The organism is Novosphingobium sp., assembly GCF_036820275.1.
In the GTDB taxonomy this organism is placed as follows: domain Bacteria; phylum Pseudomonadota; class Alphaproteobacteria; order Sphingomonadales; family Sphingomonadaceae; genus Novosphingobium.
Genome location: NZ_DAISLT010000018.1, coordinates 1 through 56057 on the forward strand (window position 1 = coordinate 1; position 56057 = coordinate 56057).

Below are 56057 nucleotides of genomic sequence, written 5' to 3' on the forward strand. Positions count from 1 at the left end.
GGCCGACCAAGTAGACAGGGCCTGCCACGAGCAGGCCACGCCTAGTTGCTGATCGTCTGCATATAGGCATCGATCTTGTCCTTCATGTCGATCTGGATTTCGCTCTGGGCGCGCGTTTCGATCTCCTCGTAATATTCCGAGAGATCCATCCTGCTGAAATCGAGCGCCTGGAATTCTTCCGCCGTGAAGCCGCGGCAGTAAGGCTTCTTCGCCGTGCCCCAGCCCTTCTCGGCGAAGCTCTTGAGCTGGGGGCGTCCCTGTTCCTGGATGATGCGGCCGAGCTTGGTGTTGAAGCAGCAGTGGCCTTTCGCTTTCTGCACGCAGATGCCCAGGATCTTCGACGAGCAATAGCTGCCGACCTCGTGGCACATCCCCGAGCCGCGCAGCATGCCCACTTCCATGTCCTCCTGGTCGCAGCCCTGCAGCAGCACCTCGATCATGAAATTGACGGCAAGGCTGATCGCGATCGAAGTGGGATCGATGCCGACGATGATCGCATTGGCGCCTGCGCTTGCCGCCTGGCTCGCCGTCGCGCCCGCCTTGAAGGCGGTGTAGGCCGCCTTGAGGCCAGTGAAGATGCCCTTGGCGACGGCGATCTTGGTCGAGATCGACGAGATCGAACCGCCCATGCCGTCCTTGACGATCTTGCCCTTGTCCTTGCAGCAGTTCTGGAATGTGGTGCTGAGACCTGCGGGACGACAGCGCGCGGCGCGGCCCGAAAATATCTCGATCGTGCCCAGGCAATTGCCGTCCGCATCGACGCCGCCGTCGGCCTCGACCCCGGGATCGTCGAGCGCCGCTTCCTCGACGACGGGATTGGCGCCGGTGTCGATGCATGTGTTGGCCGAGCACGCGGCCGCGCCGCCGCTCGCGGGAACCTCGCATGCATATTGATCGCCGAGCGGGCAGTGGAGCGCGCCTGCCGTGTCCGCCTCGCACGTCGCCTGGCCGATCGGGCACATCCAACCACCCGAAGCGGTCAGATGACAGGTGGCCGTTTCGCCTTCGTCGGCGGCATCGCCGTTGCCGTCGAGGTCGGCCGCGCAAAGCTGCTGGGCGGACGCGCCTGCGGGAAACACCAGCACGCCGGACATGAGCAGCATCGCCGCTGCAAGGAGGGACCGCACGGCGCTCATCGCACGGTGCTCGTGCAGACCATGTCCGCCCCGCCAAGGCGTACCGTCTGCATCATCACCGCCGCTTCGGGAAAATCATCGAGACAGCCGCAGCCCTCCACGAGTTCCTCGCCGTCCCCGGCCGGGCAGACGTTGCTGTCCTGGCAGGTGCGGTAGTAATAGTCCCAGCCTGTCGGATCGGTCTGCTTCGAACCGGTCACGCCATCGGGGGCGACTGCCGTGTTCCCTTCCGCCTTGCGGGTCTTGCAGATCGGCTCGCAGGCGCTGACGCTGCCGCGCTCGGGCATCGAGAAGCTGCGGGTGGTGAGGCTGTAGCTGCCGTCGGCGTTCGCCACCCGGTCGGCGAGCAGGGTCTCGGCCGAGTGATCGATGATATAGGCGCCGCGCGAGAGATCGGGTTCGGCCGATGTTCCCAGATCGACGGTGCACCGGTAGGTCCGCTCGCGCAGGAAGAAGTCGCGGGCGATCTGCGCGGTGCAGGCGCCGGTTCCAAATACCCGCGTCTGCGGCAGCGGCGAGAGGCCGGTATTGACGCCGCTGCGAAACGTCGTGACGCCGTCGACCACTTCATCCTGCAGCCGGCAGGCATCGTTCGCCCCATAGCCGGAACAGGTGTCGACGAGCTGCTCGCTCGTCTTGCATCCGGTATCGACGCTCGCATCGATCGCGGCATAGGCTTCGCCGCCTTCGGCCACCGCGACGCGCAGCCAGATGTCATGATCGCCCTGTGTCATCCGCGAGGTCAGATCGAGCGCGGGGTTCAGGTAGAAGGCGCTCTTCTTCTCGCATTTGCCCGGCGGCAATCCGGTTCCGGTCCAGGTCTGCGGCCCGGAACCCAGCAGTTCGCCGTCGACGCGGAGCTGCGCCCAGTCGTCGGCGCCGAAACGGGTGAGCAGGACCTGGCGCAGGCGATCGCTGTCCTTGACCCGCAGCGTCATGTGGAAATCGAAGATCGAGCAGGATCCGCCCGAAAGACTGTTGTCGGACGGCGAGCCCATGAGGAAGGTGACGGCCTCGCTGCCCGTCACGGAGGTCGCATAGCCGCCCGCGACCCGGTCGATGATCTTCTCGATGGTGATTTCTTCCTGGGTGATCTGCCGGGTAATGGTGCAACTGCGGCTGACTTCGGACGTGCCGGTGCCGGTCGAGGAGGCAGCGAGCGCCTGGAACACGCTGCTGGCCTGCGCGGCGGCGGAGGCGTCGCTCGAGATGGCGCCGGGATTGCTCTTGTACGCGGCGGCGCCGACATCGGACTGCGCTGTGCACGAGGTCGTCTGGGCGCCGGTGTAGCGGATGATCGGCCCATCGATCGCCACTTGCGAAATGGCGATGCGCGCGTCCGACGTGGTGAGCGCGCCGACGACGCCGCCCCCGAGGTCCTTCAGCACCGAGGCGATGTTGCCCCACACCAGGTTGTTGCCGCAGCTGTTGTTGACGCAGTAACAGCCGGCAAGCTCGGTCAGCTCGACCTCGCTGAGCTTGAGCGCTCCCGAGGTCGCGGTATTCCAGCGGAAGAACCGGCAGGCGTCCCACGTCCCCGGGTTACAGGAGATAATCCCGTTGGCGCAGATGCCCGAGGTGACGACAGGCACCGTCAGCGCCTCGTCGAAGCTGCCGTCGAGATCGCTGTCGCGCGAAATGCTGAGTGTGCCGATATCGCCGGTGGTATTCGGCTGCGCAAGCAATTCCAGATAAGTCGCGGTCTTCTGGCAGGCGAGATCGGGCGTAAACGCTTTGGAGGAGTCCACCGTGGTTATGCTCTGGCCCGCCATCCCCGGTGTCACGTAGTTATCGAGCAGCGCATCGCTGTCCGCGCTTTTGGCGCGCGCGGCGGCGGCCGCGGCGCGGGCGCGGTCCTCCGGCGTCTGCGCGTGCAGCCCCGCGGAAAACCCGAGCACTGTGACAAGGAACAGGGCGCACGCCTTCATGGCTGGATCTCGCCTGGCGCCAGCCTGCGCGAGCCGCGACGCAAACGAAACAGCAGAACGCCGCCGTCGCTATGCGGCCTCTCGGCCCTGAACACGGCTTGCCCCTCGAAGACGGTCAGCGTGGCCACGACGACAGACGGCGAGGAGGGGCGCACCGCCTGTCCATCGTCTGTGTTGAAGGCCACGCCGACCGCCCGACCGACACCGCAGGGGGGAAACGGCGCCGGTCTGACCGCGATGGAAACGCCGGGTGTGATGGGCTGACGGGCAGGCCACCGGCTGATCCCGGGCGCTTTCACGCGGTTGTCGGAAGGCGACCTGCTCACGGCGTCGATACCCCGGCGCAGCAGATCGTCTTTTCAAAGAGCATGAACTGGGCGTTGTCCTTGCCGGGCGCATGCTTCGCGCTGGTCCACAGCGCGCCGGGCCGGCCGACATTGACGCAGCTGCCGCCCTTGACCGGCTCCATCAGCTGGAACTTGTAGCGGCTCTTGGCCCACACCGGTTGGGGGATGAAAGAGCAGCCGTCGGCCGAACTGATTGTGAGCGCGCCGAGCCTCCCCATCATGAAGAGGCCGCGCGCGGCAAGACCCGCCCAGGCCTCGACGCTGTCCCCGAAATGAATGTCGCCCGCCACCGGATAGGTCGCGCCCCACGAGCCCATGCACCAGAACAGCGGATCGACGACCTTGCCCGCGGCAGCCGCGGCGCTGTCGGCCATGCAGGCAAGTCCCGCGGCCGGGTTGCCGAAGAGGATCGCCTCGGGCTGGATGATCGCGCCCAGCGTCGCCGATTGCCAGGTCGGCAGGACCTCGGTGATGAGGGCGACGTCGAAGCCGTCGTCCTCGATGCACGGCAGGTCGGTGAACATGTCGAGCATCTTCCAGACCGGCGAGATGTAGTAGTGCATCTGCGCGAACATCTTGCGCGTATTCGTGCCGTCGGCGAGGCTGCTCTGGCTCCCCTGCAGCTTGCCGCCGGTCGGCATGATGTCCGCGCCGAGCGCCATCATGCAGCCCGGTTCGGTCACGACATCGACCGTGCGGTTAGGGGACCAGAAGCTGACCTTCACCCCGAACCAGAAGGTCACGCCCTTGCGGCAGGCGCAGAGCGGCTTGGACGCCGACTGGGCGTCGAGCGCCTTGCCGAGCGGTTCGCTGGGGCCGACCTTCACGCCGCCGATGGTGATCGGGAAGATGCAGTTCCAGCGCACCTTGGTGATCGGGTTGAACGCCGTGCCCGCTTCGCATTTGGAGGCATGGGCTGGTACGCTCGGAAGCGTCGCCAGGGCTAAGCCGGCAGCGAGCGCGAGGATGCCGCGTCGCGATGGAAATAGGACCATCTTTCCGACACGGCAGAAGAGCATGGGCTTGCGCAGTGACATTGAAATGTGCGCCAGATTGGCGTACATTGCGCTGGTTGGGAAGCGAAGGCGAGAGTGATGAACAAGTTCGTGGATATTGCTGCGAAGGTCGAGGAGCGCGCTACCGAGCGTATGAGCTTCCGGACGAAGCCGCGTATCAAGGAGGTCATCCAGTACGCCGCGGCGGTGTCGGGCGTCGACGATTCCACTTTCGCCATGAACGCGGCTTACAAGGCCGCGCTCGAGGTCATCGAAGCGCAGGAGCGGACGGTTCTTCGCGGAGAAGACGCGGTCGCTCTGCTCGACGCCCTCGAGAATCCCTCTCCGCCGACCGAGGCGATGCGTAGTGCATTTGCCCAGTATCGCGATCGTTACCTGTCCAACTGAGCGACGCACGAGTTCATGTACCGACCCATTACCGAGCCGCTCGATGTCGCCCGGCACGATCGCACGACATTCGAAAGCGGCGTCGCGCAGGTCGATAATTTCTTCCGCCAGACCGCAGCCAAGCTGACCCGTGCGGCAAATCTGCGAACGTTCGTCCTCGATGGCGGGCAGGGCAAGGTGCTTGGCTTCTACGCCCAGAACGCCTCGGCCATTGCATACCGCGATCTGCCGGCGCGTTATGCAAGGACACGGCCCGGCCACGGAGAAATACCGGCTGTCTTCATTTCGATGATCGGCGTCGACCGGCGCGTCCAGGGCAGGGGCCTTGGTCGTGACCTGCTCGTCGACAGCCTCTGGCGCATCGTCGAGGCCGAACGCTCGGTGGGCATAGCGCTGGTCCTGATCGACGTTCTCGATTGCGGAGATGCTGTCCAGGTCGCCCGACGGAAGGACTTCTACCTGCGGCATGGATTCGCGGAGCTTCCGGGGCAGCCGCTTCGGCTGTTCCTGCCGATCGCGACGCTGCGCGAACTGATCGGACATTGATTTGTTGCCGATCCCGTAGACGATCAGAATAGTCATTGCGGCGCCTTTCGCGCGGCTTTCGCCCCGTACACTTCAACCACGTCCACTTCGGTAAGCACGAGCTTCTGCCCGTGCTGCGCGACGATCACCGGCGCGACGGTCAGGCCGAGCCGCGCCTTGACGCGCTCCTCGAGCAGGAACAGCGCGCGGCCGTGCCGTTCGCCGAGCGTGATGGCATCGGCATCGCCAGGACTGCCGCTCGCGAGCAGGATGAAGTCGGCGGGCCTTGCAGTGCGTAGCGCCCAGTCGAGTTCGCGCGGATGCACGACGATCAGCCGCTGGGGCAGCGACACGTAGGCGAGCGGATTGAAGCTGTAGCCCTTGGCATAGAGCAGCTTGCCCTCTGGCAGGCGGATATCCTGGTCGAGCGTATAGAAAGGGACCACCGTGCGGCTCCGATCCGCGTGGGAAACTCCGAGCGCCGCTGCTTTCATCGCCGACCAGCGTTCGCGCGGCCCGAAGGCCTTCGTCATATCGGGAACGCGCGCGGCCTGGCCCTCGATCTCGCTTAGCGCGTCGGGTTCGGCGATGGGCCAGGTGCGACCGATGGTACTGGTCCCCGCAAGGGCTGCTGTCGAGGTCGCGAAGGGAAGGGCCAGCGTCGCCAGCGCGGACAAAACCTGGTTGAGGCGATGCATAGACCTAGCGACCATGACGACGCCTCCATCCAGGCTGACCGCCATTGCGATCCTCGCCGATCGCCGCGCTGATCAGGGCGGCCATAGCGATGATCGCTGTGAGGACGACGAGCAGGCGGAACCGACCGGGCACGGCGGGCAACTGGCAGGCGATGCAGGACTGAACCAGCAGCAGGCCCTGGCTGCCGACCAGCAGGCGGATAGGCCCAGGGGCCGGTGTCGAGGAGAAAATACCGTTCACCGATGCCTCCACTGCCGCAGGTGCGACACCAGCTTGCCGCAGGCGCCGGAAATACCGATCAGCAACATGCCGCTCGCAAAGCAGGCGGCCGCGACGATGATCCCGGCGCGCAGCGCGGGCAGGAAAGGCTGGTGAAGCGCGAGGCCGGCGATCGTCACCAGCGCGCCCATCATGAAGGTTTCGATAGCGACGAGCCGCAACCGCCAGCGAAAGGCGGCCGCTTCCGCCCGCTGGGCGACACGCGCTTCGATGGCGGCCTGCACGGCCGGGTCCTGCTCCCAGTCGAGCGGCAGCTGGTCGGGATGCGGGGAGGGCGCGCGCGTCATTCCGAGGCTCCATCCGATTGACCGTCCCAACGGCGCTCCCGGCCGCCGGCATCACCCAGAATCTGCACGGGATCGACGCCGGCGAGTTCGCACACGGCTTCGAGCGGGCTGCGCCCGGCGCGCAGCAGCGCCTCGAAGGCGGCGACCTCCCCCGGCGCCGAGGTGTTGATCCAGTAGCTGAAGGGATCGACGACCAGCCGCGCGATCCCCAGGCCAAGCGGCGAATCTATGAACACTTCGGAATAGTTCGGCTTGGCGTTGCGGACCGATTTGAGGAGGTCGAGGACGAAGCCCGAATAATCGAGGATCTTGTTGTCGACCGCCTTGTCGTAAGTCGAGCCCTGCAGCAGGAACTTCGTCGCCGCGTTCTCGAGGATCACCTGGCCGGTGCCGCCGAAGAGCGTCAGATCGTTCATGCTCTGGAGGACGATACCGAAGCTGCCCTGGTATTTGCGCGCTCGGCGATAGCCCTGGCCGAAGGCCTCGGCGAGCCGCGAGAGATCCTGCCCGTCGCTGCGGGTCATGAACTGGGCGGCCTCGTCGCACAGCACGAAGCGGGGACGGCCGCGGTCGGAGAGATAGAGCTCCTGAGTGACGGCGTTGACCACCACCATGACGATGACGTTGAAGAGGTCCGGCAGTGCCTTGAGCCGTTCGAGCTCGAGCACGACGAACTCGTCGCTGCGGATATCGAACGTCGAGGGGCCATTGAAGAAATGGCCGTAGGCGCCTCCCGACCCGAAATCGCGCAGGTTGAAGGCGAGCTCGCGCGCGACCGGCACGAGATGCTCGACGCGGTCCAGGTCCGAGACGGCGTTCTCGGGATAGCGCCCCAGCCATTCGCGCACCGCATCGATGCCGTCCTCGCCGCGCCCGCCATCGACTGTCCACTGGACTGCGGACTTGAGGAGATTCCACTGCGAGGTGGTGACGGGCTTGCGGGTGGCGGCATTGGCCATTTCCGCGACGATCGCGACCGCCATGGCGATCGCCGACTGCTTGTCCTCGCCATCGAGCGCGAGCCCCATGTCGAAGGGGTTGAGGACGAGCCGTTCCTCGCCGATGTCGATGTAGCGGCCAGAGCACAGGGTGCAGAGCTTGCGATAGCTGCCGCCGATATCGATGATCCGGATGAGCGCGCCTTGCGCGTAATATTGCTGGCACAGGTTGTTGAGCAGGAAGCTCTTGCCCGCGCCGGACTCGGCCGAGACGATAAAGTTGTAGTTGTTGATCCTGGGATCGAAGAGGTCGAGCGTGATTAGCTGGCCCTTGCGCCCCACGTAGAGCAGCGCCGGGCGCCCGCCCCCACGAAAATCCGTCTGCACCGGGGCCATAAGCGTGGCCGCCTTCACCGGCATCCGGAAGTCGCGCTCGAGCAGTTTCATCGTGCGCTTTTCAGGATAGAGCCCGAAGGGCAGGCTGGCGGCGAGCAGCACCGGTAGCAGATAGCTCTCCTCCTGGACCATGAAGGGTAGCGGTTCGGACTCCCACAGCCGCTTGGCACGCGCGGCCATGTCGCGCGCCTGCGCGCTGTCGCGGCCGAGCACCCACATCGTGGGGATCACCGAGACGAAGCGGCTGTTCGAGGCCTCGTCGAGGATCCAGCCGATCTCCTCGATCTGCTTGCCGACCTCGACTGCGAAGCTGCCCGCCGCCTTCTGTGCGGAAAGGATCTGGGCGCGTTTGTGAATCTCGAACTGCGAATGGTCGAACAATACCGAGAGACAGGAAAGGAACGGGCCGCCGATCTGGTCGCTGTCTTCGGCGCTCCCGCGCATGCCGCCCATCAGCCGGTTGGCGCGCTCGGCGGTGATGCGCCGCGCGGGCGCCTTGGGCGTCAGGCAGCGCGCGACCTGGTTGCCGAGGAAAACTTCCGGCCCCTCGAAAAAGAGGTCGGGCCCCGCCTCGATGATCTGGCGCGCCACCGAGGGCGCGGGCATGCCGCCGACACCGTCCTGCAGGAACACGCCGGGCGCGGGCGCGAACACACCGTTGAAGATCCGCCGGTAGAAACTGACAAGCTCGGATGGCGGCAGACGGCGGATGCCCATCTTCGCCAGTTGCTCCTCGACCTGCCGACGCAGATCGGCGCCCAGCTTCACTCGCGTCTTCACCGCGAGGAACAGGCGAAAGTCGCGCACCGGGATGCCGTGTAGGGAATCGAGCCCGCGGGATCCGGCGCGCAGATAGTCTGCGGTCCGCCGTGCCGAGGCCTGGACCAGCGGATCGGGCCGGACCTTGAGGTCGAGATAAGCATCGAGCGCAGGGTCTATGAGGGGATCGGCGAAGGTGATAAGCTGCAGCACCGTTCCTTCGGGGAAGTGGATATTGAGCAGTCCGAGCAGCGCCTGCTGGACATGGGCGAACATGTAGGTGGCGGGCACGAGCTCCCAGGCCTGGCCCCAGCCATCGTCGATGCACAGGAACGCCTCTTCCTCCTCGACCCAGGCCAGCATCGGCAGGAAGTCGGAATAGGCATCGCGCGTCACCGCCGCGCGCAGGCGCTGGTAGCTGAGGCCGCCCCGTGTATTTCGCGCGCTCATGGCCGGCTCTCCGGTTCGAGGGCGTCGCGGCGTGCACCGGTGGCCGGTTCAGCGGCTCCTGCCGGGTCGTTCTCGCGCGTGGTGCGCAGCACCGGCGGCGCGGGAACCCGGCCGCCCGGTTCGACGAGATAGTCGCCGACCACCCATGCGGGCCTGTCGACGATCGAATAGATATAGCGCGGCATATAGAGGCGACCCGGCCGCTGCTTGTCCGCATAGGGCAGGATCAGCGTGCGTACGGTTCGCGAGGGCCGCAGCATCGGCGAGGAAGGGCTCTCGACCACTGCGCCGAAATTGGGCTGTGCGGGTCGGCCGGCGGCGGAAATCTTCGTACCCCGGCGGTTGGAGGCAAGCGCCGTTGGGGCGTGTTGAGCAGCGGGCAGCGCGTGCCCGCCTTCGGATTGCGGCTTTTCGTGGTCGAGCAGCTTACGATCGTTGGTGACGGCGGGATCGGACTTGGACGGCCTACCTGCCAGCGCGTCGGCATAGGCCTGGTCGGGATGGATGCACTGGCCATGGTCGCTGTTCTTGCAGGAGAACTTCTCGCTGTAGGGCGACATCACCGACCCGACCGCCGCACAGCCCGACAGGGACAGGCCGATGAGGGGGAGGGGGAGAGCCAGCAAGGCGGGACGTAGCATGGTCATGTTCCTGTCTCCGGTTGGCGAGGGTCAGAATTTGGCGGCGGAGCCGGGCTTGATCTCGAGGGTCACGCCCTCCTGGATCACTACGACGACGTCCTTGGCGGCGCCGACTTCGACGATGGGCCCCGCTTGCCGGGCAAGATCGAGGTAGAAGTCGGTGAGCTTGTCCGACGACTTGGAAAGACCCCCGGCGATCCCGGTCTTGGCGGCGTCCGCAGCATCGAGAGTGCGCACCGAGCCCAGCGCAGAAGTCGACGTGCTGCCGAACGTGCTTTCGACCGATTGCGAAATGCCGCTGATGGTGCCTGCGATGAAGGCACGTGCGAGCGTCGCGCCGGCGCGGGTCACCACCTTCCCCGAGAGCCCCTTCTTGCCGTCGGTGTCGACGAAGAAGCCTTTGACCGGCTGATCGACCACCGAATGCTCGTCGAAATCGACGCAGGACAGCGAGACGAGCTGGATTTCCACCCGCTCCTTGGCGAGGCTGCCGGTGGCGTTGCCGATGACGAAGCAGCCGGCAAGGTTCGCCTTGACCTCATTGGGCAGGACTGCGGGGGCCTGGACCCTTGCGATGATCGGCTCGGGATTGCTCGTGGCGTCCCGGCTCGCCAGCGCGTCGATCCCGGTCAGGAGCCGCGCCTTCATGAAACCAGGCGGTAAATAGATCGTCCGATTCTTTTTTTTGGACGACGCCGAGGCATCGGCGGTGCCCTGGGGGCCGCCCGTGCCTATGACCGTGCCGGTCGCCGAGCCGATCGCACCAACCGTCTTCTCGACCGGCGGGGCGGGCGGCGCCGCGGATACCGAGGGCCCCGTCGGCGGTGCGGGCAACCTGTCGGCGTCAGCGGAAATGTCGCCCGTCTCGGGAGGATAGGGCAGGGCGGGAACGGTATCCGGCAGTGCGGGCGGCAGATCGCCGTCATTTCCCTGGTTACCCGCAGCCGCCTTGCTGCCGGGAACCACCTTGCCTTCCTCGATGGCGCTCACCCGGTCTCCGAGCAACTGCTGGCCGTCGAGCACCTTCTTGAGATCGCCGCGCAGCTTCACCTCGAGGCTGTCGCCGCGTAGGCCCGCGCCCATGTTGAGCGAAGCGGCGGGATCGGTGCTCTTCACCTCTTCCTTGCGCCCGGAAGCCATGTAGAGCGCGAAGCCGAGCGCACCGACGGCGGCGGCGACCGCGAGCTGCCGCGCGCGCAGCTTCTGCTTCGCGGACAGCCGGTCCCACTGTGCTTTCCAGTCAGTCAGGCCAAAGGCCGCGTCAATCCCGGCACGGGCCAGCGCATCCTCGCCTTCGCGCGCGGCCTGTTCGGCCAGGTGCGCCTGGTAGGCCGAACGCGGCTCAGGGGTGCCCGTGGCCTTGTCGTCCGGCCCGTTCATTGAACCGCTCCCCGGCGTACGACCACGAGGCGGGCGGTTTCTCCTGCGGCCAGGCGCACACGATCGAGGGTGATCGCGAAGATACGCTCCCCGAGACCGGCATCGACCAGCTGGCGTTCGTCGAGCACGATGGGCACAGCGGCCTGCAGCCGATATTCCGAGGCGGAGAGCCCGGTGCCTTCGATGGCGATCCGGCGCTGCTCGGTGAGCGAAAGGGCGGGTAGAGACGCAAGCTGTATCGCCGTGTTCGATGGCGCGACTTCGCTGAAGGTCGCCGGGACATGATCGTCGAGGAGCGCCATCGTCACCGAAACCGCGCGGTCCTCGTCGGCGAGCGCGGCGAGAAGGTCGCTGTTCGCCTGCGCGCGCTGGCGGGCGCCGGGCACAAGCAGCACCGTCTGCGCCGGAATCTCGGCAGGTTCGGCATAGAGCGGATAGGTTGCGCCGTTACAAGTGACGAAGAATTCGGCAGGCTGGGTCACATAGGTCCGCGTGACCTGGCCGGCGTCATCGACCTCGCGGGTCAGGAACTTGATCCAGGCGTCCGCGCCGCCTTTCTCGACGGCGAGACCCTTTTCCGCCGAGAACTTCACGTCCTCGATCTCGCCGCCCTCGCATACGACATGATTGATGTCGCGGTTGGAGAGACGGATATGGCTGGTCTGGTCCGGCAGAGCCTGGATGCCCTGTGCCGATGCCGGCGCTGCCATGAGCAGCAGGCAAAGCATTGGGACACAGCGCAGCGACGCGCCGGGGTCAGCGTGTTTCGGCATCGAACTGTTCCTCGGAAAGGCGGGTCAGCCAGAAGCGGCCATTCTCGATCCGGTAGCCGATCCGCAGAACGCCCCGGAACTTGCGGATCACCCCGCCGATGACCCGGACTTTCTCCACCGGCACGAGGATCTCATGCGGCGTCCAGCGCACCGGCTGGTCACCCCGGATGTAGGTGGCGATCGACAGCGTCGGATTGTCGGCCAGTTCGTCGAGCACGCCGTTCAGGCTGTCGCGCATCGCGCCGTAGGCGGACGGATGGACCAGCCCCAGCAGCTCCTGGAACTGGCGGTCGGCCGAATAGGCCGACCATGTGCCCGACAGCGCGACGATGTTGCGCGTCATCGCGACCAGGTAGGCTTCGGACGGCTTGCTGCCCGAGACGTAGAGATCGCCGGTAGCACCGAAGGGTACGACCACGGTGCGCGCGTTCTGGTTGGTCGTGTAGATGACCGCTCCGAGCACCACCGTCACGCCGAACATGCCGGCCACCGCGACCTTGAGCAGCCGGTTCTCCTCGAAGAGGTTGGCCGAACCCTGCAGATAGCGATGGATGCCGAAACTCGCCGGTTTACCCAGCAGCGGATCTTCGGCCACTCGCTTGCGTGAGATGATGCCCATCGCGCCTACTCGAAGAAACGGGTCTGGGTCGGACCCGGATAGTGGGGGAAGGAAACCAGGCCCCAGCGCCAGGCGAGGTGGGACAGGTAGCCCCTGGGCTTGCTCCGCTTCCACGGGATGAAAAGGAGAAGGGCGGCGATGAGCGCCCAGCCGACAAATCCGCCCACGATCGCGGCCACGAACACGCTCGAGGTCGCGAGCAGGAACTCGTCCGATCCGAACCACAGGATCTGGACCGGCCGATGCAGATATTGCGGAAGGCGCTCGTCCATGTGCCCTTCTCCTCCTGCTTCATGACACCTTGCGAAGGTGTCGGTTTCCGGGGACCGACCATCGGCCCCCAGCACGGTGCCGGCGCGGGACGGACCTGGCCGGTCGGCCAAGCGCGCCCTGCGCCCGGCGTCTCAGACGACCATCCCGAAAGTCTGGAGAATGGAATCCGCCTTGATCAGGCACACCGCCGCGACGATGGTCGGGATGCCGATCATGATGTTCGAGAAGAGGCGCGAGACGCCGAACAGGAAGGCGGCGACGCCGCCCACGAAGCCCAGCGGGCCCTTCACGCCCTTGTTCACGACGATATCGTAGATGTCGTAGCCAAGATCGCCCTGGGCCGGTGCCGAGAAGGCATGGGCCGGGCCGGCGATCAGGGCCATCACGCCCAAAGGGAGGCCGATATTCGCCGCTGCGAGAGCCTTGTTACCGAATGTACGCATCATGGCATTGCTCCAAAGAGGAGCCGTCCGGACATTCGCCTGCCGGCATCGACGGGGATCGGTGTCGGCCGGGGCGTCGGTGGACGGCTCCATGAGCCCGCCGCCGCCGGCATCCTGGTTCACCCGCCCCGCCGGGATCGGCGCAGGCTGGATGTCCTCCGGAAAGAGATCGTCGCTTGCCGCGACGGTGCGTGTGAAGTCAGCGCGGCGCATCGGTCACTGCCTTCGTCGGCGCGGGCTTCGCATGCCGGTCGAGGAACGCCTCGAGCTCGGCCTGCTGGAAGCCCGAGATGAGCTTGCCGTCCGCGATGAGGGTCGGCGTTCCCGAGACACCCACCCTGGCTACCAGTTCGGCATCGGCGGCGACCTTGTCGCGGCCTGCCGCGCACTGGCGCAGAACCGGCGGGGTCTGGCCCGAATACGCGGCCCTGAACGCTGCCTCGCGATCGGGCGAGCACAGGATATGCTCTGCCTTGGCGGCGGCGGTCGGGTGGATGCCGCTCACGAAGAAGATCAGACGCCGGACCGGCTTGCCTTCGGCTGCCTTGGCGTTCCAGTAGCGGTCTAGCGCCTGGCAGTAGGGGCAGTCGGGATCGGTGAATTCGATCACCGTCGGCGCGTCCCCTGGGCCGATCGCCAGGGCCTTGGCGGGATCGATCGCCTTCAGGCGCCGGCTCGCGCCCTGTTCCTGGGCAAGCGCCGTAAGGTTCACGCCATTACGATCGTAGACCGTGGCGAACAGCAGATGCTCGCTCTGCGGCGCGAAATAGATGATCTTGCCGCCCGCAGTGGCCTGATAGAGCGGACCTTCGACCGGTGCGGGACCAAAATCCTCGAAGCGCAGGTTGGTAAAGGTCTGGTGCAACTGCTGCTCGGCATCGGCCTGCGCGTTGGCCAGCGGGTCACCGTGAGCCTGCGCTTTCGCAGCATCTTGGGGCTGGGCCGTGATCTGATCCGGTTCACCAGCATGGACGGGGGCAGCCGACATGAACGCCAGCGCTGCGACACCAGCCACGCTACCAAATAAACCCGGCCGCTTCGGCCATGACGAAGTCGCGGCCGAGTCTTTCCGCCGCGCCGCAGCGTGCCCGGTTCCGGGCACGAGATGTAGCCTGACGGTCATCGCCAATTCACGAGGATTGTGGAACATTGGCACACGCCTCCTTCTTCCGGCGCGTGCGATTCCGCGCGCCGCCGGCTTTCGTCATGCGGTTCTGGCTGGGAGCGTGGTTTGGGCTGCGCTCGCCTTCCCCGTGGTGATCGGATGGATGAAGGATGAAGCGAAGAAATAACCCGCACAATAGGCAGGGTACTGAGATGCCGGTTCGGAAATACAGTGCCGGAATCGGCACATCAGTTCCGCTTTTCGTGCCCTGCGACGTCGATTTTACCGTCTTGTCTGTGGGAGCGCTGTCGCACGACGGTTCGCTTCGATCGCGAATCAGCCAGGGAGCCTCGGCATGAGGACTTCGAGAACATACAAGCTGCAGCTCTCAGGGCAGGGCATCGATCAGTTCCTCGCCTGCCATTGCCGGGTTGCGCGCCTGGCGAAGGAATTCATCCCCTATGGCATGACGCTCTATGTCGCCATGAGCCTGCTCGATGCGAGTGATCCGGCGGATATCGCTGCCGAACTGGAATCCCCGGTGTGCAATGCGCTGGGTGGTTCCTCGAACCGCTTCGTGGGGACGACATCACACCTTGTCGATCTCGTTGAGCAGGTTGGCGCGCGCCTTGCCGATAGTGGCCACTGTGGTCGATCCATAGCGACATGGCGCCTTTATAATGCCGGTCTCAGTCTGCTGCTGAGTTCCGAGGACGGAGAGGTCCAGGCCGCCTATCGAAGAGCCGCCCGGACCATTCCGGTCCGGCGATCGCGCTGATACCGACTATCTGTAGGGATTATTTGAATAATGCTTTCACCATGAAAGCGTTACCGGATTGACGTTTGGCGTAACGAACAACATTTTCTCCGCACTGGGCTGTGCACGGGAGCTTTGAGCCATTGGCAGGGAGATCTTGTCATGCCGCTTCAGGCGATGCCCACTGCACGCGATCCCTCGGTGCTTGCGACGATCAAGCTGATGTCGGGGAGACGGATAGAAATGCAACGGCGTACCGAAAAGATTACGCAGGAAGACTTCGCGGCCCGCGTCGGCATCGGCGCGCGCTGGCTGCGCGAGATCGAGGCCGGGAACCCCAAGTCGCGGCTCGACGATCACTTCCGCTGCGCCCATGCCCTGGGGCTTTCGACCGGGCATCTCGTTATTCCGCTGCTGTTCATGGAACATCAGCGGGTTTTTCCCCGCGGCCTACTCGAAGGAGACCTCTCGAAGCTCGAAACCGTCTGCATAGATGCCATTGCCCGGCACAACCTCGACACGCTCTCGCACCAGCTCTTCGCACGCGATGCCGACCAAACGCCCGACGACTGAACGATGATGTCGCCGGGAACGCGCCAGGGTGAGAAAGTCTATGCGGACCTTAAGGAAGCCGTGCTCTCGGGGCGCTATGCGTCCGACACGGAGCTGTCGATTGCGGCTATCGCCGAGGATATTGGGGCCGGCGGCTCGCCGGTCCGCGACGGCTTGCATCGCCTTTATGGCGAGGGGCTCCTGCAGACGGGCCCGCATCGGGGATTTAGAGTGCCCAGCTGGAGTGCCGACGCACTCAGAGATTGCTACACATGGCATGGTCATCTCATGCGCATGGCCATCAAGGCGATCGGACCAAAGGCGCTTCGGGAACCGGTGGCGCGCGAGGGATGGCTGACCGATTACAGTAATCCCGATCGCATCGTCGCGACCGCGGAGCGTATGTTTCTCACGCTGGCGAACAGATCCTCTTCCAACGAGCTCGTGGCCGCTGTCGCCAATGCGGGTGAGCGTCTGCGCACTATGCGACTCGTCGAAACGGAACGCTGGTCGGACTGTGCCGAAGAACTCGTCTCTGCCAATGTATTGGCAAGATTTGAGCCCGGAAGCAGGCTTCTGGAGGCCCTCTGGAACTATCACCGTCGCCGAATTCGGGCTGCCAATATGCTTTCTGAATCGCTCAAATCGCGATTACAAAGCTGAAATTACGCCATAAAATGACAACCGATGCATGTGAAAGATTATTTCGCAATATTGGTCGTTTATTAGTTTCACCATGAAAGCAAAAGAGGCTGAATATATTAGGGTTCCGGCATAGCCTTTCTGTCGCCACGAACAGTGTGGCGAATAGAAGGAGGTAAGTATGGAACGCGAATACGAAGCCACCGATGACGGTGTGGTCGAACTCGGACTGGCAACCGAGGTTACTCAGGGCCAAGGCCTGGAAGGTGACGATTACCCGCGCGGACAGCCGTCTTTCGGTTTGCTGGAAGACTGAGTCCAACGGCTTGGCCCGGTATGATCACCGGGCCAAGCACTACGCCTGGGGTGTGTCATGCCTTCCCTAGTTCTGAAACCAAGAGTGGGATGCTGCTATGTTGAAGGAAGGTATTTCTTTCTCGACATAGACAGAAACCGATATTGTACCTTGCCTATTCGTCTCCATGATGCGATTCGAAATGTCATAGCAGGATCAGATATTGACATAGACAAGTCACGAGAATTGATCAAAACAGGACTGTTCTTCTCTCCAAAAGCTATCCCTATGCTCGCCACTTCAGACTCCATGGTGTCTCCCCGAGGCTCAAGAGTTGGAAGGTATAAATCAACGCGAAGATTTCAGCAGCTCTATCTGTTTACGGTTGCCACCCTGCTTCTGGGTCTGTTTCATGTGGCGGTAAAGGCCATCCCGCTGAAGCGATCCGTCGCAATATGTAAAGCCATAGGGCGGACTTCAGGAAGGGAAGCACAAACCGATAACCTCCAAATGTGTTTAACGGCATTCCGGCGGGCGGCCTTACTGTTTGTGCGCAAAGATCAATGCTTACCGGATGCGCTGGCGCTGAAGGCCATGCTTGCGTTCTATGGCATACCCACAAAGATTGTATTCGGTGTTCGAATTAATCCGTTTCAGGCACACTGCTGGGTACAACAAGACGATTTCGTGTTGGGGCAAGAGATCAGTACCGTCCGCAGCTTCCATCCGATCCTGACTCTCCCATGAATACCTCTTATTCCTTCGTCGTAAATCCGAAGGGCATGGGGGAGTTTTACGACCATAAAGCGGGTCCATCATCCGTAATTAGGCAGATATTCACCAGCACTGATCTTATTGTCCAGCTCTTAAGACAGGGATCGGTTGTCGTTATCGGGGACTGTTTTCCAGAACTTAAAGGTGATCTCACGGATTTAGCCGATGTATTGTCCTGTATTAAATATATCGCCAATCACCATTGGGGCCGCTTTGTCGCCATAGGGCATGATCCAGGTTCCAGCTTAACCGCAATATATCGAGATCCATCTGGAATGGTCCCATGTTATTATGGCTATATCGAAAATCGCGTGGCCATCGGAACGGACGCATCGAGCATCATTACCAATCTGGGGATTCCGTCGCGCATAAATTGGGACACGATCGCCACGAGCCTGTTGTCGCCTGATCTCCGATTGCATGAGACGGCACTTCAGGGAATTGCCGAAGTGGTTCCCGGCGAAATGGTTGCAGTTAATCCGTGTGGCGCACGACGTGAAATATTATGGAATATCGCGGAGGCTATCGGTACAAATGAAAAGGCGACATTCGACGAAGCCACGGAAATACTAGAGCATGCGCTCGTGGAAACTATTCAGACGTGGTGTGGTTGCTACAAAAATCCAGCAGTTTCCGTATCTGGCGGGCTTGACTCATCTATCATCGCAGCAATCGCGGCGCGCGTATCCGATGTAGATCTGATGCACTTTTTAACGAATACGCAAGGTGGTGGCGAACAACACTATGCCGAGTTGCTGGCGAGCCACATCAAATTGCCGCTTCATTGCATTACGTCTGAAGTCACGAAGGTATCGGTGCAGGAGAATAGGTCGTCCTCGCGCCCTCGACCATCGGCGCGGCTTTTTACCCAAGGCTATGACGATGCTTCAGCTTGTCGTGCCGAAATGGTAGGAAATTCCGCTCATTTCAACGGTGGCGGAGGCGATAATGTTCTAGGGAAGCTTCATTCGGCGTACCCTTTGGCGGACCTTCAACTGACCGAAGGTTTCTCCTGGTCCCTCCTTCATGTGGCGATAAATGTCGCCCATGCGACAGGAGCTTCCTTGCCCGAAGTTCTCAAGCAAGGGGGCCGCGCAATCTGGAAAAGGGACATGCTCGTTTCCTGGCCTCGCCAGAAGGAGTTTCTCACCAGACGTGCCTTATCGATGCCTGTGGAGCAATGGCATCCCTGGCTTAACGAAATTCGAGGTAAGCTTCCCGGTCAAAGACAGCTTGTGAGGAACATGGCGGGAGGTGCGTCGTCAACTGACTATCTGAACATCTTCAGTAACGTGCCGACGATATACCCTTTACTTTCTCAGCCAATAATGGAGGCCTGCCTGTCATTGCCGACGTGGTTATCTATATCGGGCGGCCAGGACAGGGCAGTCGCACGGGCTGCGATGCAGAAATATCTGCCGTCCGAGCTTGTTAACCGCACGTCAAAAGGCGCTTTCGACTCCATCGTCTATCAAATCTTTAGCGTGAACCGTGACAGTGTGTTTGATGATTTGGAAAATGGTCTACTCGCTGATCAGGGACTTCTTGACATCGACGCGGTAAAGGCCGCGCGCTTGGATGATCGGTTCCAGAGGGTTCGTGCCAGTCGCATTCTCCATATTCACGAGATTGAGACCTGGTGCCGTCATTGGATTTGATACAGCTTTCCGTCAAGCTAGCCGATCTATTGGGCCAATTTTTCTGTCAGCCACTCCACGTTGCGTCTGTAGATTGCGTCGCGATGGACAGGATGGATTTTGACGTGTCCTTCATCGGGATAAATAAACATTTCGACTGGCCATCCACGGTGACGTAGCTCGCTGTATGTCGTCAAACCCAAGCGAAACTCGACCGACGATGCCTGGATGAGCAACGGGACTGGCCGAGCCTTTGTGGCGCTCTCTAGCGCGCCCTCGTGCCAGAAATTCCGATTGGAATAGCGAGACGCGGGATACCCGCCCTGAACATAAAAGTCAGCGAGGCCTTCGCCTCCAAACGCCAACATCGTATCTGCCTGGCAGCAAGTGCTCAGGATCGCAGCCGAGAACAAATTTGAATTCGCGAGCGCGTAAGTCGCTGTTGAAGCTCCGTCGCTTTGTCCGGTTATGGCCACGCGCTGAGGGTCGATAATACCGTCGGCGGTCAGCCTTTGGATGATCTTTTCAAATGACGAAACGTTACTTTTGCGATCTACCCATCCGTCATTATTGGCTCGCATATATTCCTGTTCATTTGTCACAGGTAAAGTGCTGCCAAACCGGGGCGGGCGATTGAAGCTCAGCACGGCAAATCCGCGTGCTGCCAATGCCTGGATGGGATATTCATCCGCCGTCCCGCCCCGCAAAAAGCCGCGAGAATCATATTGAACGATCACAAGCGGCAGTCTTTGATTGTTTTTCCGATCGGGTGGGAGCACAAGATCGCCGAAGGTCGAAATGCCAAAGGAGTTGGCCCATTCCAGGCGCTTTACTGTTCCCAGCGTTAGCGATGCAAACTCCGGGTTAGGCTCAAATACGGATCGTCGCGTCCCGTCATTCAACGCAATTGCGACAATTGAGCGGGGGCTCGTCGAACTTTCCAGTGCGCATACCAGTTCAATCCGCACGCGCTTACAACCAAAGATGGCGTCTTGCGTGCTCAATAGGAGTTTGGGTGCCGATCGGCCAGGCTTCCAGGCATAAAATTCTGTGACACTATCGGCGACGCCGGTGCGGCGCTCATACCAAAGCGTGCTCCCATCGGATGACCACCACAGTCCCTGAGCGTTCGAGCACGACGTTTGCCGGCATTCAATCGTGCGACCAGCAACGTTCGCCTTTAACTGAGGGTTCTCCCGATATAACTTTCCCGATGTATAGGCATAGGCGGTATTGGCATTGCCTGCAGCCTTCGCGAAGGCAGTGACCGCGTTGGGCCAGCCAAAAGAAGGAGGGAGCAAATTTTCCGACCGGGTTGGCAGCGCCACGGGTTCGCCGCTGTTCGGATCGATTGCAAAATTCCTGAGCGGAATATCCGACGATACAAATGGCTGGTCACTGGCATATGGCACGAAGCGGCCGTCATAGCGATATCCGCTGCGCCCCTCATTTGTGATCGACTCTCGCGCGTCAACGGTACCAGGTCGACTTGAGTACAGAATTGCTGATCCGTCTTCTGACCAAGCCAACGCATCGATATCGACCGGGCTGGTCAGCAGTTTCTGCAAGCTGCGTCTGGTCAGATCGTACCGCCAAATTTCAGAGTGATCAGCAAAGATTTTAGTATAGGCAAGCGCATTCCCCGTGGGCGACCAGCGCAGAATCGCGTCTTTGGGAATACCTAGCGGGGGTTGCGCCACCCCGAATCTATAACCTGAAAATGGGAGTATTTCCCCGCCATCATCGATTATGGTGGGCTTTTGCCGCCCGCGTAACGGGACAAGAATGATCGCGGTGCAATAGCTATCTGTCGTGGCATCTGCCCTTCTAAGATGTAGCGCAAGGAGCGACCCGTTGGGCCCGACCTGAAAAGGTTCAGAGGAAATGGAAGTTGATAGACTGCCGAAATCTCTCAGCCGGAGAAGGTCATCCGTTGAGATTCTCCTTCTGCTATTCGTGTCCGTTGGGTCGATACGCAGGCTGCAACGATGCGCCTGGGCCCACAATGTCGAAGGGATCAAGGCGGTAGCGCCCATTATAATTAGTGCAGATGAATATAAGTATTTTGTCATAATGGCATCCATCGGATTGGAAGGGGTTAAATTAATCACCAGTCCTTGGATATTGTGGCGCTTATAAATCGTCCGATCGGAGAATGGTTTGTTGAGTCATAGTTAACGTAATAAGTTTGCCCGCTTGTCGGCGCAGAGTAGGGAGGTCTGCGATTGAGTATGTTTTGAGCGCTAAGGGTTATGCTAACGTTCTGAAGAGGTCCGGCGCGGTTCTGCATCTTATACCGGATCGAAGCATCTAACGTCGTCTGTGAAGCTATTCGACCGGACGGGGTGGACCGGTTATCTTCCAGGCTGCTCAGATGGTTGACGAAGGTCATCAACGAGAACGCATCGTTCATCCAGCCCACGCTGGCTCGCGCTTTGAACCGCGGAGGATTGAATATCGTCCCTGCAAGCTGCGTGACCGGCAAGCTATCGCTGACTTTCTGATTAGACCACAGCCACGATCCGCTCGCATTCAGGACCACAGAGGAGGAGTCGAGCGGAATTTTATAGTCCATGGTGATATCTATACCATGGATACTTTGGCGTGCCGCGTTGATGTATCTATTATTGAGAATGGCAACGATGTTGTTTGCGGCATCCGTTCCGCCGTAATTGTATATCTTGTCGGCTCCCGCCAAAATTGCGTCAGCTATGCTTTGGGATGGGTCGTACGTTATAAATGAGTCATAGGGCGAGGTCCCGGACAATATGCTCGAAGATGCCGCGCCGGGGACAGGCTGGATGATCCGATCCTTGTAGTTAACATGAAAATAAGTGGCTTGCAGATTCAGTCGCGGTATTTCGACAGGGTGAACGGAAAGAGTTGTTGACCATGATGTCGCCCTTTCTGGTTTGAGGTTCGTGTTACCTCCGACGTCAACCAGTAGTATTGAGCCGGCTGGGTAGCGCTGTGCTCCACCAAACGCTGAAACGGGGTATAAATAGGCCACACGATCAGCGAATTTATAATAAAGCATCGGCGCCTTGAAGGATTTTCCCCAGGTAGCCTTTATCTCAACAGACGGTGATAGCCCGTAAATCACTCCGATCTTTGGCACTGCTACGGACGCAATCTGCGGATATCGTTCATACCGCAACGCTGCGTTAAAGATCAATTTTTCCAATAATGGAGAGCCTTGGCCCGGCTTTACAAACGGTATCGAGATTTCGGAGAATGCATAGTAGCTACTGATGGAGCCATCGTTATCGGTTGCGGAGGTGTTGTAGCGCACCGTTTCGTAGTGGTTGTAACGGTACCCGCCCCCGGCGACGAGATCGAGAGTATTGCCATTGATAGTGACGAGCGGCCCTGAAGCGTAAGCCTCAACACCGCCCAGAACATTGCAATAGCACCCGCGAGTTCTGGCTGCAGTTTCCCCCTGATAGAAAGTGGTTTGATCGTATTCGGTCTTGCTGCGGCCGTACGTACCTGAAATCCGCACGCCCCACCGTGAACCCAGAGACATTTGCACGGAGGGTGATACCGAGAAATCACGGGTTTTCGGGGTGTTCGTGTACACATACCCAGAAGACGTGCCTTGTGAGGAAAACGCGGTTCTCACGTTGTAGGTGGCGTCGAGATATGCCTCGATTCCCGAAGAAATATCCTGCCGTCCCGTAATTACGAGGCTATTCTGATTTGTTTTGGGATATAGCGTGTTTCCGTCTGGCATATACGCTGTAAATTCGCGCTGACTGGAGAAGATCGCTGAGTTCCTGTCATGACTGAATGCAGCCATGAAACCGCCCGTGGACCATGTTCGACCAGCGACCGCGCTATATTGTTGCTTGAAATCGCCGCCATCGGTTGCTCCCCCGAGATTTGCAAGCAGGGAAAGACCATTATAGTTTTGCTTTAGAATAACATTCACCACGCCGGCAACAGCATCTGAGCCGTAGACAGCGGACGCCCCATCGGGGACAATCTCGATCCGGTCGATGGCGGCGAGAGGAATTGCGCTGACATCGACTGCCTGGACAAAGGATCCGAACGAGAGGCGGTGACCATTCAGAAGTGTGAGAGTGGCATCGGCTCCCAATCCTCTCAGGTTGGGGGAAGAACCAGAAGTGAGATTTTGATTGGTGATGCCAATGGCACCTGCTGCCACTCCAGGATTTTGTCCCCCACTGAAGTTTTGTGGAAGCGCTCGCATCGCTGCGCCGACGTCGGTTTGTCCCGCCAACTTGATCGTGTCTGCATCGAGTTGGATTGTAGGGGAAGAGGATTCCCCAGATGACAGGCGCGATCCGGTTACAATGATATCATTACCGTTTCCCGATGTGCTCGCGACGGAGGATACTCTTCCGGCACGGACGATCAATGCGCCGTCGATAACTTCGGCCGTTAGGGAGGTGCCTTTCAGCAATCGCTTTGCGGCCTGTGCGGGTGAAAATTGACCCTTGAGCGGCTTAGAGGTCTTTCCCCGCAGCGGGTCCGCCGGGGCAGAAAATTCCAACCCACTTTGGCGGGCAACGGCTCGCAGTGCCTCGGTTAGAGACTGGGCGGGTAAATCGAAGTTCCGAACCTGATCGACTTGCGCCATTGCAGATGTAGCGCTGATCAACGCGCAGGCACAAACGCCGACGAAAAAGCCGTTACGAACCACTCGCATTTCATCCCCCATTGCCTGGATGGCGCGTTGCGTGACGCGCATACAAAGCTTGACGGGAGAAATTCGGCGGCGAGCATTCCGCCAATTATTTTGTCAGTACGAGCCTGTCCGACCCTTGATTTTCAACGGTAAGGCCAAGCGCGCGAGCAAGATGTTTCGCCACACTTTCGGGATTGCGGATATGCAACTCCGCACTCACCCGCATCGCGGCAATTTCTGGAGAAGCTGCCACCAGCTTGACGTCGGAATAGAGGTTCACCTCGGCGAGGATCACATTAACGGCCTCATCGTCATAGCTCTTCACGCCGATTGTCCATTGCTCGTCGTTGGCCGGCGCCGGTTCGGTGACAGCATTACCGGTTACCGTGGGTGTGCCAGAGTAGCGTATCCGTTCGCCTGGTTGAAGGTAGCTCTTCGCTGCCGACGCCGATGGCTTGCGTGTCTCGCATGGCGGAGTGACTGCGATACGCCCTTCGTACAATACCACATTCATCTGGCAATGCGCGCGCCGTTCCACACCGAACCGCGTGCCGAGCGCTGTGGTAGTGCCGCCATCCGCGGTGACGGTGAAAGGGCGCGAAACATCATGAGCAACGGCGAAGATGGCGCGGCCATGATCGAGCGTGACGTCCCGGCGGTCCCTATGCATCCAGACGAGCAACCGGCTATCGGTATCGAGCGTCACTACCGAGCCATCCGCAAGCGTGATATTTCTGACCTCACCTTTTCGGGTCGTGAAGATAAGCGGCGGATCGTCATACTTCCCGTCGGAGGATGCAATCGGCGTAGGTGCGGAGGGCGAACGCAAATTCTGACCAAGCACAAAATGCGCTCCCAGCAGAAGGATGGCGGCGAGCGATGCGGCGATCGCCAACTTTGCCCAGGGCCTTCGGGGCCGGCTGTCGCTCTTGTGACTGTTTTGACGTTCGCGAAATCTCACAGATGCGGGATCAACGATGTTCGATATCGCGGCGTCGGCGACGTCGAATGCGGCCTGGTGCTCGGGCGACTGCGCGCACCAATTCCTAGCAGCAGGCTTTCGTGCCGGGTTCTCGCGGACCGCCATCGCCCAGCGGCGTGCCTGCTGGCTGAGGGTGAGCAAGCCCGGTTCTTCGTCCGTCATTGGCCTTCCATCCCGTCCAACAGATGGTCCAACACCTTGAATATCTTTCTCTTCACCGCCCACTCATTCAGTCCCTTGCGCCGCCCGATCTCGCGAAAACTATACCCTTCCACTCGGTTGAGAAGAAACAGTTCGCGATCGAAGGGGTCAAGTTCCTCCAGCAGCCTCTCACAAAGAGCGATGTCCTGGCGAGCAGTCAAAATTCGAAGCGGATCGAATGGGGTAGGGATGTCGTCAGCATCCGACAAAGGACTTTTCCTATTATCCACGCGGGTTGCAGAGAGATCTGCGCGGTCGCGCAGCAGATTGATAGCAATACGGCGTAGATAGGCTTGGGGCGTCGTGAGAATTTTAACTGCGCCACTTCGAATAAACCGAACGAACGTCTCTTGGGTAAGCTCATCGGCTTCCGCTGCGGATATTGAATTGCGATAGAAGTACCGCGTTAGCCACCGACTTTCTTCACAGTAGAGTTGGACGATTACATCGTGGCTCGCGCTATCAATCGTACCATCTGTTTCGTCTGCACCGCTAAGAGATTGACCGTCATCCACTTCCACCGCCTCACGCTGGGAAGCTCCTGAGTTACAAGCGACTGGACCCGCTTTTGGCGCTCAAATGCCTCCTTATCGTTACATGATAACCACCTAGAGCCCCATGACGCAATCACAAATGGCACGATTAAGGGACAGACATGGGTTGGCGAGTATCGCCATCTCCATTTCATGGAGTTGGTTCGTATCCTCGCCCGAAATGTGAAGCATCATCGCAAGCTGCAGGGAATGACCCAGGAGCAGCTTGCCTTATCGATCGAAATGAAGCGGAGCTATGTCAGCGGGATTGAATGCGCAAATCGTAACCCGTCAGTGAAAGCGCTGGAGCGGCTAGCGAGCGCCTTAAATATCAACCCAAGTGAGCTCTTTGTCCCTCTGGATGAATATCCTGATGATCAATACCCGCCTATCCCAAGGGGCCGACGGGTTTGATATTCGTCGCTTGCGTCCCAGTCAGTTTTTCAAAATATCTCCCAACTCATCCATAATGTGATCCATCCGGCACCGGGTCCTGTCCGATAGCGAAACAAGGCTTCGCCTCCGGTCCTCTGGATCGGCCTTACGGTCCAACATGCCCGCATCGATCATCTCCACCGTGCGGCGGAAGGCCGTCGCGGTTGAGAGCCCGGATGTCGCGGCGAGTGCCTTGAACCCCTCTCTCATCCCCTGCTCCTTCGCGCGATAGAGATCGATCACCATGAGCCATTCTGGCCATTGCCGCCTTTCGAGCCCGAGCTTGAGCTCAGCGAGGCGGTGCTGCTGCTTGAGCGCTTCGCATATGCGCTGTCGCTGATCCATGGCGCTTACCCAGCCCTGGTCCGAAGCGGGGCGGGAGCGACCGGCAGGAGCCCCGACCGATAGTCGGCGATCAGCGCCTCCTGATCCGGGCGAAGCATGTCGATTGCGCCGACCGGACCGTTCTGCGCTTCATCCAGCAGCAGCGAGGGGCAGCGCCCCTCGTAAGTGCCGAGGTTGGGCCGATGGGCGCGGTAGCCAGCAAGGCCCATCACATCGCGCGGCAGTGACCGAGCGACATGTGGCGGATAGGCAAGCCACGGCAGTTCGTAAGGCTTGAGCCATCCGAGACTGTAACTGATGATCATCCCGCGCCGCGGCGTCGCGGTCACGTTCGCCCCGCCTGCATGAAGGGTGGATCCGAGGAACAGCAGGGCATCACCCGGCTCCATTTCTGCAGGAACAGCCTCCTCCATGCCGATGAAGATTTCATCCTGGCGCCGATGACTGCCCGGCCAGACCCGCGTTGCGCCATTCTCGGCCGTGTAAGTGGAAAAGGGCCACATGGCGTTGAGAAGATATTCGACGCCGGGCGCATGGATGGGCCACATGTCCTGGTCTCGGTGCGGGGGCTGTGGCAGGCCGCCCGGTTCAATCTCGATCGCCTGGGTGAGGTTGAGCTGGATCGTATCGCACCAGGGCCGGAGAATTCGCTCGGCAAGACCGTGGATTAGGGGATCGAGAACGAAACCGGCAGCGCGCGGCGAACGGTGCAGAAGCCCATGAAACCGCCGCGTCGTGTCGCCGTAGAAGGGCCCTCGCGAGAGCGGTGTGGTTTCGAAACCGGCCCGCAGATCATCGCCCAGCTTTTCGACCAGAAGTCGCGGGGCTGCACCGCGGACGATGCAGTAGCCGTCCCGGTCGAGTTGGTCGCCATAGTGCGCGATGTCGCGCTGCAGGCTGTCGATAGCAATGAGGGTCATGACCATCTCCCTTCAGGCGGCTTTGCGATCGATCGCCGCGGTGGGAAGTATGCGCATCGGAACGTGGGTTCCGGCCGCCCGCAACTTGGCAGGGGTGTCGGCATCGATTTCGATGAGGAGGGCGCCGGTCGGCAGACCCGAGATCATCTGCGGTATACCCAGTGGCCGAACCGTCCAGCCCAGCGAGAGGATCTGGCTGAGCCAGCTGGAATCGGCAACGCAGCTATACCCGGCGATGCCGCGCTGGAGGGCGAACTGAACCACGGCTGTCGCGAGCGCATTGCGGACTTCCAGCCTCCTGGCGGCCCGCAGGCCGCGCGAAAGGCATAGCCTGCTCAGTTCGAAGATTTGCGGGCCAACGGGCACGCTTGCGTCGCATAGCGAAGGAAAGATCGTCCCCAGCACATGCGGCCGGTCGCTGGGCAACAGGCGGATGGATCCCTCATGGGCACCGCTGTCATCGCTGACGACGATGTAGATTGCGTGGTCATCATCGAACTGGTCGATTTCGAACGCTTCGGCGACCACCGGGACGTCCCAGCCTAGCAGGTCCACGAACACCCGCTTGCGCGCATGATGCATGGCGTCGAGAACCGGGTTGGCGCCCGGCGGTTCGTGTCCTTCGAAAATCCGGATCATGGTGATGCTCCCTGTGTGGCCGGAATCGGCAGGGAGCATCATCGGTGTGAGGGACACCGCGAGTCTGTACCCGGAACTGGGACTTGATCAGTGCATCGAGAGCAACTCGGGATAGGTGACGATGCCGTCGAACAGGGCGCGTGCTATCAGATTGTTGCGCTGGATATTTCCATAGGCCCGCATGATCCGCTTGGCATATTCATGCGTCGTATGTTCCGAGAGGTGCAGGATGTCCGCGATCTCGCCATAGGTCTTGCCGCGCCCGAGCAGGATCAACACTTCTCGCTCTCGGGGTTTGAGCTTGGGCGGCGCGGGGAGTTCAAGACCTGCCCGGAGCCTTACGACGCGCCGCATCGCTTCAAAGGCGAAGGACACGGCGAAGAAGGCGGCAGGCATCGCCTCGGATGGCACTGTGTCAAGCTGGGAGGTGGCGAAAGTGCAGCTTCCGGCATATTCGCCGGGAAGGTGCATCGGTACCGTGTAACCGCCGCGCAGGTTCCGCTTCGCACCCTGTTCGAAGATGTAGCGCTGACGCGGCGTGAGCGTTTTCAGCATCCGGGGATTGGGCCAGAGGAAGCCGGTGTTTCGCCCGTCGCATGAGATCTGGACCGGGTCATCGAGGAAATACTGTCCGCTTATGATCTCATTCAGCCAGTCGCTGTCGTAATTGGTGAGACCATAAGCGCCGACCGGCGGGTGCAGCAGATCGACATGATGGCTGATCGCGAACCGGTCGAATCCCAAAACGAAAGTCAGGCGTTCAAGGGCTTCATAGACCCGGTTATCGTCTGACGTCTCCCCCAGAACACTGACTATCTGCTTGTAGTCGTCCCTGTCGAACATCGTATGCCTCCTTAATTCATGTTCGGAAATTTCCTTTCAACGCATCCATTGATCGCGCCATGTTCGGCGTTATGTTTGAGGGCGAACGTCATATTTTCGGCGTCTCGCGAAGTGGAGCGGGAGGAGGAAGACAGATGATCTGTAGTTTTCCTCATTTTCAGCGTGGAACCTGCCATGCCCACACAAAAAATCCTGACCGCGTTTCGCGAATTTCTTCTTCGTGCGCGTGGTGCGCATACCCGTTGGCAACGCAAACGGCAGCTTGCGCGCCATACCCGCAAGCTTGAAGCGATACTGCGCGAAGAGCCGCCCTATGTAGCCGAGGCCGTCGACCTCTTTTTCCGCCAGAAACAGCCTGTCCCGGCCATTGCGGAGACACTCGGCGTCGATGTCGAAGAGGTTCGGGACGCGCTTCTTCGCATCGTTGAACACTTCGAGCCGGACGTGCATTGATATGTCCATCTGCTTATCGGGTTCTGTAGCAAGGCTCAGCCAATCCGCCGGACCAATGTATCGCGCAGCGACGCTCCTGATTGCGGATTGTCCTGCACCCGGCCCGTAGCGCGCGGAATGGACTGGAGAGAGGAGCGTCATTTCAGCCACCCCGCCTCGCGAAAGCTCACGATTCCGCGGCGCGCGACGACGAGATGATCGTGCACGACGATACCAAAAAATCGGGCTGCGTTCGCGATCTTCTCTGTAAGATCCCGATCCGCCCGCGAAGGTACGGGCGATCCTGACGGGTGATTATGCGCGAGAAGAATAGCCGTCGCATTCAGGTCGAGGCACCGCTTGAGGATTTCACGGGGCCAGACCTGAACACCGGAAACAGACCCGATCCCCATGACCTCGTCGGCGATCAGTTCGTTACCTGCGTTCAAAAACAACACGCGAAAATGCTCGACCCGCTCATAGGCCATGTTGCCGCGCAGATAGTCGTGAAGGGTCTGATCACTCGATAATATCGGTCGCCGGATCAGGGCGGACCATAGCATCTGCTTCAGCACGCGCTGGAAGCAGCGGAATGTTCGCTCGACATCCATGGCGTGGTTGAGCAGCTCGATCCGCTCAGCCGGACACGCCGCCAGCGCGCCACCCAGTGACCCGAACCGGGTGAAGAGACGATCAGCCAGTTCGCGGGCCCGGTCGGGCCGGGTGAGCCCGATCAGCTCTTCCAGGGCGCGTCGGCACCCCTGCGCTTCAGCCGGTCCTGATGACGCCATGTCGCGGCGATCAGGACGATCTGCGCCAGCCAGCTCCATACCGCTATCGCATGCATGTAAGCGCGCGGCACGACATTCGGCACAGTCTGCAGCATGACATGGAGGATGACCTCGTCCGCCAGCATGGCTGCGACCCACATCGGCCAGAAGCGATTGCTCCGAAGGGATAGCCATAGGAATATTCCCAGGATAGCCAGGTCGGTCAGAAGAATACCTGTCTCGACGTGCTCGAAGCGGTGAATGGCGGGCGATGCAGCCAGAACGCTGAGACCGGCGCCTCCAAGGAGGGTTGCCGCCCCGATCTGCTCGGGACGGCCCCCTTTCACGAACGCATAGCCGCTGCTGACGACCAGCAGAGCGGAGAACAGGATTTGTCTCGTCATGACCCATGGCAACATGATTTGTGAAAGCTCGTCAATCACGAGACGCGGGCAATCATACCGCCCGCAGGTGCTGGCCGGCGGGCTCCGAGATAGCGCCCCTGACCTTGAGCAGGTCGCCATAGCTCACCTCGGTCAGGCCCATGTCGTCGCTGGCCTGTTTGAGATTGGCGTGGGTCGCGACGATCCGTTCGCGCGTTTCGGCCACGAGCACCATGGCCGAGGCGGAACTGGCAAAGGCTTCCTGGCCGATGGCCGCCGAGAGACGGGCGTCCAGGCGAGCCAGGGGAAGCGCCGCATTCAGTTCGGCAATCCGGGCGGCGGCAATATCGAGGGCCGCTTCAGCGGCGAAGAGACGTTCAGCGACGTTTCGGGCGATGGTTTGGCGTTGAGCGCGCATGTTTGCTCCTTCCCATCCTCACGGACAGGTTCAAGAATAGGGGTTTTGGGATAGATGCTGCCCTACTGGCTCACGAGAGTGTTGAGCGCCGAGAGCAGCGACACTGCGGAACCTATGATGACGAGCAACGCCGCCATCAGGATCACAAAGATGATCAGCGTATATGATCCGGTCAGGTCATTGTCTTGCCTCCCTGCTGTACGGACGGGAGCCAGATCACGCAGGGCGCGTAACGAGCGAGAGCGGTTTCCATTGGCCATAGGCCGTTGTTCCTCCGCGAAGCTGTCGACTGCCTGCGCTACCTGTGTCTGTGTGTCCGTGGGTTCGTCAACACGCACATCAGGGCAGGAATCGCGGTTCTCGCCTAGGGGCAATAAATGAGGGGGCAATAAATGTTGGAATTCTGATGGGGCATTTTGTGCCTCCCAGGCCACGAACATCTGGGCTGCGACCCTGCGGGAAACCCCGCCCAATATCTGGCGCGCCTCGAATATGAGATTGTTCACGGTGCTGGGCGACAGACCCAAAATCAGGCCGATTTCCTTGGCGGAATAGCTCTTCGCCGCTTCGCGCAGGCAGTCGCCATGCCGCCGGCTGAGAAGCTTCATCTTGTCCGAATGGTCTGTAACCAAGGGCATTTCCCGTCGCCCTCCTCGGGCAATATGAAGTCGCACCTTTCCTGCTGCGCGTCGTATCCGATCTTCCGGCTATACTTGCCGGTAACGGTGTCGAATTCGATCACATGCCGCTTCAAACTATACCTCTCCGATCCGCCTGATGACAGGTCAAACAGGCGATTGGTCAAGGGAATCAACGATATGTAGCCTTAAGGCAACGGTAGACGGTTAAAATCTATTAACCCGGTTCGTACGGGCGACGACTCGCTTTTTACGCCGACGTCAATTCGAGTCGGGCGCGAGCGGGATGCGACGAAAGGGAGGGGGAGGGCGAACGGCGAACGAAACGAGGTATCGCCATGCGAAGCTTCCACTGGATGTCGCCCGTTGCCGATATCCGCATATCCCCCAGCTCAGTTCATCTGCTTACCCGTTCCCGGGAAACTCCGGCGGGATTACCGGGGCACGATCCATGCGTTCCTGATGTTCATGGTGTCGAGGTCATGCCGCGCGAGATATTCGCCGGCCAGGTGGGAAACGAGCATCATGGCCCCAGCACCTGACCTCGAGATCGAGGGTGAACGGCTGTGCCGACGGCTCGGCGGCAGATGGACGAATGGACAGGGACTCTGCCTGTGTCCCGCTCACGACGACCATCATCCGAGCCTCTCCATCCGCGTTGGGCGTCGCGCCCTGCTGTTCAAATGCTTTGCAGGCTGTGACACAATGGCTGTCCTCCACGCGATCCGTCGGCTGCATCTGCCTCTTCCCCGCCCGGCTCCCGACGTTCCGTTACCGCGCTCGATCCAGGCCGCACCGCGACCGGGTCCAGCCTTGCGCGTATGGGAGGCATCTGTTCCGCCCATCGGTACCCCCGCCGACACCTACCTGTCCGGGCGCCTGCTCCAGCCGCCGTGGCAAGACCTGCGCTTTAACGCGCGCACGCCGCACGGACATGGCCGCGACGTGGTGTTCCGCCCGGCGCTGATCGCCGCGGTGCGCGAGAGGCACCGGATCGTCGCTGTCCACCGGTCCTTCCTCGATCCAGTGTCATCCACTCTCGCGAACGACCTGACCGATCCTCGCATGATGCTGGGACGACCCGGTCGCGGCGCGGTCCAGCTGGCGCCCGCAAACGAGATTCTGGGTCTCGCCGAAGGGATCGAGACCGCGCTTGCTGCCATGCGGCTGCACCGGCTTCCGGTCTGGGCCACGCTGGGCGCTGAGCGCGCCGCGCATATCCTCCTGCCCGACAGTCTCGAACGGCTCGTACTCCTGTTCGACAGGGATGGGCCCGGGTGGTCCGCGCACCAGCGCGCTTTGGAAGCTTATGCCAGGCGGGACCTCGAGATCCGCAGCATCTGGCCGCCCGCCGGTCATAATGACTGGGCCGATGTGCTCGCCACCCGGCTGCGCGCGGCCTGACGAGATGCCTACGAGAGGAGGCTGCCCCGCGTCACGAGATACGGGGCAGCGAACCCATCAGCCGTTGAGGCGATCCTTCACCGCCTTGGCCGGGGCGAAGCTCAGCTTCTTCGATGCCTTGATCGCGATGGTCTCGCCGGTCGCCGGATTGCGGCCCTCGCGCGCCGGGGAATCCTTGATCTTGAACTTGCCGAAGCCGTTCAGCGAAATCTCCTCGCCCTTCGCGGCGGCATCGGTGATCAGATCGAAGACGCTGTCGACGGCCTGGCGTGCATCGGCTTTCGTGAGGCCGAGCGCCGCCGCCAGCGCTTCTGCGAGTTCGGAATTGTTCATGACGAGTCTCCTGGAAAATGGCGTAGCCCGTGTCCTTAGCCGCGCAGCACCCCATGGTCACGACCCAAAAAGGCGCGACCGGAAAGGAGAGGGGGAAGGGGGCAGCGCGCGCGGCCTGATTGTGCGGGCCGCCGCTCCTCCAGGAGTTATCCCATGATCAAACCAGCCCTTCTCATCCCCGCGAGCCATCTCGCCAAGTCGCCCATCAACGTGCGCAAGCGGACCGATCCGCGCGCTGATGCCGAGCTGGAAGCCAGTATCGCCGCGCACGGCCTCCTGCAGAACCTCGTTGGCGTGCCGGTGTCCCGAAAGAAGGGACATTACCGTGTCACCGCCGGGGGCCGGCGCCTCGACGCAATTCACCGCCTGATCGAGAAGGGCCGGCTGCGGCCCGACCATGAAGTGTCCGTCCTGGTCCTTTCCAATACGAAGGACGGTCGCGAGATCAGCCTCGTCGAGAACTTCGAAAGGCAGGCTCTTTCTCCTGCCGAAGATTGCCTCGCTTTCCGCGACCTTATCGAGGTGGAAAAGCTGAGCCCTGCGGATATCGCCCGGCGCTTCGGCATCGAGGAACGCTTCGTGCTGGGCCGCCTGCGCCTGGCTAATCTCGCCGATCCGATCTTCGCCGCGCTCGAGGGCGACGAGATCACGCTCGACGTCGCCAAGGCCTATGCCACGACCGCGGATACGGGCCGGCAGATGGCGGTGTGGGAATCGCTGCGGACCGGCTTTTCGCGCGATAACGTCAACGAGATCCGGCGGGCGCTCAAGACCTACAGCTACCGTGCCGATGATCCCAGGGCACTGCTGGTCGGTCGCGACGCCTATATCGCCGCCGGTGGGCGTGTCGAAGACCAGGATCTGTTTTCGACCGCTACCGATGAGCGCTGGATCGATACCCATATCCTCGACGACCTGGCCGCAGAGAAGCTCGCCGCGCAGGCCGAGGCGATCCGTCAGCGTGAAGGGCTGGCCGAAGTTCGCGTCGTTGCCGCCGAGCACGTTCCCTACATGGCGACCTTCGCGCTGCAACCGCTGAGCGGAACTGTCGAGCCTCTCACCGAGGACCAGGAAGCGCGTAAACAGGAGATCGAAGCGGAAATCGCGGGCATCGACCTTCGCGCGGGGGATGAAACCTATGAGCCCGAAGGCGATGAGGCGCAGCGCTATGCCGACCTCCAGGCTGAACTGGGTGCGATCACCGAACGTGCGCCCGTGCTCGACGCCGAACAGAAAGCCTCCGCGCTCGGCTATGTGGTGTTGAAACCCGATGGAACCCCGCAGATCCATCATCAGCTCTACCTCGCACCCACTGCCGACACGGGTGCCGACGAGAGCGATGACGAAGACGCCGAACCTGCCGACGGGCTCAGCGGCTCCGGTGCGGCGATCGATACCGCGCCCGCCATGAGCCAGCGCCTGCGGGAGATGCTGGCGATGATGAAGACCGAGCTCCTGGCCGTCCATGTCGCCAGCGACCCGGCATTCGCGCTCGATCTCGGTACCTTCCTCATGGTCGAGCGGGAATGCCGGCATATGCCCTGCATCCTGCCGAGCGATCTATATGCCGCGCCGGCGCCGCAGCTTCTTGCCGATTTCAAGCCCGAGACCGCGGCGGCGGCAGAATGGCGCAGGCTGGAAGAGGCGCTCGATCGCAGTTGGACCGGCTACTCAGGGCTTGAGGAGCGTTACGATGCCTTCTGCGCGCTTGGCGATGAAGCGCGGGCGGCCTGGCTCGGATGGGCGATTGCGCGCACGCTCCATGCCGTTCCCGATGGCCGCGAGGGCACCGACTTCCTCAACCATCTCGGTCGCAAGCTCGGCATCGATGTGGCTGCCTGGTGGCGCCCCACCGCACTGACCTTCTTCGACAAGCTGACCAGGCCCGGCATCCTGGCTCTCTTCGAGGAGATCGGCGGCAAGGAATTGCGCGTACGCTATTCGGGTTCGAAGAAGCACGACCTTGCCGCATCGGCCGAGCGGCTGTTTGGCGGCGACGTGGTCATCGAGCCCGAAATTCAGGAACGGGCGCTCGCCTGGCTGCCCGAGCAGATGCGATTTGGTCCCGCCGAAGGGGAAGCCGATGCCGATGATGAAGTGGCGAATGCCGATGCGGACATGCCCGTCCGGTCGGTCGACGCATCCGATAACACAACAGACGAAACTCTGCCGCGCGCCGCGTGAAGATCGCAGGGACCGGGCTTGTCCCGGTCCCGCCTTGTCCCCTCAGTTCAGGCCACAGCACTTCTTGTACTTGCGCCCCGATCCACAGGGGCAGGGGTCGTTTCGACCAATCTTCTGGCGTTTGATGCTGGACGGCCGATGCGGATCATTCTCCAGCCGCCGCCGATGCAGCATCTCCACCCAAATCGGGATCAGGTCGGCCCTCCGGTATCCCAGCGATCCTCCTCGGCGCGTGTGAGCTTCCGCGTCCTGTCGGCAAAGGCGCGCAATGTCCGGATGCCCTCGATCCATACCGAAGGGCCGCTGAGCTACTCAAAAATATCTTAAGCGCTCGATCGGAAATAGAGCCGTCGACCGTCTTCTGAGATGATGGCAAACAGGATCAAGTATATGGATCCGCTGACGTGACGCGCAACAGGCGCGAGATTGTCGCCTGGGTGGGAAGCCATGTGGTTCCCCACGAGGCGGATCTGCGCGCCCGGCTCAGGCGGATGGCTGTGCCGGAAGACGAGGTCGGGGACATAGTTCAGGATGCCTATGTGAAGATCGCCCGGCTCGACGATGTCTCGCACATTCGCAGCGGCCGGGCCTATTTCTTCTCGACCGCGCGATCCGTGCTGCTCGATCGTATCCGGCATGACCGGATCGTGCGGATCGACAGTCTTACTGAAGCCGATATGCTGGCATTGGCCGACGACGATCCGGGCCCGGAACGGCGGGCCAGCGCGCGTCAGGAACTGGAGCGGGTCCGGCAGCTGATCGCGGAACTGCCGGAACGGTGCCGCGTGATCTTCGAAATGCGCCGAATCGAAGGCGTGCCGCAGCGTGAGATCGCCGAAAGGCTCTGCGTTCCGGAACATACGGTAGAGGCACAGGCGATACGCGGCCTCAAACTGATACTCAAAGCAATCGCGGGAGAAAGCATGGAAGCGATGCCTTCCCGGCGAGGGAGCAGGAAAGAAAGTGAACGTGACGAGCAGCGCAATGAATGATGACGACGCCGCGCGCTGGGCGGTCCGGCTTGGCGAAGGGGCGCTGACCTCTACGGAGGAGCAGGCCCTCGACGATTGGCTGCATGCCGACGAGCGGCGGCAAGGCGCATTGCTGCGCGCCGAGGCCGCGCTGGCGTATCTGGATCGCGGCCGCGCCATGGCGGATACGTTTGTGGAAGCACCCAAAGACGATGATTCACCGGTCTGGACGCGCCGCCGTTTTCTGATCGGCGGAAGCACGCTTGCCGGACTGACCGCAGCCAGCGTCACCGGCTTCATCCTCACGCGACCTGCGCCGATCGAGATCAGGACCGCATTGGGAGAAATCCGGCGTGTGCCACTGCCGGACGGATCGGTGGCGTCGGTCAACACCGCCAGCGACGTGGCGGTGGTCATGGTGGACAAACGCCGCGATGTCCGACTGAACGACGGTGAAGCCTGGTTCCAAGTGGCGCATGACAAGAACCGCCCCTTCGTGGTCGAAGCCGGCACAGTCCGGGTGAAGGCAGTCGGCACGGCTTTCTCCGTACGCCGCCGCGATGATGGCGCCGACGTGCTCGTGACCGAAGGCTTGGTAGAAGTCTGGGTGGAGGGTCATGAGAACCAACGCACCCAAATTGCCGCCGGATCGAAAAGCTTCGTAGCTGCCGATGCCAAGCCGATCGAGGTTGCATCGGCCGGTAACATGATCGACCGGGCCTTGTCTTGGCGCACCGGGGAACTGGCGCTTAACGGCGAGAGCCTGGATTATGCGGTCGCTGAACTCAATCGTTATAACGCGCGCAAAATCGTAATCGATACCCCGGCTTTGGGTCGGGAATCGCTAGTCGGCTACTTTCGCGTCGACCAACCCGAAGGGTTTGGCCAAGCCATCGAAGCGACGATGGCGGCAAAAATGTCAATCCAGGACAATATCATCCACCTCTCCCGGTGAATCGTGAACTTTTTTCGATGGCCACCATCGGAAAGACGCTGCCCGACCGTCCTATTTTCATCGGGCCGCAGTCCATGCGGACGGGGGAGATAACGAATGCGGGGAAAATTCGGACCATCGGTACAGCAGCTTCTCTGGGCGAGCACTGCGGCGCTCACTTTTGCGGTGAATCTCAATCCTGCGCTGGCCCAGACGCGGACATTCAACGTGCCGGCACAGCCAGCGTCACGCGGCATTCCCATGTTCGCCAAACAAGCAGGCATCCAAGTCGTCGCCAGCGGAAGCAGCCTTCGTGGGAGACGCACCCGCCTGGTACGTGGCAGCTACACGGTTGCGGAAGCTCTTCGCCTTCTTCTTGAAGGATCGGGGTTAGTAGCCTCGTCCACGGGATCGACCAGCATAATCACGATCCGGGCAGATACATCTGCAGCCGATGGACAGACCGTGCGGCCGGCAGCCGATAGCGAAAGCGCCGATATCGTCGTGACCGGATCGCGAATCGTAGGCGGAGCTTCCGCTTCTCCAACTATTAATCTTGATGCCAAGCAAATGCGGCTTGCCGGGCAGGCTGAGCTTGGCGAAGTACTACGTTCGTTGCCGCAGAATTTTGCCGGGGGGCAGAACCCCGGTGTCATGAGTGGCACTACCGGCAGTGGCAACGGCAATGTGAGCTCTGGCTCTTCTCCCAATCTTCGAGGACTGGGAGGCGATGCAACGCTCACGTTGATGAACGGCCATCGGCTTTCGTACGGTGCAAGGGTACAAGCCGTAGACGTCAGTACCATTCCTCTTGCCGCTGTTGACCACGTCGATATCGTCGCGGACGGAGCTTCAGCCATCTATGGTTCGGATGCCGTAGGCGGTGTGGTGAATGTCGTACTGAAGCGTAATTTCGATGGAGCAACCCTGGTAGCAAGACTAGGCGCAGCAACATCGGGGGGCGATGTTCAGCAGCAATACAGTGCCGTGATAGGAAAGACATGGCAAACGGGCGGAGTAATGGCTGCTGTCAGCCATGACTATAATTCCGCAATATACAGCCATGATCGCAGCTTCACGCAGTATATGCCGCAGGGGACCACCCTGTATCCCGAAATAAAGCAAACAAATGCAATCATATCCAGCCATCAGTCAATTGGATCGTTTGCCGATATTTCAATCGACGCCACCTACAGCCGCAGAACGTCGTTTCAACAGGAGGAATTGGTTTACGGAGATATTTACCAGAACTCTCCAGAAACCGAGTCCTACTCGATATCCCCGTCGCTTAAAATCAAAATAGCACCCGACTGGCATTTTAGCTTAGGGGGAACCTATGGGCGGAGCGACACAAAGTTCGACCAAATAGGACTGTACGAGGGCACGCAGACGAGCCGCATCCGTGGCTGCTATTGTAACGAGTTGGCCAATATCGAGGGCTTTGTATCGGGGCGAATACCGGGAATTATCGCTAATCCTATCGGCATCGTTGTGGGTGGAGGTTATCGCAACAATCATTATACCTCCACGCGGTACTCCGCATCGAGAGCCGACTCCGCTGGGTCGGTCAAAAGCTATTATGCGTTTTCTGAGCTGTCGTTGCCATTCGTTGAGCCCGGTCAAGGCGGCCTTCTCCTTCATAGTCTTTCAGCAAACGCCGCCGTGCGATACGAACGGTATCCGGGCATTGCCAATGTCGCCGTGCCGAAGTTTGGCGTCGTATATGGAGTTTCCCCATCCATCGACATAAAGACGTCATGGGGAAAGTCATTCAAGGCCCCGCTCTTGAATGATCTTCGGGCTGCAACTTACGCCCAGTTGTACACTGCCGATACATTTGGAGGAGAGCGCTTTCCCGTCGGATCGACAATGCTCATAGAGTCTGGCGGCAACGCGGACCTAAAGCCGGAGAAAGCCACTTCCTGGTCTGCTTCCATCGCAGTGCATCCAGAGTGGATCAAGGGCTTCAACCTTCAGGTCAGCTACTTCAACGTGCAGTATAAGGACCGCGTCGTGCAGCCAGTAGCAGGTACGGCTGTCTATCAGGCGCTGTCTAACCCGGATTACGAGCAATATGTCACCTATGACCCCAGTCAGACGCTGGTTGATCAAACAATCGCCAATGCAGACCTATTCTATAATTATACGACGCCCGATGGTCCGAATAATGTCGTCGCGATCCTTAATAATCGCTACGTGAATGCTGCAAAACAGAAAATCGATGGCATCGACCTGACTGCCGATTATCGGATCGATATTGGCACTCAGTCAGCAATGCTGCTGAACGCCAATGGAGCCTGGCTCTGGTCGAAACAGAAATTGACCAGCGAAAGCACAGCGCTGGATATGGCGGGCATTATCTTTAATCCTCCAAGATTCAAGGCGCGCGGAAGCATCGGATGGACCGACGGCAATTTCACATCGATGCTTTATGTCAATCACATCAGCAGCCTGAAGGATACGCGGTCCACGACGGTCGCCAAGATTTCCTCACAAACGACATTTGACGGATCGATCAGATATGAGCTTCCCACCCCCGCAGGACCATTCCACGGCGTAAGCGCTCTTCTCAGCGTGCAGAACATATTTAATCAGCGCCCGCCCTATGCGGCGCCGACGAGCGGCTACCTCGACTATGTGAACTACGATTCGACCAATTTCTCGGCCATTGGTCGCTTCATAAGCCTGACGCTCTCGAAGGACTGGTAACGAACAAGTCCGGCAGGTCGCTCACTCTCCCGAAAGTTTCATCATGACACGGTCTCGTTTCGCAGCCCACGCGAGTTGCGTCTTGGCGCTCGCATCATGCGCCCACATTTCCCAAGCCAAGGCCCAGGTAACGCCTTGTACGCTGCCAAGACCAGCCACAGCCGAAGCTTCGGAACATCGCGCCATCAATTCGGATGATCTCCTTCGTCTGCGGGATTTTGGCGAGTTGGGGGTAGCAATCACTTCCGAACCTTTTGAACTATCCTCCGACGGAAAATGGATCGCCTTGCAAATTCGCCAAGCTGATTCAACGACGAACGACTATTGCACGGCCATTGTGCTTGCACCTGCGAGGCGGGGCGAATCTCCTACTGTCATCGATGACGGCGGAAAGATCGTTGCGGCTTACAGCACCGCATATGGAGCAGCCGAGGTTCCCAAAGGCATACCCAAGAATATTCTGATAAGATGGTCGCCTGATAGCACCCATCTCGCCTACACGAAAAACTTTCTGGACCGCTCAGAAATCTGGCGATTTGACCTAGCAGATCGGTCAGCGCATCGCTTGGCTACGTCTGATGTCGATATTGAAGAGCTGGCCTGGGAGCTGGATGGCTCAACAATTCTCTATTCGTCTCGTCCAGATAGAACAGCCGCCCGTAAAGCCATCGAGGCTGAGGGTCGCGACGGATATCACTACGATAGTCGCTTCCGACCGCTATACAGCGACCGCCCTTTGATTTCGGCGAATGTTCCTCTTGTTCACAAAGCGATCAGATCAGCGGACGGAACGGAAGTTGCGCCGCCGAAGGAAAGTGTCCAGTTGCTGCGGCCTTGGTCTACCTGGCCAGAGGGAGCTGTCGCCTATGCGGTCTTCGCGTCGGGCGACAGCGTCGCCTGGTCTGCCTCGTCTGGTCAGATCTTCGGCGAGAAGCCAACACTGGCGCTTCGTGTGGATGGTCAAATAGTGCCATGTTCACAGGCGAAATGTTCGAACGTTCAAGGACTCTGGTGGTCAAAGGATGGGCAAACGCTTTACTTCGAGCGCCGAGCCGGTGTGGCGGACGGGCGGACGGAGTTCTACGCCTGGATGCCCCGACGCGGAAGCCCGCGGTTATTGCTTGCCACGGCAGACTCGATCTTTGGATGCAAATTAGCCGATAGCGACCTTCTTTGCGCGGAAGAGACTGCCACCAAGCCGCGCACCCTGGTCGCCATCTCGACGCGAAATGGGGCTCGACACCGCATCTTCGACCCCAATCCGGATTTCGAGAGATTCTCGCTGGGTACAGTCCGCAGGCTGGAGTGGTCGAATGATTTTGGGATTTCCACCTTTGGCGATCTCGTCCTTCCGCCGGGATATCAAGGGGATCGGCGCCTCCCACTGGTAATCGTCCAATATGATTCGAAGGGCTTCCTACGTGGTGGGACTGGTGATGAGTATCCGATTCAGGCTCTGGCTGCGCGTGGTTTCGCCGTGTTGAGTTTCAACAGACCTCCATGGTTCGCCTACACCATGGCGCCACGTAGCGAGGATGAATTCAACCAATTCAACCTACGCAACTTTGCCGACAGACGGAGTAACCTCTCTTCCCTCGAGAGAATAATCCATCAGCTCGACGTGGAGAAAATCATCGATCCAACGAAGGTCGCCATTACGGGTCTCAGCGACGGCGCAGTGACCGCTACATTTGCTCTCTCGCATTCCACCCTGTTTTCGGCTGCGATCCTCAGTACATGTTGCGAAGGGCCTTTTGCGCTCGAAATCGCCGGATCTGCACTGGACGACTATTATGTACAGGCGGGGTATCCAGCCACGAACGCCAACGGCGCGGCCTTCTGGCGCTCCGGATCCCTCGCCAATGCTCTGAATCCCAAGATTCTCCCGATTCTCATCCAGGCGTCCGCTGCGGAATATCGGATGGCGTTGGGTACCTATCGAGAGTTGCGTCATCGTGGATGGCCGGTCGACATGTTTGTCTACCCTGACGAGGGACATATAAAAATCGAGCCCGGGCATCGGCTGGCGGTTTATCGACGAAACATCCAATGGCTGGACTTTTGGCTAAATGGAAAAGAGGATGATTATCCGACAGATGTACGCCAATATCAGGTCTGGCATAATCTGAAAGAAAATAGAATAATCCAGTAGACCCATAACACAATTCACCATCTGTCCTTTTACGAAGAACTCCGCAAAAATTGCCGAAAGGAGCAGGGTACTTTTGAAATAATGGCGAAGGTTAGGCGGGAAATCCGACCTCGAAAATTTTCGATGATCTGACCAAAAAAAGCACTTTCAGGTCGACCGGCGGAATTGAGATTTGGTGCGCAATAGGTTGGTCATTACCGGCAAGCACATGATGATTCCGGAGACCTATGTAAGGCTAAACGTTCCATTGTTACTTGTCCTGGAGAACATATTCCATCCCGGTCGGCCGACGAATCCGATAACGCGACAGTCAAAAATCTGCCGCGCGCCGCGTGAAGATCGCAGGGGCCGGGCCTCTCCCGGTCCCGCCTTGGCCTCTCAGTTCAGGCCACAGCACTTCTTGTACTTGCGCCCCGATCCGCAGGGGCAGGGGTCGTTTCGGCCAATCTTCTGGCGTTTGATGCTGGAAGGCCGGTGCGGATCATTTTCAAGCCGCCACTGATGGAGCATCTCCACCCAGATGGGGATCAGGTCGGGCGCCTCGGTATCCCAGCGATCCTCCTCGGCGCGCGTGAGCTTCTGCGTCCCGTCGGCAAAGGCGCGCAATGTCCGGACGCCCTCGATCGCCGCCCTGCATCCGGTGTCATCGTCGGCCAGAACCCGTAGCCACCCGGCAGGCGAGATGTCCATCGCCTGCCCGAACCCCTCGATCCACATCTCCCACAGCGTCTCGTCGGTCCGGGTGTCGATTTCCAGCACCGGCTCGAATGTGCCGGGCTGTGCCAGCGATGCAAGGATCTCATGGTAGCGATGCATCACCAGATCGATGAAATGCTGCATGCCGCCGGCATCGGCGAACGTGGGAATGCCCTCGCCGTCGTCTCCCGCCCAGACCGTCTTAAGCCATTGGCTGGGCACGATCAGGTCCGGGCTGACGATGACGCCGGTGAGGAAGCCGTCGAGCTGGGTGAGCAGCATGCAGTCGTCGCCCTGTGCGAGCAGCAGCTGATTGAGCTCATCGAGATAGTCGAACGAGAAAGCCATTTCCCTTCCTAGCTCGCCTTCGCCCGCTCGTCATCGCCGGGAACGTCCCCGCAATTCCTGTCATCCGCGCCAGGGCCAGTCCCCGAGGAACGGAGGGAGGGGGAAGGGAGCGATGATTGATTCCGTTATCTGCCCAGGTGTCCAAGCATATGTCCCAACTCGCCTTCGCCACCATGGATGCACCAGCATCCTTGCATTCCGTCGCCATCTCGATCGCCCAGCACATGCGCCGCGGCGCGCAGATTACACGACAGGCCCTCAAGCGCTTCATGCTGGAGGCGTTCGGGGCCAACGACGCCCATGGCGCCTGGGCCATGCGTGATGCCTACGATGCACTCGAAGCCGCGCAGGTGATGCTGCTCCAGGATGCCGACTGCCCGCTCCTGCAGGGAGCTCCATGGCAGATATTCGCGGCGCTGCGGGCGTTCGAGCACGCGCTCCCCACCCAGACCTATCGTTCGGAGCGACAGATTGAATTCCAGCAGTTCAGCACGCCGCTGAGCCTCGCCTGGCTCGCAGGCCTTGCCGGGCAGATCCGGCAGGATGACCTCGTGCTCGAGCCGTCCGCGGGCACAGGGATGCTCGCGGTCCATGCATGGCGAGCGCGCGCGGGCCTGCAGCTCAATGAATTAGATCCGAAACGGGCCGACCTGCTCGGCCGGATCTTCGATCGAACCGTTACTCGCCATGACGGCGAACATATCGACGATCTGCTCGCGGGCGCTCCAAGCCCGACGCTGGTGCTGATCAATCCACCCTTCAGTCGCAGTGCCGGGCGCGGTGTCGACCGCCACGCCGGCGCCCGCCATTTGCGCGCCGCGCTGGCCCGCCTCGCTCCGGGCGGCCGCTGCGTGGCGATCATGCCGCCGAACTTCGCGGCGGATGGCACCGCCTCGCTCGGCTACACTGCCGTTGCCGAGATGGCGCCGCCGCGCGCCGAGATCACCATCCGCGGTAACCCCTACGCCAAGCATGGCACCGGTATCGATGTACGCCTCCTCATTACGACAAGGGATGGACGGGAGAACCCCAGCGCCATGTCGCGGACACGATTGAGGCTGCTCTCGATATCGTGCTGGCTCTTCCCTCCCGGCTTGATCCTTTCGATCCACCCCCGGCGCCCGCACCATTGGCCAGGCCCTGTCCCGCACCCGAACCCAAGCCACCGCCGACTGCTGCCCTGATAACGCGGCCTTCACGGAAAATAGCACCGCCAGTCCGCATTCCCCCGAGCGAACCACCCGAACCGGTATCGTACAGGGTGCGCGAGACACCGCTCGCACCGGGACAGGCGATCGGTATCTATTCCCTGTGGCAACCCGCTCGGCTTGTGATCGACGACGCCTGCGCGCATCCGGACGAACTCGTCGAATCCATCGCGATGGCGTCCGTCTCGCTTCCGGCGCCTCGCTACCACCCCCGTCTCCAGAAGCGTGCCTTCAAGGCGCTCTCCGACGCGCAGCTCGAGACCATCATCCATGCAGGCGAAGCGCACGAACGCGATCTTCCCGGGCGCTTCTCGGCCAATCTGGCTGGTGATCGCCTGCTCGAGGACGAGGAGGGCTGCACCTACCGGACCGGCTTCTTCGTTGCCGATGGAACCGGCGTGGGGAAAGGGCGCGAGGCAGCAGGCATCATTCTCGATCAATGGAACCGCGGCAATCGCCGCGCGATCTGGATTTCACTGGCCGATCTCATCGAGGACGCGCGCCGTGACTGGACAGCGCTTGGCGGCCTTGCCATCGATATCCAGCCGGTCGCGAACTTTGCGCTGGGCACGCCGATCACGATGGAAAGCGGCATCGTCTTCCTGACCTACGCTGCGCTGCGCTCGAGCCGTCATGATACGGCATCGCGCCTGCAGCAGCTGCTGGACTGGACCGGCAAGGATTTCTCCGGGGTGATCGTCTTCGACGAATCTCACGCCATGGCCCATGCCGCCGGGACCGAGACGGATTTCGGGAAGGCGCAAGGCTCGGAACAGGGGCTCGCCGGCGTCCGCCTGCAAAATGCGCTGCCGCGTGCCCGCATCCTCTACATGTCGGCGACCGGCGCGGCCCGGCCCGAAAACCTCGCCTATGCCGTTCGTCTCGGGCTATGGGGAGCCGGTACGGCCTTCGCCACGCGCGACATGTTTATGAAGGCCATGGAAGAGGGCGGCATCGCGGCGCTCGAAGTCGTGTGCCGCGATCTCAAGGCGATGGGTCCCTACACCGCGCGCGCCTTGAGCTTCGCCGGCGTCGAGTATGAACCGCTGGAACATGCGCTCACGCCGGACCAGATTTCGGTTTATAATGCCTACGCGGACAGTTGGGGGATCATCCATCGAGGCCTGCGAGACGTGCTCGCCGAGATCGGCGTAGTCGACCGCATTTCCGGCAAGACCCAGAACGGCCAGGCGCGCGGGTCAGCGCTCAGTTCCTTCGAGAGCGCCAGGTTGCGATTCTTCTCAAGCCTTCTGGTGAGCATGAAGATTCCCACGCTGATCGCGGCCATCGAGCAGGAACTGGCGGCAGATAATGCCGTGCTGGTGCAGTTGGCGAGCACGGGCGAAGCCATCATGGACCGGCGATTGTCCGAACTCTCACCGGAGGAACGGGCGATGATGGATGTCCAGGTCTCTCCCAAGGAGACCCTCGTCGATTATCTGAAAAATGCCTTCCCGGTGCGCCAGATGCGGGTCTTTCGCGCCCATGACGGCACGGTTCGCTCGGAACCGATGAGTGACGCTCAAGGTAATCCCGTACTATGCAGGCAGGCGATTGCCGCCCGCGACGAACTGATCGAGGACTTGTGCGCTCTGCCTGCCATTCCGACCGCGCTCGACGCACTGATCGCACATTTTGGTACAGAGCGTGTCGCTGAGATCACCGGCCGTTCCCGGCGCATCGTCACCGACAGTACGGGCCGTCAGAAAATCGAGAGGCGCGGCGCCCGCGCCAATGTCCTCGAGGTCCAGGCGTTTCAGAACGGCATCAAATCCATCGCCGCTTTTTCTCTCGCGGGCGGTACCGGCCGGTCCATGCATTCGGACCGGAACTGCCCGACCGCGCATTGCCGCCGGACACATTTTCTCCTCGAACTGGGATTTCGCATCCTTTCGGCAGTACAGGGCTTCGGTCGCAGCCACCGCACCAACCAGGTGACGCCTCCGGTCTATCGCCCGCTCACGACCGATTGCCGCGGCGAGCGCCGGTTTCTCAGCACGATCATCCGGGGCCTCGAAGCGCTCGGCGCGCTGACCCGGGGCCAGCGTCAGGCCGGATCGCAGAATCTTTTCGATCCATCCGACAGTCTGGAATCCGAGTTCGCGCGCGATGCGCTCGTCCGGTGGTTCCATCTTCTATATGAGGGCAAGCTGCGCAGTGTGACGCTCGCCGATTTCCAGGAGATCACCGGACTGGAACTGTGCGACGAGGGCGGGGAACTGAAGGAGCGCCTGCCGCCGATCCACCGCTGGCTCAATCGCATCCTCGCCCTGCGCATCGCCACGCAGAACCGCATCTTCGAAGAATTCCTGGGACTGGTCGAGGATCGCGTCGAAGCGGCGCGGGCCGCCGGAACGCTTGATCTGGGGATCGAGACGATCCGCGCCGAACGTGTGCATGTTCTGTCCGACCAACTCCTGCGCGCCGACCCAGTGACCGGCGCGGAAACGAGGCTGTTACGGCTCGAACTTCATCGAAGACCGCCGGTCACCAGTTGGGCCGCGTTGCAGTACGAGTTGCACGGTTCGGGCGAGGTGCGGTGGCCGCACAATACGCGCTCGGGTCGGGTGGCGCTCTATGTGCCGACATGGCCGGGGCAGGACGAGGACGGCCACTGGATCGAACGCTGTTATCTCATACGCCCTGGTGGCCGGGCGCGAATGGACGTCGCGGCGTTTGCCGGCAGCCACTGGGAGGAGATCGGGCGTGACAGCTTCCAGGCGCTCTGGGACGCGGAAGCCCGCGATGCTGGGGAAAAGCTTGTGGTCGAAACGATCACGCTGGCGACGGGCCTGCTCCTGCCTGTGTGGAACAGGCTTCCCGCCGATGACGTACGCGCGTGGCGGATCGACGATGGCACCGGCATGTCCATTCTCGGGCGTATCATCCATCCCGGCGCCATCGGACGGCTTGAACAGGCATTCGGGCTTGCCGGCGGCGTAATTCTCGGGCCTGACGAGATCATGGCCGGCGCACGCATGGCCGGCGGCGTAGCGATCCCGGGCCTGGTCCCAGCCAGGCTGGTTCGGGTCCAGGTCAACGATAGTCCTCGCTTCGAGATTCGCGATTACCGGCCGGAAGATCGCACCTGGCTCAAGTCGTGCGGGGCATTCTCGGAGGTCTTGAGCTTCAGGACCAGGTTGTTCCTGCCACCCGATCGCGCATGCGCCATATTGACGAGGATCATTGAGGATCGGAGTTGATCCACCGCTGCCAAACCAGGCTATGCCGCTCCATTCCCTCTACATTGCAGAAGGAAGGGGGTGAAGCGCGACGGAATCGCACTTCACCCCTTCTAATCATTCCGCGGATGCCGGTGTATCAACCTGCGCTGCATCTTTCTTCACGGCATTCGTACGCTTGCTGGGAGTCTTGGCTTCCGGCGATGCGGCGGACTTAGCGCCAGTGACGATCCCGAGCTTCTTCTTCCTGGGGACAGGCGCGGACGATTCCGTTTTCGCCGCCTCAGGAGTCAGGGTTTCCGGAGTGGTCGACGGGGTGGCAGCTTCCTTGGCAGCGGCGGGCTTCTTCGCACCGATGGACGTTTTCGGGGATGCCTTCTTCGCCGCCGGTTTCTTTGCGACAGACTTTGTAGCTGCACCCTTCCCCTTTCGGGGCGCAGGTGCGGCCGCAGCCGAGACAGCCGGTGAAGCCAATGCCATGGGTGTGGCCTCCGACGTCTCGACGGCGATCACGGGAGCCTCGCTGGCGGGTTTGGGGTTAGCCGCCGTTGCACGCGTACGCTTGGGCTTTTCCGGCGCCGGAGCCGATGTGGATTCCGGCGTTTGCTCCAAGGCAATCGCGGCAACCTCATCGGCGGGCGTCACTGTATTGGCTTTTCTGCTCGTGCGTTGCGGCTTCCGCTCCTTCACCGGGGCGGGCGTCGGAGTGGCTTCCTGTACGGCCTGTTCGGTGACGGGCGCTTCCGTCTGTGCCGTTTCGCTCGCCTTTCTTCCGAGGCCCAGCTTAGCAGCGACGGCACGGCGGTGCTCGGAATAGGCGGGAGCCACCATGGGATAGTCCCGCGGGAGCTTGTAGCGCTCGCGATACTCGGCCGGGGTCAGCCCGTTGGTCGCCAGATGCCGCTTGAGCGTCTTGTACGGCTTGCCGTCGAGCATGCTGATGATGTGCTCGCGAGAACCCAGGCTCTTGCGCACCGATACGGCAGGAACATGCTCCACCGGCGCGGGCGTTTCTGCTTCGCCCTTTCCTTCGAGCGCGCCGCGTGTCGCTTCGATGATCCCGGCGATGTCACCGGCCGGCACCTGGTTGTTCGAGAAATAGGCGCTCAGTAACTGCACCGTCATTGCAGTGAGATCGGGCTGCTCGGTATCGGCCACGCAAAAACTCCAGGCTAAGGGAAGGCAATAGGGAAGTTGTCTCTTGCCGAAAAAGAATTGCCGAAGAGCTAAGCCTGTTCCCGCGTCTCATGCAAGTCGTCAGTGAAACAAGCCCGTCAGCCCGCAGAAAGGGAAGGGGGAGGAGTAGAGCAGAAGACCAGCTCGAGGTCTCGCTATTCCATGAGGTGCAACATGGCGAACTGCGTATCCGCGCACATCCTGATCGGCGGCAGACTCGCCCGATCCCGATATCCCGAACTGATCGAGGCGATCAAAGCCGATAATCCGGCTGTCGATTGGGACGGCACGCCGTTCGATCCCGACGATATCCCGGTCGGTAAGCCGCTCGCGCTCATGGATCATGATGTCGCCAACGGCTGTTTCGAAGAGATCGAGGGAATCTGTCACCGGCACGGTCTCCATTATGTTCGCTGGTCTGGCGCTTCTCCCGGAAGCTTCCCGTCGGTTCGCATCGTTTACACGGGTAACGGCGAGCCACAGCCGGTCCTGACCACCGAGGAAGACGAGCAGGTCTTCTCCATCGAGCGCATCCGGAAACTGGGAAGCATCGAAACAATCGAAGCGGACTACCAGCGCGCACGCAGGAATCCGCCTCCCCTGGTTATCGTGGACGACCAGCCCGCCGATGTCGTCATCTTGGAGATCACCCATGGCTGATCACTATGTTCAGGGCTCGGTCGCCTTCACCTGTACGGCGCAGGAAGCCGCACTGATCGAAGAGGCGTGGCAGCATGCCGCTGACCTCGACAACGACCTGGCGCCGGGCGACCCGAGCGCCGAGTTCCTCGCGGCTTTCCCGCCGGTCGAACTGGGCAACCTTTTTAATGGCCTGCTCGCGATCTTCGATGATCCGCGGTTTCCCCGGTTCGGTGCCGAGCTTCAGGTCACTGGAGCCGATCAGTGTCGATCTATGGCGACAGCGATTTTCAACCCGACGCCATCGCCGCGTTGATCCAGCGCTGCTGTCGGCAGACGCTGAGCGAAGCGCCGATCGGCTTTACGTGGAGCTATGGCTCCTCGCGTCCCCGGCCCGAGGATACGGGCGGCGGATGGTGCGCCATCTTTGCCGACCGGATCGAATTCGGCGAGACTGCCGAGGGACTGTCGAAGGCGCTGCAGCCCGCTGCCGACCCCTGGAGCGATCACCCGGTCCATCCCGTGTCCGACTGGAAAACCGAAGTTGCCAATGACGAGATCCGTCTCGGCTATCTCGACTGGATCGCCATACGGCAAAGCTCGGCCGGTGCGGCACCTTAAACTCGATCGCCTCGTCAGTCGCATGACCTGAAGCGACCGGCAGCGAGGACGCCGCCGCGTCCCGTCGCGCCATTTTTCAGCAAAACAAAAATAGACCAATGACCGACGTCACCGCGCCGGACGTGCCCGCGCGCCTATATAGCCAGACCGACTACGATGAACGTGGCAATTTCCAGTACCAGGGCGATCTGTACCGCTCGGGCGAGGATCTCCCTTCCCTTGCGTCACGAATCGGTCGGCATCTCGCCGAACAGTTCACCCTCACGCGCATCGCGATCAGCACGAGCAAATTTGCGGGCGGACGCAAGGTCACCGCCGAAATCCTCGATACGGCTTCCGACCTTACCGAACGCGATAGGCAGAACGCGTTCATCATCGAAGTGCGCGACCAGATGGAGCGGTTCGGTTTCACGTGCGCCAATGCGCTGCAGGGATTTCACAGTTGCTCTTTCTTCTGCGAAGCGCGGATCGGGCGGGCCTATTGGGCGGCGCTCGCGAAGAGGCGCGGTCCCAGGAATCCGGTCGAAGCACTGGTGTCACTCGCCGCGTTCAAGAAGCGGGTGAAGCCGGGCGACACGCTGAAACTCATCGATGCGCCGGCGGGCCACCGATCGCTGGGAACGACCCGCATGATCACCAAGGTACGATCGGGTGACCTGATCCTGGAAGGCAGGAGCCATCTCGATTTCCCGCGCGCCGCTGCCTTCGCCTGCGACGGCAAGCTGGTGCGCATTTCCATCGGCTCTGATCACGACCCGGATGCCCATCTGCTGTATGAATGGCGAGCAGCGGACTGAACGATGGTCGCCTCATCGTTTGCTGCGGACGAGTCCGCAGCCCATGCCCCGCATCTCAAGGCCATGCGGAAGCTCCTCGAGCGCTGCCAGCCGCGCCACGATATCTACACCGTGTTCGGGCACTGCATGGAGGCGATGGCGATCGCGATCGCCAACAGCGTCGACCTGTGCGAGCGTGCGCGGCGCGAAGCCCGTTACCTCGACATTATCGGGCGCTACGGCACCGACGGCGTCGAAAGTTTCCCACGGGTCATGGCCGAACTCGCCCTCGCGCTGGAAGCGGGGATGGGCGATGTGCTCGGCGCGCTGTTCCATGATCTCGAACTGCACAACAAGGCGAAGGGCCAGTTCTTCACGCCCTATTCGCTCAGCAGAGCGATGGCGGACATGCTGATCGGCGATACCGCTACCCTTCGGGAAACCATAGAAAGTCGCGGGCATCTTACCGCCATGGAGCCGGCATGCGGTTCCGGCAGCATGGTCATCGCGCTTGCCGACGCCCTGCGGGCCCAGGGCATCAATTACCAGCGCCACCTCCATGTGACCGCGATCGACATCGATCCCCGCGCCGTCCATATGGCCTATGCGCAATTGTCGCTGCTGCACGTTCCCGCGCGTCTGATCGTCGGCAATGCCCGGTGAAATCCGCGAACAGTGGTTCACACCGGCCCACATCCTTGGCGGCTGGACGGCCCGGCTGGCGTCAACGCCCCAGGACAAGACCGCGATCGAAACGATCCCTCCTGTTGTGGCTGCCAAATCGTCCTGCTCGTATAAGGAGACCGCCACGGCCGACTACAACAGGCCTCCGACGCTACCGCGTCAGCTCACTTCTGATCCGCCTGTTGATCATCGGGGCATATTGCGGAGCGTTCATCCCACCACAATTTCCGGTACGTTCGGTGATAATCGATAAGATCCCGATGCGTGCCGCAGCCTGCCAGGCGTCCGCCCTCCATGAACAGGACCTGGTCTGCGGCCTGCGCCGTCGCCAACCGATGCGTGATCATGATGAGCGTGGTCGCCCCGCCGGCTCTGCTCCGCAATTTCGCGATCGCGTTCGCTTCACTGCGCGGATCGAGAGCGGAGGTGCTTTCATCGAGGATGAGAACCGGCACGTTCACGCCTGCCAGCCGCGCGAGTTCGAGCTTCTGGATCTGTCCTCCCGACAGCCGCTCGCCCTGTTCTCCCAGTTCCATCTCGAAGTCGATCGACCTGCCGGGTTCGTGAAACCGCCAAAGGTGCAGCAATTCCTCGACATCGCCGATCGCCTGGTTCGCCGGGGGATAAAGGATGTTCTCGCGCAGCGACCGGTTGAACAGACCGATGAACTGCGGCGCATAGAGGATATGGCGATGCCGATCCGCCCAGGGGATCGTCGCGATATCTATCCCGCCCACCGCGATCCTGCCGGAAGAGGGGGTAAGCACGCCTGCGAGAAGCTGGGCGAGCGTGGACTTGCCCGAACCGTTGGGACCGACGATCGCGACGAAAGAACCAGCCGGCACATGCACAGATATCCCGGCTACGCCGGGCATGCTCGCGCCATAGCGGAAGCTCACATTCTCGGCGACAAGATCTGACGACGCTGTAAGACCAGGGGACAGGGCGCTGTTCTCTGCATCGATGGTCGCAAAGTTCAGGACGTCGCGAATATTGGCGATCGCCACTCCAGCCTGCGCGAGGATGTAGCCTAGCGAACTGAGCGGCACGGTCAGCCGGAAGGCGTATGTCTGGAGCAGGACGAAATCGCCCGCACTCATGCGCCCCTGGCCGACATCGAGAGCGGCGAGCAGCAGCAGCGCCACGAGACCGAGCCCGACCACGCAGAATTGCAGCGCGGCCATGAGCGTGAGCGAACGATACATGCCGGCGGCCGCGTGCCGTTTCGAACTGAGCGCATCGCCGGCATGCCGCAGTTCACGCTCGAGCGCGCCGTTCAGCACCACGCGGCGGGCGTTGCGCACGATATCGCCGATGGTGCGCGAGACATGCGATGCCGCCGCATTCGTCGCCTCGGCGTGAACGCGGTGACGCCTGGCGCCGAGCCAGGTCGCGCCGAGGAAACCCAGCAGCGTAAGCGCCAGGATCAGGACATAGCGCGGCCGGATTAGGCCCGCGATCACCACGAGACTGGCGAGGGCCTGGAGGATCACCGGCCCGAGCCGCCAGATCAGCCCCTCGACGACCAGCGTCAGGCTATAGGGCAGGCGCTCCAGCATGCCGGGAACGCGGCCGCTGCGGCTGTCGCGCGCCGCGGTGATCTCGGGCAGGGCCGCAGCGAGCGCGCGGATGGTGTAATGCCGCGCCAGCGCATCGACCATTTTCGCGGTGCACGACAGCCTCGCGCTCTCGAGGATCGATGCACCCGCCCAGCATCCCACGAACAGCATCACGGTGACGAACAGATACAGGAGCGATTCCGAGGGACCTGCCAGCATGTCGATCAGGAGCTTGAGGGCGTAGGGTCCGGCAACGCCCATCGCGATCACGAGGGCTTCGAGGGTGAAGGCCTCGAGCAGGCTTCGCCTTGCGCCGAGGCGCGCCGACAGCATCAGCTGCGTAAGCCGCGCCAATATAGCAAATGTCGTCACTGCACAGACCTCCTGGCGATCGATGAGCCAGAAGGAGGATTTGGAACGCGGCCGCTATCCTAGCGCCAAATCAGCTTCTTTGGAATGCGTGATCCCATGATCCGGAAAGGGGGGAAGGGGGTGCGGGAAGGTGACGGGAGATGTGGATCGTCCCGTTACCCTCAAGCTCAAGGAGATGGTTCCCATGGCGAGCATGGCCCGCATGACCGACACGCCCCCCGTGTCCGCTCCCTATCGCATCGACGTCTCGCGCGGCGGCCGCAGTGGTCGCGTGTCCTCGGAATGGTTCTCCCGGCCCGACGACGAGAAATTCCTCTCGCTCTCCAGTCTTTACGACAGCGTGCGAGCCCGCGCCGATCGCTCGACCACCCGGACCGTCGAAAGCCGCGCGATCCGGGTCGAGGCGAGAAGCGATGATCCCGAACGGCTCACGCTGATCGCCCCTGGCGACGAGCGTCCGCTCACACCTACCAACTGGTCCTTCGGCCAGGTCGCGAGCCTCGTCGGCGCCCCGGCCTCCTATCTGCGCCAGCTGCCCGCGGCGCTCGCCGGTATCAATCTCCAGCACGGTCTGGTCACTCACAGAGGCGAACAGGTCAAAATATTGCAGACCGACGATGGCCGAACAGAACTGCGTGCCGCGACCGGAAGCCAGTATGGCAGGGTGTACGACTGGGAACTGATACAGGCCATCATGGCGTTCGCCGGGGACGGCGTTGGCGATACACGATGGAAAGTCCCTGGAACTATTGATTGGGGAAGCATGAGTTATAACCCCTATGTCGATATCACCAAGGAGACGACCACGCTCTACGCATCGGACAGGGATGTCTTCGTGTTTCTCGTCGACGACACCCATCCGATCGAGGCCGGTAAACTGCCGAATGGTGATCCCGACCTCTATTTTCGCGGGTTCTACGCTTGGAATTCCGAAGTCGGCTCCAAAACGCTCGGCATCGCGACATTCTATCTACGCGGCGTGTGCGCGAACAGGTGCCTGTGGGGCGTGGAGAATTTCGAGGAAGTGAACATCCGCCACTCGAAGTTCGCCGGCGCCCGCTTCGCGCACCAGGCCGCCCCGGCGCTCGAGCACTTCGCGAACTCCTCCCCGCAGCGTTTCATCACCGGCATCAACGCCGCGCGCGAACGTATCGTCGCGCGCAAGGACGAGGACCGCGACGCCTTCCTGCGGCGGCGCGGCTTCTCGAAAACCGAGACGACGAAGATCATCCAGACGGTCCTCGCCGAGGAAGGGCACCCGCCCACGAGCGTCTATGATTTCGTGCAGGGCATCACCGCGGTTGCCCGCACCAGGCCGCATCAGGACAGCCGCCTCGAGCTCGAGGGCAAGGCCCGAAAGCTGCTCGAACAGGCGCTCTGAGGCGCACTTCCCGATCCGAATTTTCCCTCCATCGCCCGCTCCGGTCTTCGACCGGGGCGGCTATGCTCATGAAAGGATGAGGCCATGCGCGCCCAGTCCGATATTTACCTTTCCGATTTCACCGTGGACGTCGCCTTCTTCAGCGACGGCGAGCATTATGCCACCCAGAGCTACACAGTCACCGCCTCGACCTGGTTCAGCGCCCGCCAGCAGGCGCTGCAGATGTCGGTAAGCAGCGTCTATGACGACCCGCGCATTCCCGGGCTCAGCCGCACCGCCACCCTGCGGCCCGGCTCATGACCCGCGCACGTACCCGACGCCTCGGCACGGGAATCTCCGCGCTGATCGCCGCGTCGTCCCCGCCCGCCACCACGCTGCCGCTCGCCAGCATCAGCGCCGGGTATAATCCGCGCCGCTATTTCGACAGCCGAAAGCATGACGAGCTCGTGGCATCGCTGCGGCTGCGCGGAATGCTCCAGCCGATACTGGTTCGTCCCGCCACGGAGACGGGTGAGGGCTATCTCATTGTTGCCGGGGGGCGTCGTTACCGTGCGGCGCTGGAAGCCTTCGGGCCCGAGGGCGAAGTCCCCGTCATCATCCGCGAGATGACCGACCAGGAGGCCCTCGAGGCAGCGATCGACGAGAACGACGTGCGCGACGATGCCTCGGAATCCGAACAGGCCGATGCGGCGGTCCGCGTGCTTGCCGCCTGCCAGGACGATCGCGGCGAGGCTGCTCGCCGGCTCGGGTGGTCCAAAACCAAGCTCGATCGCCGTCTCGCGCTCGCTGGCCTCTGCGAGCCGGTCAAGCACGCGCTCGACGAGCGCCGGATCAAGCTGGGTCATGCCGAACTGCTCGCCGCCGTTCCCGCCGACAAGCAGGAGAAAGCGCTGGAGACGATCCTCACCTCCGGTCTCGACGTCGGGAAGACCCGCGACCTGCTGATGCGGGTCACCCAGGATCTCGCCCATGCCTGCTTCGATAAGAGCGAGTGCCTGGCCTGCCCGTTCAACTCCGCGGCGCAGCGCGCCCTGTTCGAGACGCATATCGAGGACGGGCATTGCACCAATGCCGGGTGTTTCGAGCTCAAGACCCAGACCGCCGAAATGATCCGCTTCGAACAGGAGGAATGCGCTGAAAAGGCCGCACGGACTGCGAAGGTTTCCGCTGACGACGATACCTGTGGTGATGAGGCCGAGGACGAGATCGACGCTATCGAAGGTCCGGATATCGAAGCCGATGCCGATGCTGCTGACGCTGCCGATGGTGATGACGACGACCACAGCGAGATTAGCGGTGCGCCCTCCCTCCATCTCCAGGATGAGCAGGCCGCGTCTTCTGCGAATGATGCCGAGAAACCGACAGCGCCGATCGCCGCGAGCGATACTGGCGCCAGGAAGCCGGACACGCCGAAGTCTTCCGTCACTGCCCGGTCGATCGCCATCCGGACCAGGGAACTGCGCGAGGCGACCTGGCGCATCGCGCTCGCCCGCGCGCTCG

Annotated in this window: 57 protein-coding genes and 1 pseudogene (1 of these 58 running past the window's edge); 26 read left to right on the forward strand and 32 right to left on the reverse strand. The window is 61.3% G+C overall.

All coding sequences use genetic code 11. The features are described from left to right. Positions 1 to 41 precede the first annotated feature (41 nt). From traN to V7066_RS15005, 4 genes are all read right to left on the reverse strand, one after another. Positions 42 to 1136: a conjugal transfer protein TraN gene (gene traN / locus V7066_RS14990; protein WP_048939487.1), complete on the reverse strand. Its 1095-nt coding sequence runs from the start codon at positions 1134 to 1136 to the stop codon at positions 42 to 44. After that, positions 1133 to 3064 (reverse strand): hypothetical protein, encoded by a 1932-nt coding sequence (locus tag V7066_RS14995; RefSeq protein ID WP_279728029.1) that lies wholly within the window; start codon positions 3062 to 3064, stop codon positions 1133 to 1135. The genes traN and V7066_RS14995 overlap by 4 nt, the downstream gene beginning before the upstream one ends. Then, complete coding sequence (locus tag V7066_RS15000) at positions 3061 to 3249, reverse strand: hypothetical protein (RefSeq protein ID WP_279728028.1); 189 nt, start codon at positions 3247 to 3249, stop codon at positions 3061 to 3063. Before V7066_RS15000 ends, V7066_RS14995 begins: the two co-directional genes overlap by 4 nt. 137 nt (positions 3250 to 3386) lie before the next feature. Beyond that, entirely contained in the window at positions 3387 to 4406 is a 1020-nt protein-coding gene (locus V7066_RS15005; RefSeq protein ID WP_279728027.1) for a TraU family protein, read from the reverse strand. A gap of 99 nt (positions 4407 to 4505) precedes the next feature. Between V7066_RS15005 and V7066_RS15010 the strand changes: the two genes are divergently transcribed. Both V7066_RS15010 and V7066_RS15015 read left to right on the forward strand, forming a co-directional pair. Continuing rightward, a complete protein-coding gene (locus V7066_RS15010; RefSeq protein ID WP_048939490.1) occupies positions 4506 to 4814 on the forward strand; it encodes a type II toxin-antitoxin system TacA family antitoxin in 309 nt (102 codons plus the stop codon). A gap of 15 nt (positions 4815 to 4829) precedes the next feature. After that, positions 4830 to 5360 carry a GNAT family N-acetyltransferase gene (locus V7066_RS15015; RefSeq protein ID WP_048939491.1) on the forward strand — a complete coding sequence of 177 codons (531 nt, stop codon included), beginning with the start codon at positions 4830 to 4832 and terminating at the stop codon, positions 5358 to 5360. Positions 5361 to 5392: 32 nt separating this feature from the next. Here V7066_RS15015 and V7066_RS15020 read toward each other — a convergent pair whose 3' ends face one another. From V7066_RS15020 to V7066_RS15070, 11 genes are all read right to left on the reverse strand, one after another. Then, the gene (locus V7066_RS15020) at positions 5393 to 6052 is read right to left on the reverse strand and encodes a conjugal transfer protein TraW (protein WP_279728034.1); all 660 of its coding nucleotides are present in this window, start codon (positions 6050 to 6052) and stop codon (positions 5393 to 5395) included. Next, positions 6042 to 6278 carry a hypothetical protein gene (locus V7066_RS15025; RefSeq protein WP_048939493.1) on the reverse strand — a complete coding sequence of 79 codons (237 nt, stop codon included), beginning with the start codon at positions 6276 to 6278 and terminating at the stop codon, positions 6042 to 6044. The genes V7066_RS15020 and V7066_RS15025 overlap by 11 nt, the downstream gene beginning before the upstream one ends. Then, on the reverse strand, positions 6275 to 6604 hold the full coding sequence (locus tag V7066_RS15030) for a hypothetical protein (protein ID WP_048939494.1): 330 nt from the start codon (positions 6602 to 6604) through the stop codon (positions 6275 to 6277). The genes V7066_RS15025 and V7066_RS15030 overlap by 4 nt, the downstream gene beginning before the upstream one ends. Further along, positions 6601 to 9147, reverse strand: a complete 2547-nt coding sequence (locus tag V7066_RS15035; RefSeq protein WP_334183846.1) for a TraC family protein — start codon at positions 9145 to 9147, stop codon at positions 6601 to 6603. Before V7066_RS15035 ends, V7066_RS15030 begins: the two co-directional genes overlap by 4 nt. Then, positions 9144 to 9794 carry a TraV family lipoprotein gene (locus V7066_RS15040; protein WP_048939496.1) on the reverse strand — a complete coding sequence of 217 codons (651 nt, stop codon included), beginning with the start codon at positions 9792 to 9794 and terminating at the stop codon, positions 9144 to 9146. Before V7066_RS15040 ends, V7066_RS15035 begins: the two co-directional genes overlap by 4 nt. 24 nt (positions 9795 to 9818) lie before the next feature. Next, positions 9819 to 11168 (reverse strand): TraB/VirB10 family protein, encoded by a 1350-nt coding sequence (locus V7066_RS15045; RefSeq protein ID WP_279728025.1) that lies wholly within the window; start codon positions 11166 to 11168, stop codon positions 9819 to 9821. Next, positions 11165 to 11941, reverse strand: coding sequence for a type-F conjugative transfer system secretin TraK (locus V7066_RS15050; RefSeq protein ID WP_080993736.1), 777 nt, complete (start codon positions 11939 to 11941; stop codon positions 11165 to 11167). The genes V7066_RS15045 and V7066_RS15050 overlap by 4 nt, the downstream gene beginning before the upstream one ends. Next, a complete protein-coding gene (locus V7066_RS15055) occupies positions 11925 to 12560 on the reverse strand; it encodes a TraE/TraK family type IV conjugative transfer system protein (RefSeq protein WP_048939498.1) in 636 nt (211 codons plus the stop codon). Before V7066_RS15055 ends, V7066_RS15050 begins: the two co-directional genes overlap by 17 nt. Positions 12561 to 12565: 5 nt before the next feature. Then, on the reverse strand, positions 12566 to 12832 hold the full coding sequence (locus tag V7066_RS15060; RefSeq protein WP_008827576.1) for a type IV conjugative transfer system protein TraL: 267 nt from the start codon (positions 12830 to 12832) through the stop codon (positions 12566 to 12568). Positions 12833 to 12964: 132 nt separating this feature from the next. Then, positions 12965 to 13279 (reverse strand): hypothetical protein, encoded by a 315-nt coding sequence (locus V7066_RS15065; protein WP_029547519.1) that lies wholly within the window; start codon positions 13277 to 13279, stop codon positions 12965 to 12967. Between the two features lie 196 nt (positions 13280 to 13475). Then, a complete protein-coding gene (locus V7066_RS15070) occupies positions 13476 to 14264 on the reverse strand; it encodes a DsbC family protein (protein ID WP_234415538.1) in 789 nt (262 codons plus the stop codon). On the opposite strand from V7066_RS15070, the gene V7066_RS15075 reads away from it, so the two are divergent. From V7066_RS15075 to V7066_RS15105, 7 genes are all read left to right on the forward strand, one after another. Further along, positions 14263 to 14568, forward strand: coding sequence for a hypothetical protein (locus tag V7066_RS15075; protein ID WP_199909727.1), 306 nt, complete (start codon positions 14263 to 14265; stop codon positions 14566 to 14568). The genes V7066_RS15070 and V7066_RS15075 overlap by 2 nt on opposite strands. 168 nt (positions 14569 to 14736) lie before the next feature. Continuing rightward, positions 14737 to 15159 (forward strand): hypothetical protein, encoded by a 423-nt coding sequence (locus V7066_RS15080; RefSeq protein WP_048939500.1) that lies wholly within the window; start codon positions 14737 to 14739, stop codon positions 15157 to 15159. A 141-nt stretch (positions 15160 to 15300) separates the two neighbouring features. Continuing rightward, entirely contained in the window at positions 15301 to 15711 is a 411-nt protein-coding gene (locus V7066_RS15085; protein WP_048939501.1) for a helix-turn-helix domain-containing protein, read from the forward strand. Positions 15712 to 15714: 3 nt separating this feature from the next. Beyond that, positions 15715 to 16353: a GntR family transcriptional regulator gene (locus V7066_RS15090; protein ID WP_234415539.1), complete on the forward strand. Its 639-nt coding sequence runs from the start codon at positions 15715 to 15717 to the stop codon at positions 16351 to 16353. Positions 16354 to 16513: 160 nt separating this feature from the next. After that, positions 16514 to 16648, forward strand: coding sequence for a benenodin family lasso peptide (locus V7066_RS15095; protein WP_107917581.1), 135 nt, complete (start codon positions 16514 to 16516; stop codon positions 16646 to 16648). 57 nt (positions 16649 to 16705) lie between these two features. Then, a complete protein-coding gene (locus V7066_RS15100; RefSeq protein ID WP_334183847.1) occupies positions 16706 to 17374 on the forward strand; it encodes a lasso peptide biosynthesis B2 protein in 669 nt (222 codons plus the stop codon). Beyond that, complete coding sequence (locus V7066_RS15105; RefSeq protein WP_279728021.1) at positions 17371 to 19059, forward strand: asparagine synthase-related protein; 1689 nt, start codon at positions 17371 to 17373, stop codon at positions 19057 to 19059. The genes V7066_RS15100 and V7066_RS15105 overlap by 4 nt, the downstream gene beginning before the upstream one ends. 26 nt (positions 19060 to 19085) lie before the next feature. Here V7066_RS15105 and V7066_RS15110 read toward each other — a convergent pair whose 3' ends face one another. The 4 genes from V7066_RS15110 to V7066_RS15125 are packed head-to-tail and all read right to left on the reverse strand — an operon-like array spanning position 19086 to position 25387. Beyond that, a complete protein-coding gene (locus V7066_RS15110; RefSeq protein ID WP_334183848.1) occupies positions 19086 to 21110 on the reverse strand; it encodes an Atxe2 family lasso peptide isopeptidase in 2025 nt (674 codons plus the stop codon). A 35-nt stretch (positions 21111 to 21145) separates the two neighbouring features. Beyond that, entirely contained in the window at positions 21146 to 23752 is a 2607-nt protein-coding gene (locus V7066_RS15115) for a TonB-dependent receptor (protein WP_334183849.1), read from the reverse strand. A gap of 43 nt (positions 23753 to 23795) precedes the next feature. Then, the gene (locus V7066_RS15120; RefSeq protein WP_279728018.1) at positions 23796 to 24833 is read right to left on the reverse strand and encodes a FecR family protein; all 1038 of its coding nucleotides are present in this window, start codon (positions 24831 to 24833) and stop codon (positions 23796 to 23798) included. Next, positions 24830 to 25387, reverse strand: coding sequence for an RNA polymerase sigma factor (locus V7066_RS15125; protein WP_279728017.1), 558 nt, complete (start codon positions 25385 to 25387; stop codon positions 24830 to 24832). The genes V7066_RS15120 and V7066_RS15125 overlap by 4 nt, the downstream gene beginning before the upstream one ends. 171 nt (positions 25388 to 25558) lie before the next feature. On the opposite strand from V7066_RS15125, the gene V7066_RS15130 reads away from it, so the two are divergent. Further along, positions 25559 to 25819 (forward strand): helix-turn-helix domain-containing protein, encoded by a 261-nt coding sequence (locus V7066_RS15130; RefSeq protein WP_279728016.1) that lies wholly within the window; start codon positions 25559 to 25561, stop codon positions 25817 to 25819. A 21-nt stretch (positions 25820 to 25840) separates the two neighbouring features. Here the strand turns inward: V7066_RS15130 and V7066_RS15135 are convergent, their stop codons facing one another. The 4 genes from V7066_RS15135 to V7066_RS15150 all read right to left on the reverse strand — a co-directional run bounded on the left by V7066_RS15135 (position 25841) and on the right by V7066_RS15150 (position 28587). After that, the gene (locus V7066_RS15135; RefSeq protein WP_279728015.1) at positions 25841 to 26185 is read right to left on the reverse strand and encodes a MarR family transcriptional regulator; all 345 of its coding nucleotides are present in this window, start codon (positions 26183 to 26185) and stop codon (positions 25841 to 25843) included. Positions 26186 to 26190: 5 nt separating this feature from the next. Then, positions 26191 to 27105 (reverse strand): phytanoyl-CoA dioxygenase family protein, encoded by a 915-nt coding sequence (locus V7066_RS15140; RefSeq protein ID WP_279728014.1) that lies wholly within the window; start codon positions 27103 to 27105, stop codon positions 26191 to 26193. 12 nt (positions 27106 to 27117) lie between these two features. Next, positions 27118 to 27744, reverse strand: coding sequence for an acyl-homoserine-lactone synthase (locus V7066_RS15145; protein WP_279728013.1), 627 nt, complete (start codon positions 27742 to 27744; stop codon positions 27118 to 27120). An 87-nt stretch (positions 27745 to 27831) separates the two neighbouring features. Further along, positions 27832 to 28587 carry a helix-turn-helix transcriptional regulator gene (locus V7066_RS15150; RefSeq protein ID WP_279728012.1) on the reverse strand — a complete coding sequence of 252 codons (756 nt, stop codon included), beginning with the start codon at positions 28585 to 28587 and terminating at the stop codon, positions 27832 to 27834. Positions 28588 to 28761: 174 nt separating this feature from the next. On the opposite strand from V7066_RS15150, the gene V7066_RS15155 reads away from it, so the two are divergent. Beyond that, a complete protein-coding gene (locus tag V7066_RS15155; RefSeq protein WP_279776125.1) occupies positions 28762 to 29040 on the forward strand; it encodes a hypothetical protein in 279 nt (92 codons plus the stop codon). A gap of 137 nt (positions 29041 to 29177) precedes the next feature. On the opposite strand, the gene V7066_RS15160 is transcribed toward V7066_RS15155, so the two are convergent. The 4 genes from V7066_RS15160 to V7066_RS15175 form a co-directional block, all read right to left on the reverse strand. Beyond that, positions 29178 to 29849: a JAB domain-containing protein gene (locus tag V7066_RS15160; protein WP_279728010.1), complete on the reverse strand. Its 672-nt coding sequence runs from the start codon at positions 29847 to 29849 to the stop codon at positions 29178 to 29180. After that, positions 29753 to 30232: a hypothetical protein gene (locus V7066_RS15165; protein ID WP_279728009.1), complete on the reverse strand. Its 480-nt coding sequence runs from the start codon at positions 30230 to 30232 to the stop codon at positions 29753 to 29755. Before V7066_RS15165 ends, V7066_RS15160 begins: the two co-directional genes overlap by 97 nt. 13 nt (positions 30233 to 30245) lie before the next feature. Further along, positions 30246 to 30590, reverse strand: coding sequence for a hypothetical protein (locus V7066_RS15170; RefSeq protein WP_334183850.1), 345 nt, complete (start codon positions 30588 to 30590; stop codon positions 30246 to 30248). 62 nt (positions 30591 to 30652) lie between these two features. Continuing rightward, entirely contained in the window at positions 30653 to 31228 is a 576-nt protein-coding gene (locus tag V7066_RS15175) for a LuxR C-terminal-related transcriptional regulator (protein WP_279776597.1), read from the reverse strand. Positions 31229 to 31933: 705 nt separating this feature from the next. Here V7066_RS15175 and V7066_RS15180 point away from each other — a divergent pair. Further along, positions 31934 to 32632, forward strand: a complete 699-nt coding sequence (locus tag V7066_RS15180; protein ID WP_334183851.1) for a DUF7146 domain-containing protein — start codon at positions 31934 to 31936, stop codon at positions 32630 to 32632. A gap of 57 nt (positions 32633 to 32689) precedes the next feature. On the opposite strand, the gene V7066_RS15185 is transcribed toward V7066_RS15180, so the two are convergent. Beyond that, positions 32690 to 32965: an HU family DNA-binding protein gene (locus V7066_RS15185; RefSeq protein WP_010336351.1), complete on the reverse strand. Its 276-nt coding sequence runs from the start codon at positions 32963 to 32965 to the stop codon at positions 32690 to 32692. Positions 32966 to 33118: 153 nt separating this feature from the next. Between V7066_RS15185 and V7066_RS15190 the strand changes: the two genes are divergently transcribed. Further along, positions 33119 to 35149: a ParB/RepB/Spo0J family partition protein gene (locus tag V7066_RS15190; RefSeq protein WP_279728004.1), complete on the forward strand. Its 2031-nt coding sequence runs from the start codon at positions 33119 to 33121 to the stop codon at positions 35147 to 35149. A 42-nt stretch (positions 35150 to 35191) separates the two neighbouring features. Here the strand turns inward: V7066_RS15190 and V7066_RS15195 are convergent, their stop codons facing one another. Beyond that, a complete protein-coding gene (locus V7066_RS15195; protein WP_334183852.1) occupies positions 35192 to 35440 on the reverse strand; it encodes an SEC-C metal-binding domain-containing protein in 249 nt (82 codons plus the stop codon). Between the two features lie 158 nt (positions 35441 to 35598). On the opposite strand from V7066_RS15195, the gene V7066_RS15200 reads away from it, so the two are divergent. The 4 genes from V7066_RS15200 (at position 35599) to V7066_RS15215 (ending at position 41915) form a co-directional block, all read left to right on the forward strand. Beyond that, positions 35599 to 36141, forward strand: a complete 543-nt coding sequence (locus tag V7066_RS15200; RefSeq protein WP_334183906.1) for an RNA polymerase sigma factor — start codon at positions 35599 to 35601, stop codon at positions 36139 to 36141. Then, complete coding sequence (locus V7066_RS15205) at positions 36113 to 37075, forward strand: FecR family protein (RefSeq protein WP_279728002.1); 963 nt, start codon at positions 36113 to 36115, stop codon at positions 37073 to 37075. Before V7066_RS15200 ends, V7066_RS15205 begins: the two co-directional genes overlap by 29 nt. 96 nt (positions 37076 to 37171) lie before the next feature. Continuing rightward, on the forward strand, positions 37172 to 39763 hold the full coding sequence (locus V7066_RS15210) for a TonB-dependent receptor (protein WP_279728001.1): 2592 nt from the start codon (positions 37172 to 37174) through the stop codon (positions 39761 to 39763). 82 nt (positions 39764 to 39845) lie between these two features. Then, the gene (locus tag V7066_RS15215; RefSeq protein WP_279728000.1) at positions 39846 to 41915 is read left to right on the forward strand and encodes an Atxe2 family lasso peptide isopeptidase; all 2070 of its coding nucleotides are present in this window, start codon (positions 39846 to 39848) and stop codon (positions 41913 to 41915) included. A 378-nt stretch (positions 41916 to 42293) separates the two neighbouring features. Here the strand turns inward: V7066_RS15215 and V7066_RS15220 are convergent, their stop codons facing one another. After that, a complete protein-coding gene (locus tag V7066_RS15220) occupies positions 42294 to 42959 on the reverse strand; it encodes a UPF0149 family protein (protein WP_334183853.1) in 666 nt (221 codons plus the stop codon). Between the two features lie 149 nt (positions 42960 to 43108). On the opposite strand from V7066_RS15220, the pseudogene V7066_RS15225 reads away from it, so the two are divergent. Then, positions 43109 to 47370 (forward strand): annotated as a pseudogene (locus V7066_RS15225) (strawberry notch-like NTP hydrolase domain-containing protein). Positions 47371 to 47466: 96 nt separating this feature from the next. Here V7066_RS15225 and V7066_RS15230 read toward each other — a convergent pair. Then, complete coding sequence (locus tag V7066_RS15230) at positions 47467 to 48507, reverse strand: MucR family transcriptional regulator (protein ID WP_330704101.1); 1041 nt, start codon at positions 48505 to 48507, stop codon at positions 47467 to 47469. A gap of 102 nt (positions 48508 to 48609) precedes the next feature. Here V7066_RS15230 and V7066_RS15235 point away from each other — a divergent pair, with 102 nt between their 5' ends. The 5 genes from V7066_RS15235 (at position 48610) to V7066_RS15255 (ending at position 51224) form a co-directional block, all read left to right on the forward strand. Then, positions 48610 to 49185, forward strand: a complete 576-nt coding sequence (locus V7066_RS15235; RefSeq protein ID WP_334183854.1) for a hypothetical protein — start codon at positions 48610 to 48612, stop codon at positions 49183 to 49185. Then, the gene (locus V7066_RS15240; RefSeq protein ID WP_334183855.1) at positions 49178 to 49480 is read left to right on the forward strand and encodes a hypothetical protein; all 303 of its coding nucleotides are present in this window, start codon (positions 49178 to 49180) and stop codon (positions 49478 to 49480) included. Before V7066_RS15235 ends, V7066_RS15240 begins: the two co-directional genes overlap by 8 nt. After that, complete coding sequence (locus tag V7066_RS15245) at positions 49429 to 49785, forward strand: hypothetical protein (protein ID WP_330704098.1); 357 nt, start codon at positions 49429 to 49431, stop codon at positions 49783 to 49785. Before V7066_RS15240 ends, V7066_RS15245 begins: the two co-directional genes overlap by 52 nt. A gap of 98 nt (positions 49786 to 49883) precedes the next feature. After that, entirely contained in the window at positions 49884 to 50582 is a 699-nt protein-coding gene (locus V7066_RS15250; protein ID WP_334183856.1) for a hypothetical protein, read from the forward strand. 63 nt (positions 50583 to 50645) lie between these two features. After that, positions 50646 to 51224 carry an N-6 DNA methylase gene (locus tag V7066_RS15255; protein WP_330704096.1) on the forward strand — a complete coding sequence of 193 codons (579 nt, stop codon included), beginning with the start codon at positions 50646 to 50648 and terminating at the stop codon, positions 51222 to 51224. Positions 51225 to 51409: 185 nt separating this feature from the next. On the opposite strand, the gene V7066_RS15260 is transcribed toward V7066_RS15255, so the two are convergent. Beyond that, positions 51410 to 53176 (reverse strand): ABC transporter ATP-binding protein, encoded by a 1767-nt coding sequence (locus tag V7066_RS15260; protein WP_334183857.1) that lies wholly within the window; start codon positions 53174 to 53176, stop codon positions 51410 to 51412. 184 nt (positions 53177 to 53360) lie between these two features. Between V7066_RS15260 and V7066_RS15265 the strand changes: the two genes are divergently transcribed. The 3 genes from V7066_RS15265 to V7066_RS15275 all read left to right on the forward strand — a co-directional run. Beyond that, on the forward strand, positions 53361 to 54557 hold the full coding sequence (locus V7066_RS15265; protein ID WP_334183858.1) for a DUF932 domain-containing protein: 1197 nt from the start codon (positions 53361 to 53363) through the stop codon (positions 54555 to 54557). An 84-nt stretch (positions 54558 to 54641) separates the two neighbouring features. Beyond that, positions 54642 to 54857 (forward strand): hypothetical protein, encoded by a 216-nt coding sequence (locus tag V7066_RS15270; protein WP_330704093.1) that lies wholly within the window; start codon positions 54642 to 54644, stop codon positions 54855 to 54857. Further along, positions 54854 to 56057 carry the 5' portion of a PRTRC system ParB family protein gene (locus V7066_RS15275; RefSeq protein WP_334183859.1) on the forward strand. 563 nt of this gene lie beyond the right edge of the window, so the window shows 1204 of its 1767 coding nt (coding positions 1-1204); its start codon is at positions 54854 to 54856; its stop codon lies off the right edge, out of view. Before V7066_RS15270 ends, V7066_RS15275 begins: the two co-directional genes overlap by 4 nt.

What these genes read in the sequence shown, in the direction of transcription:
- traN (WP_048939487.1), bottom strand. Translation starts at nt 1,136, where the DNA reads ATGAGCGCCGTGCGGTCCCTCCTTGCAGCGGCGATGCTGCTCATGTCC.
- V7066_RS14995 (WP_279728029.1), bottom strand. Translation starts at nt 3,064, where the DNA reads ATGAAGGCGTGCGCCCTGTTCCTTGTCACAGTGCTCGGGTTTTCCGCG.
- V7066_RS15005 (WP_279728027.1), bottom strand. Translation starts at nt 4,406, where the DNA reads ATGGTCCTATTTCCATCGCGACGCGGCATCCTCGCGCTCGCTGCCGGC.
- V7066_RS15010 (WP_048939490.1), top strand. Translation starts at nt 4,506, where the DNA reads ATGAACAAGTTCGTGGATATTGCTGCGAAGGTCGAGGAGCGCGCTACC.
- V7066_RS15015 (WP_048939491.1), top strand. Translation starts at nt 4,830, where the DNA reads ATGTACCGACCCATTACCGAGCCGCTCGATGTCGCCCGGCACGATCGC.
- V7066_RS15020 (WP_279728034.1), bottom strand. Translation starts at nt 6,052, where the DNA reads ATGGTCGCTAGGTCTATGCATCGCCTCAACCAGGTTTTGTCCGCGCTG.
- V7066_RS15030 (WP_048939494.1), bottom strand. Translation starts at nt 6,604, where the DNA reads ATGACGCGCGCGCCCTCCCCGCATCCCGACCAGCTGCCGCTCGACTGG.
- V7066_RS15035 (WP_334183846.1), bottom strand. Translation starts at nt 9,147, where the DNA reads ATGAGCGCGCGAAATACACGGGGCGGCCTCAGCTACCAGCGCCTGCGC.
- V7066_RS15040 (WP_048939496.1), bottom strand. Translation starts at nt 9,794, where the DNA reads ATGACCATGCTACGTCCCGCCTTGCTGGCTCTCCCCCTCCCCCTCATC.
- V7066_RS15045 (WP_279728025.1), bottom strand. Translation starts at nt 11,168, where the DNA reads ATGAACGGGCCGGACGACAAGGCCACGGGCACCCCTGAGCCGCGTTCG.
- V7066_RS15050 (WP_080993736.1), bottom strand. Translation starts at nt 11,941, where the DNA reads ATGCCGAAACACGCTGACCCCGGCGCGTCGCTGCGCTGTGTCCCAATG.
- V7066_RS15055 (WP_048939498.1), bottom strand. Translation starts at nt 12,560, where the DNA reads ATGGGCATCATCTCACGCAAGCGAGTGGCCGAAGATCCGCTGCTGGGT.
- V7066_RS15060 (WP_008827576.1), bottom strand. Translation starts at nt 12,832, where the DNA reads ATGGACGAGCGCCTTCCGCAATATCTGCATCGGCCGGTCCAGATCCTG.
- V7066_RS15065 (WP_029547519.1), bottom strand. Translation starts at nt 13,279, where the DNA reads ATGATGCGTACATTCGGTAACAAGGCTCTCGCAGCGGCGAATATCGGC.
- V7066_RS15075 (WP_199909727.1), top strand. Translation starts at nt 14,263, where the DNA reads ATGAACGCCAGCGCTGCGACACCAGCCACGCTACCAAATAAACCCGGC.
- V7066_RS15070 (WP_234415538.1), bottom strand. Translation starts at nt 14,264, where the DNA reads ATGTCGGCTGCCCCCGTCCATGCTGGTGAACCGGATCAGATCACGGCC.
- V7066_RS15080 (WP_048939500.1), top strand. Translation starts at nt 14,737, where the DNA reads ATGAGGACTTCGAGAACATACAAGCTGCAGCTCTCAGGGCAGGGCATC.
- V7066_RS15085 (WP_048939501.1), top strand. Translation starts at nt 15,301, where the DNA reads ATGCCGCTTCAGGCGATGCCCACTGCACGCGATCCCTCGGTGCTTGCG.
- V7066_RS15090 (WP_234415539.1), top strand. Translation starts at nt 15,715, where the DNA reads ATGATGTCGCCGGGAACGCGCCAGGGTGAGAAAGTCTATGCGGACCTT.
- V7066_RS15095 (WP_107917581.1), top strand. Translation starts at nt 16,514, where the DNA reads ATGGAACGCGAATACGAAGCCACCGATGACGGTGTGGTCGAACTCGGA.
- V7066_RS15100 (WP_334183847.1), top strand. Translation starts at nt 16,706, where the DNA reads ATGCCTTCCCTAGTTCTGAAACCAAGAGTGGGATGCTGCTATGTTGAA.
- V7066_RS15105 (WP_279728021.1), top strand. Translation starts at nt 17,371, where the DNA reads ATGAATACCTCTTATTCCTTCGTCGTAAATCCGAAGGGCATGGGGGAG.
- V7066_RS15110 (WP_334183848.1), bottom strand. Translation starts at nt 21,110, where the DNA reads ATGACAAAATACTTATATTCATCTGCACTAATTATAATGGGCGCTACC.
- V7066_RS15115 (WP_334183849.1), bottom strand. Translation starts at nt 23,752, where the DNA reads ATGCGCGTCACGCAACGCGCCATCCAGGCAATGGGGGATGAAATGCGA.
- V7066_RS15120 (WP_279728018.1), bottom strand. Translation starts at nt 24,833, where the DNA reads ATGACGGACGAAGAACCGGGCTTGCTCACCCTCAGCCAGCAGGCACGC.
- V7066_RS15130 (WP_279728016.1), top strand. Translation starts at nt 25,559, where the DNA reads ATGGAGTTGGTTCGTATCCTCGCCCGAAATGTGAAGCATCATCGCAAG.
- V7066_RS15135 (WP_279728015.1), bottom strand. Translation starts at nt 26,185, where the DNA reads ATGGATCAGCGACAGCGCATATGCGAAGCGCTCAAGCAGCAGCACCGC.
- V7066_RS15140 (WP_279728014.1), bottom strand. Translation starts at nt 27,105, where the DNA reads ATGACCCTCATTGCTATCGACAGCCTGCAGCGCGACATCGCGCACTAT.
- V7066_RS15145 (WP_279728013.1), bottom strand. Translation starts at nt 27,744, where the DNA reads ATGATCCGGATTTTCGAAGGACACGAACCGCCGGGCGCCAACCCGGTT.
- V7066_RS15150 (WP_279728012.1), bottom strand. Translation starts at nt 28,587, where the DNA reads ATGTTCGACAGGGACGACTACAAGCAGATAGTCAGTGTTCTGGGGGAG.
- V7066_RS15155 (WP_279776125.1), top strand. Translation starts at nt 28,762, where the DNA reads ATGCCCACACAAAAAATCCTGACCGCGTTTCGCGAATTTCTTCTTCGT.
- V7066_RS15160 (WP_279728010.1), bottom strand. Translation starts at nt 29,849, where the DNA reads ATGGAGCTGGCTGGCGCAGATCGTCCTGATCGCCGCGACATGGCGTCA.
- V7066_RS15170 (WP_334183850.1), bottom strand. Translation starts at nt 30,590, where the DNA reads ATGCGCGCTCAACGCCAAACCATCGCCCGAAACGTCGCTGAACGTCTC.
- V7066_RS15175 (WP_279776597.1), bottom strand. Translation starts at nt 31,228, where the DNA reads ATGCCCTTGGTTACAGACCATTCGGACAAGATGAAGCTTCTCAGCCGG.
- V7066_RS15180 (WP_334183851.1), top strand. Translation starts at nt 31,934, where the DNA reads ATGGCTGTCCTCCACGCGATCCGTCGGCTGCATCTGCCTCTTCCCCGC.
- V7066_RS15185 (WP_010336351.1), bottom strand. Translation starts at nt 32,965, where the DNA reads ATGAACAATTCCGAACTCGCAGAAGCGCTGGCGGCGGCGCTCGGCCTC.
- V7066_RS15190 (WP_279728004.1), top strand. Translation starts at nt 33,119, where the DNA reads ATGATCAAACCAGCCCTTCTCATCCCCGCGAGCCATCTCGCCAAGTCG.
- V7066_RS15195 (WP_334183852.1), bottom strand. Translation starts at nt 35,440, where the DNA reads ATGGATCGAGGGCATCCGGACATTGCGCGCCTTTGCCGACAGGACGCG.
- V7066_RS15210 (WP_279728001.1), top strand. Translation starts at nt 37,172, where the DNA reads ATGCGGGGAAAATTCGGACCATCGGTACAGCAGCTTCTCTGGGCGAGC.
- V7066_RS15220 (WP_334183853.1), bottom strand. Translation starts at nt 42,959, where the DNA reads ATGGCTTTCTCGTTCGACTATCTCGATGAGCTCAATCAGCTGCTGCTC.
- V7066_RS15240 (WP_334183855.1), top strand. Translation starts at nt 49,178, where the DNA reads ATGGCTGATCACTATGTTCAGGGCTCGGTCGCCTTCACCTGTACGGCG.
- V7066_RS15250 (WP_334183856.1), top strand. Translation starts at nt 49,884, where the DNA reads ATGACCGACGTCACCGCGCCGGACGTGCCCGCGCGCCTATATAGCCAG.
- V7066_RS15255 (WP_330704096.1), top strand. Translation starts at nt 50,646, where the DNA reads ATGCGGAAGCTCCTCGAGCGCTGCCAGCCGCGCCACGATATCTACACC.
- V7066_RS15265 (WP_334183858.1), top strand. Translation starts at nt 53,361, where the DNA reads ATGGCGAGCATGGCCCGCATGACCGACACGCCCCCCGTGTCCGCTCCC.
- V7066_RS15270 (WP_330704093.1), top strand. Translation starts at nt 54,642, where the DNA reads ATGCGCGCCCAGTCCGATATTTACCTTTCCGATTTCACCGTGGACGTC.